Below are 56,733 nucleotides of genomic sequence, written 5' to 3'. Positions count from 1 at the left end.
CCGGCGCCGGTCGAGCCGCGCACGCTCAGCCCGGCTATCGTGACGTCGCCGACGCCGTGCAGGCTGATGCCGCTGACGACGTCCGCCGCCGCGTCATGCAGCTTCGGGATCCCCTCGGGGACGGAGCCTCCCGGGACCAGCACCGTGCGGCCCGCCCCGGCGCCGGTCAGCGTCACGCCGTCGTGCCTGATCCAGACGTTCTCCGTGTACGTGCCCGCCGCCAACTCGATCGTCGCGCCGGCGCCCGCCTCGTCCAGCGCCCGCTGGATCGACTCACCGGGCTTCACCTGGGACATCCTGGGTCTCCCTCTCTGTGGCCGAAACCGTCGCCGTACACGTCGCCGTCGCCGTACACGATCGCCAGGGAGACGAGCAGTCCCGCGCCCATCCCCCACCGGGCCGCCCCGGCCACCCGGCCCCGGCGCGGCGCCAGCCGGACCAGGGCCGCCTGCTCGCTCGCGCCCCGGACGGCGTAGGACGAGCCGCCCGTCAGCGCGAGCCCGGTCGAGGCGGTCAGCTCCGCGGCCGCCTCGTCGAGCAGCCGCCGCGCCCAGGCGGCGGGCCGTCCGGCGCGGGCCTCGAAGTCGTGCCAGGTGAAGCCGGGCGGACGCCCGCCCACCGCCTTGATGAAGCTCTCCTTGACGGAGAAGGCCACCTCTTCGGCGCCCAGCTCGCGCTCGGCGGGCGTGGTGAGGTGCTCGGTGAACACGGCACCGCCGCGCCCGGCCGCCCTGGCGAGCCGATCCGCGTCCACGATGTCCACCCCGACCAGCACGGGAGGGGACACGGGCGGGGCGACCGGCCGGACGACCGGCAGCACGGCCGACGCGGCCTGCGCGGACAGGGCGGACGGCGCGGACGGCGCGGACGGCGCGGACGGCCAGTCGACCGGCTGCACGCCCGTCCACGCGTCCGACCGCATGAGCTGCTGCCCGCCAGACAACGTCATGCCGCGACCTTGGCGCAGCGGGCCACGAACGGTTCCAGCACCGCGTTGTACTCGGCCGGCCGCTCGATCATCGGAATGTGCCCGCTCTCCTCGACCACCACCACGTCGTTCTCCGGGTAGTCCGCGAGCAGCTCCAGCCACGGGCCGACCGGCGTCATCCGGTCGTGCCTGCCCCACACGTACAGGGACGGGCAGCGGACCTTGTCCAGCGCCGGCTTGACCTGGTAGCGGCGGGTGGCCTTGAGGCTGCGGGCCATGCTGACCATCGCCTCCGGCTGCCGGAGCATGGTGCCGACCTCGTCCATCTGCGCCCGCGTGAAGTAGGGCTCCGTACCGTGGAAGAGCGCGGACACCATGCGGACGCCGAAGTCGTCGCCGAACGGCTGCACGCTGGCCCGGCGGTCGAAGCTCAGCCCGACGTCGGGGTCGGGGGTCAGCCCGGGGGCGCCGCTCACCACGATGCCCTTGATCCGGTCGGGGCGGCGGCCGGCCAGGTCGATGGCGACCAGGCCGCCGAGGGAGTTGGCGCAGAGGACCAGGTCCTCGACGCCGGCCTCGTCGCAGGCGTGCAGCAGCGCGTCGCCGAGCCGCTCGATCGAGCCGGCCACCCGGCGGTCGAGCGCGCAGATCGCCTCGTGTGTACGCAGCACCGGCACGCCGGCCTGCGCCAGGTAGCGGTAGGGGTGCTCCCAGATCCAGCCGCCGGCGAACAGCGCGGACATGAAGACCACGGCGGGCCCGCCCTCGCGGTCGCCGAGCCGGTGCTCGGTGGTGAAGTCGGACATGAAGGCTCCAGTCACAGTAGGGAGGCGTCGCCCGGGATCCACCCGCAGCCGCAGGCGGCGTCCGGTCCGACCCGGACGACGGTGTCGCAGTCGGGGCAGCGGGCGTACTCGCGGATGTCGGAGGGGATCCAGACGCTGGTGAGCACGCGGGTGCACAGGCCGCCCTTGAAGAAGCGGCGCATGCTCCGCTGGTGCGGCCGGGCGTGCACCGCGCGGACGGACTCGGGGCGGTCGAAGGCGGTCACGGTGAACTTGCGGTCGCCGACGTCGAACGTCGCCAGGCCGAGGAAGCCCTTGGAGGCCCGCAGCGACTTGACGACCTCCACACTGAGCAGGTCCACGTCCGCCGCCTCCGCGTCGTCGCGGACCTCCAGCCAGGTCAGGGTCAGTACGCCCGGCGGCTCGGTACGCCCGCTGGGGACGCGCGCGCTGACGCCGAACTGCCTGACCCCGCCCGTCTCCGCGTCGGCGGCCGGCACGAACCGCGCCGAGTAGCCGAGCGCCTCCGCGACCGCCAGCCGGTCGAAGCGGCGCCGCACGCGCGGACCGTCCGGGCCGAGGGTCACCAGGTCGCTCCCCTGGACGCCGACGGTCCCGCCGACCGCGGGCATGCCCAGGTAGGGGGCGCGGTGGTCGGCCTGGAGCGTCCACCACAGCGTGACGGCCTCGCCGTCGCCGACGACCTCGTCCACGACGAATTTCGGCCGCTGGAAGCGGGCCAGCGTGGCGGCGGCGTGGGCGGCCAGCGCGGCTCCGCTCAGCTCGCCGCCGGTGTCGGGGTCGCTGTAGGAGGCGGCGGTGGCGGCCACGGCCTCGGGGTCACCGGCCTGCCACGCCTCAAGGTGCCGCTCGGCGGCCTTCCTGGCGTCCATGTCATGCCTCGCTCTCGTCTTCGGGCAGGCGCGCGGAGGCTACGGCCACGGCGAGCACCTTGCCGTCGGTGTGGCTGAGCGAGAGCCGGATCTGCTGGCCAGGCCCCGCCGCCGCGCGCAGCGCTCCGGCGAGCCGGACGGCCGGCGGGTGCCCGGTGTGGCAGACGGCGGTCTTCGCGCAGTTGGCGGTGGGCCTGGGCAGCACCTCCGCCTGACCGAGGTGCTCGGCCGTGGGGGAGACGCCGAGGAGGCGGAGCACCGCGTACTTGCCCGCCAGACGCCCGGCCCAGTGCTGGAGCGTGCGACCGTACCCGGACCTGAGGCGCTCGGCCGCCGTGTACACCTCTTCGAGGCGCATGTCGCCGACCAGCTCCTGAGGCCGGGAGAGCCCGGCGAAGCCGACCATCGCGCTGCCCCACCGGTTCATGCCGCGATCTCCCTGGACAATCGCCGGAGGGTGGCGGGCTCGGCCAGGCTCAGGCAGCGCGCGCCCGCCCGGCGCGACAGGCCCGCTAGTACCTTGCTGTCGCCCACCTCGACGCCTGGGGCGAATTCCTCCACCGCGTTCACCGTGTCCGTCCACCGGACCCGCCCGGTGAGCTGGGCGATCAGCGCGTCCCTGAGCGTGGCGAGGTCGGTGGTGGGTTCGCCGGTCACGTTCGGGACCACGGGCACGAGGGGCTCGCTCATCGGCGCGGCCCGCACCGCCTCGGCCCACGCGGGGACGGCCGCCGCCATCAGCGGTGAGTGGAAGGCGTTGCCCACCCGCAGCGGCACGATCTTGCTGGCCCGGGTGGCGAGCTTGCCCAGCCGGTCCAGGGCCGGCAGCGCGCCGGAGACCACCACGTGGCCCGGCGCGTTCTCCAGGCCCACGACCAGCGGCTCGTCCGCGGAGCCCGCCTCGGCGGCCAGTGCCTCGACCTCCTCGACCGGCAGCCCCATCACCGCGTGCATCCCGCCCATGTCACTGACCCCGGCCATCAACCGGGACCTGAGCTCGACCAGCCGTACGGTGTCGGCGAGCGTGAGCACGCCCGCCGCGTGCAGCGCGCTCAGCTCGCCGACGCTGTGCCCGGCGACCACGAGCGGCTCGAATCCCTCCTCCAGCAGCACGGCCAGCGCCGCCAGGTTGCACGCGGTCACCGCGACCTGCGCGTGCTCGGTCGCCACCAGCCGCTCCAGCGGCCCGCGAGCGCACAGCGGGGTGATGGGCTGTGCGAGCAGCGCGTCAACCTCGTCGAGCCGCGCTCGCGCCACGGGTCTGCGACGCAGCCACGCACCCATACCGACACGGACCGTGCCTTGTCCTGGGAAGAGAAATCCAAGCACTGCGCAGCACTCCTTTCGCCCAAACTCCCTTTCGCCCAAACTCTCCTTTCGCCTACAGCCGCCTGCGCGGTCGCCTCTCCTCATGAGCGGCCTGCTCGGTGCCGAGGAAGCCGAGGAGCAGCTTGTTCACCTCATCGGGGGCGTCGAGCGGGAGCCAGTGGCCCGCGTCCTCGACGCGCTCGTAGCGCCAGGGCCCCTTCACGTACTTGCCGGAGGCCGACATGCCCTCCTCCAGCAGCGCCTTGTCCCCCGCTCCCCAGATGCCGAGCGTGGGCGCCAGCACGGGCGGGAAGGGGCGGGCCGGCCGCAGCTCGGCCTCGGGCGAGCGGTTGGCGCGGTACCAGTTCAGGCCCGCCGTCAGGGCGCCGGGCCGGGCCAGGTCGCGCAGGTAACGGTCGTAGTCGCCGTCGCGGCCCATGATCTCCTTGAACAGCCGCCACCCGTTGCGCCGCAGCAGCTCCTCGCTCACGCCGGGGAACTGGTAGAAGAGCATGTACCAGGAGGCCATCCGCTGCTCCAGCGACGGAGTCGCGAAGACGCCCGGGTGCCCGACTGACAGCACCGCCAGGTGGTCGAGCCTGCGGGGCATCAGGAAGGCGTACATCCAGGCGATGGCCGCGCCCCAGTCGTGGCCGACGATGTGCGGGCGGCGGATGCCGAGCTTCATGGTCAGGGCGACGACGTCGTTGACGATCGTCTGCATCCCGTACGCCTCGATCTCCTGCGGCTTGCCGGAGTCGCCGAACCCGCGCAGATCCGGCGCGATCACCCGGAAGCCGCCTTCGACCAGAGCCGGGATCTGGTGCCGCCACAGGTAGGAGGAGTCGGGGAAGCCGTGGAGCAGGATGACGGGATCGCCTTCGCCCTCGTCCACGTAGGCGAGCTCGACGTCGTTGACCTGGATCCTCTTCTTGTTCATGCCGTCTCCCTGAACAACCGCTCGGCGAAGAACTCGCTGAAACCGAACTCGGGCACGTCCTCGGGGGCGACCATGTTGAGCAGCCCGGTCACCTGCGCGGCGAAGTTCTTGGCCATGAGCTTGCGGACCCGGCGCCGTCGCTCGGTGGCCGCGGGCCCGAACTCCACGTGCAGCCTGCTGATGATCGACGCGCCGAAGTCGAGGCGCTCCAGGCGGAAGTCCCGCTCCTCCAGGTAGGGCGCGAACGCCGCGGGCGACCAGTCGTCGCCGCCGAGCAGGATGTCGCAGACGGTGCGGGAGTCGCGCAGGGCGCAGGAGAGCCCGGTGCCGAGCACGGTGTCGGCGTTGCCGGCCTCGTCGCCGATCAGCACGACGCCCTCGGTCAGTGGCGGCCCCTCGGGGACGCTGGACACCGACGGCCACACCGACAGCGGCCCCGCCGGTACGGCCTCGGTCACCGCCTTGCCCCTGTCGGGCAGGCAGTCGAGCTCGAAGGCGGCCAGGAAGCGCTCGACGCCGCCGGGACCGCGGTAGCGGAGCTTGTTGACCGTGGGGAAGTTCAGGTAGAGGCGCGCCCGGCCGTAACCCTGGGGGAAGACCATGAACATGACGTCGCCCTCGGTGCCCATGGCCTGGACGTCGGCGGGCCAGCCGTCCATGCCCTCGACCATCATGCCGCCGCCCCAGTGGTGCATGGAGTTGCGCATCCGGACGCCGATCTGGCGGCCGACGGTGTTGCCCCGGCCCGTGGCGCCGAGCACCATCCTGGCCCGGATCTCCTGCGGGCCCTCTTCGGTCTGGTAGCTCACCACGGGCTCGCGACCAGGAGTGACAGTGACCCGGGCCGCGTCCAGCACCAGCCTGGCGCCGCTGTCCACGGCCTGCGCCGCCATCAGCTCGCACACCTGGTGGTGCGGGAACGACATCGGCCCGCCGATGCCGGGGATGAAGCGGGTCATGTCCACCGCTTCGACCTCGTCCTCGGTGACGGCCTCGTCCCAGGTCATCCACTCCCGGATCTCCCAGCCGCCGCCCGCCCCGAAGCAGTCGTAGACGCCCAGCCGCTGCGCCTCCCTGATCCCCCAGGGGGCCAGCCACTCGCCGCGGACCAGGTCCCGGTACTCCTCCTGCTTCTCCAGCAGCACGACGGACAGCCCGCCGGCGGCCAGCTTGCAGGCCGCCGAGGCGCCCGCGATGCCGCCTCCGGCAATGACGACGTCGGCGTAGTCGACGGTCATGCCTCCCACCTCTCCCAGTACGTACGTTCGTGGGCCCCGTACCGATCCGCCGGCCGGAACTCGGTGCCGAGCGTGTAGGCGACCGGGATCAGGCACACCTGGGTGACCCCGGTCGGGATGCCGAGCAGCTCGCCCACCTGGCGCTCATGGGGGACGTGCATGCAGGTGATCGTGCTGCCGAGGCCCCGGCTGCGCAGCGCCAGCTGGAACGACCAGATCGCCGGGAAGATGGAGCCGTAGAAGATGCTCGCCCGCATCGGGCCGTGCTGGACCAGGTGTCCCGGGTCCTCGGGGACCTTGTCGGCCATCCGCCGGTCCCAGGCCGTGTTGATGGCCTCGATGTCCGGCGGGCGGCCCAGGACGCAGGGCATGACCAGGACGGGCACCCGCCCGATGGTCTCGACCAGCGCCTCGGCCGAGTCGTAGTTCTTGCGGGCCTGCCGGTTGTTACGACGTCTGCCGGCGTTCGTCCACATGTCGTTGCGGTGGAACGTCCAGGAGGTCGAGATCATCTCGGCGATCCGCTCCTTGACCGCCGGATCGGTGATCACCAGCCAGCGCCAGTTCTGGTGGTTGTTGGCGGTCGGGGCCTGGACGGCGACCTGGAGGGCCTCTTGTACGACCTCGCGGGGCACAGGGCGATCCAGGTCGAGCCGCCGCCGCACGGAGCGGGTGGTGGTCAGCAGCCGGTCCGTCTCGGCGACGTCGAAGGGCGGTGCCTGCGTGGGCCCCAGGACCACAGTCATGGCGCCCCCAGCAGTACGGCGCCGCGCACCGAGCCGGGCGCGGCGGTCAGCACCAGCGCCTGGCCGATCGGGTCGGGCAGCTCCGGCTTGGTCACGTACGAGGCCGGCTCGCCCGCGTGCGGCTCGACCAGCCCGGTGAGGGCGGGCGCGATCCCGTCGCGGATCGCCAGGGCGGCCATGGCGATGTTCATCGCGCCGGTGGCGGCCTGGCAGTCGCCGGTCAGTCCCGCCGACGTGGTGAGCACCGCGCCGGGCAGGGCGGCCAGCACCACGGCCGACTCCTCGGCATCGTCCGGCACACCGGTGCCCGCACCGACCACCAGCTCGGGCCGGGCACCGGGCAGCCGGTCGAGCACCCGCGCCACCAGATCCCCGCCGCTCGCGTGGCCGGTTCCCATGACCTGCGCGTACGGTCGGCCGCCGCGTCTCGTGCAGTGCTCGGCGGACTCCACCAGGAAGGCCACCGCCGCCGACCCGGGAACCGTGCCGGAGTGCCGCCGGTCGTACGGCGACACCACGGCGTCGCCGACAGGCGCGGCGACCGTCTCGTCGGCCGCGACCACCAGCACCACGTCCGCCTTGCCCGCCCTGATCATCTCCAGCGCGCAGTCCAGGGCGATCGAGGCCGAGGCGCCGCCGTTGCAGATCGTGGTGGTGGGCCCGCGCAGGCCGAGCGTCTGGCAGACCGCGCCGCCGGTGGCGTTCAGCACGACGTTGGAGAAGCTCAGCACGGCCGGCTTGTTCGGGTTGGCGGCGATGCTCTCGTCGAACCCGCCGGTGCTCTCCGCCGACCCGGCGCCCGTGGCGAACACCAGCCCGACGTCGTCGAGCTCCTTCCTGGGCAGCTGCAGCCCGGCGTCCTCCCAGGCCAGCCGGGAGGCGGCGATCGCCATCCTGGACAGGTGGTTCATGTGCCGCCATAGCGAGCGCGGCGCGAACGTCCGCCCGTCGAGCGACGGCGCCTGCCCGGCCGCCTGGCGCCCGGTGACGATCGCCTCGGCCACCTCGCCGATGCCGGTGCCCAGCCCGGTGACGGGTCCAAGCCCGGTGATCACGGCCGCCGCCTCCGGCAGCTCGTCGTACTCCCGCGCGGCCCGTGGCGTCGTCAGCACGAGCGAGACGTTGTTGCCGCCGAAGGCGTAGTTGTTCGACACCACGGTGTCGATCGGCAGCTCCCGCGCCACGTTGGGCACGAAGTCCAGGTCACCCGGTACGGCGTCGGCGGCGAAGCCGATGGTGGGCGGCGCGGTGCCGTGCCGCAGGGCCAGCACGCTCGCGACGGCCTCCACCGCGCCGGCGGCGCCCAGCGTGTGTCCGACGAACGACTTGATGCTGCTGGTGGGCACCCGCCCGGCCCGCTCGCCGAACACCACCCGCATGACCTTGGCCTCCATGGCGTCGTTGGCGGGGGTGCCGGTGCCGTGGCCGCTCACGTAGCCCACGTCGTCCGTGGTCAGGCCCGCGTCCGCGAGCGCCCGCCGTACCGCGCTCGCCCCGCCCCGCCCCGTGGGGTCGGGTGCGGTGGCGTGGTAGGCGTCGGCCGACAGGCCGTAGCCGGCGACCTCCGCCAGCGGCGTGGCGCCTCTCGCCAGCGCCCGGTCCAGCGGCTCCAGCAGCAGGAACGCCGCCCCCTCGCCGAGATTGAGCCCGTCGGAGTGGCTGTACGGTCGGCACGGGCCGGTGCTGAGCGCCTTGAGCCCGGCGAAGCCCGCGTACGTGCCGAAGAGCAGCGGGTCCACGCCCCCGGCCAGGACGACGTCGGCCTCGCCGGTGAGGATCTTGTCCTTGGCGAGGCCGACGGCGTTGCCGCCCGCCGCGCAGGCGGTGGACACCAGGATGCGCGGGCCGCGCATGCCGAGCCGGTCCGCGACCACGTCCTCGGTGCGGTGCATGGGCTGGTAGCGGCCCGCCGCGTCGGGGGTCGCCTGGCACTTGCCGAGGATGATGCCGAACCGGTCGGGGTCCGCGCCGGTCAGGCCCGCCTGCTCGATCGCCTGGCGGGCGGCGATCAACGCCAGCCGGGCGGTGCGGTCCAGGCCGGCGCCTGCGTCCGGTAGCCCTCCGTCGATCCACTCGTCGGGTACCTGGCCCGCGTGCCGCGCCTCGAACACCGCGAAGTTCTCGTCCAGGACCGGCGTGAGACCGCCCGTGCCCGACACGAGCCGCTGCCAGAACTCCGCGGGGTCGCGGCCGATCGCACAGATGATGCCCAGGCCGGTGACGACGACAGGCCGCAGCGCCATGCTTGTCTCCTTCTCAGAAGGCCGATCAGATGATCGGGATGCTCCAGCTCTTGGGCACGATGTACGGGCTGGTCAGCGTGGTCACCTCGACGCCGTCCACGGTGAACTCCAGCCCGGCGGCGGCCAGTTCGGCGTCGACCCTGGCCAGCCCGAGCGTGGCGCCCAGGCCGGCGCTGCGCACCGCGTGCACCACCTCGCCGATGTCCTGGCCGCCCGCCAGCACCCTGGCGCCCGCCTCGGGGATGGCGTCGCCGCCGGTGAAGCCGACCGTGCGGCGGCCCTGGCCCGACTCGAACGCCGCCAGCACCGCGTCCCTGCCGACGAACTCGTCCTTGGTGACGTCGACCAGCCAGTTGGCGCCGATCTCGATCACGCTCGCCCCCGCCGTCGCCTCGTGGCGCGGGATCGGCTGGCGTACCTCCAGCATGGCCAGCTCCAGGGCTTCCTGGCCGGCCGCTCCCGCGTGCTCAAGCGCCTGGCACCACAGCTCGGCCGCGGACTCGGTGGGCACGATCATCTGGTAGCCGTACTCGCCGGTAAAGCCGGTCCGGGCGAAGATGATCTCCGTGCCGTTCCACTCGGTCTCCACCACCGACTCGAACGGCAGCGAGGCCAGCTCGCCGTCGATCAGCCGCCCGACCACGCCCCAGGCGTACGGCCCCTCCAGGGCCAGGACCGTGAGGTCGGCCGACCGGTCGGTGATCACCACGCCCTCGTCGTTGTGCTCCTCCAGGTGCTCCAGCAGGCGCGTACCGGCGCCGCAGGAGCTCTCCAGCAGGATCCCGTTCTCCCGGCCGAAGGCCAGCACCTGGTCGACGACCTGCCCGGACTCGTCCAGGACCAGGCTCATCATGCAGCGCTCCGAGGTGAGGTACTCCACGTCGCGGGCGAGCAGCCGCTGCGCGAAGTCCACGGCCGCGGGCCCGGTGATCTCGATGAGGCGGTTCCCGCCCAGGTCGAGGACGGCGGCGCGCTCCCTGAGCACCCGGTACTCGTCGGCCGACTCCGAGAAGCGCAGCGGGACCGAGCTGTCACCCACCTCGCCGTAGACGGTGCCCTCCGGATGCAGGTTCGCGAGGACGGTAGCCATGCTTCACACCTTTCGTACGGAACGTTGACCCGCCGGATCGGCGATCGTGAGGTTTCCTTCGGCGGCGACCTGGCCGTCCACCCGCGCCGACACCCGGTACTCGGCGAACCCGGCGCCACCCCCGGTCCGCTCGGCCGACAGGGTCAGCTGGTCGCCGGGGACGACGGGACGGCGGAACCGCATCGACCTGACCCCGGCCAGGTAGCTGATCTCGCTCGCGCCCGCCAGGGCGAAGACCACCCCGGCGAGCTGGGCCAGCGCTTCGATGATCACGATGCCGGGCAGCACGGCGGCGGTCGGGAAGTGGCCCTGGAACCAGAGTTCGGTCCCGGCGACGTTCTTGGTCGCGGTGCCCTTGACGCCCGGCTCCACCCTGCTGACCCGGTCGAGCAGGAGCATCGGCCAGCGATGCGGAAGCACCTGCCTGATCTGGTCGTGGTTCAGCCCGGTCGCCGTGGCCGCCGACCTGACCGCCTGCGCCGTCGTGGCGGCTCCCGCCGCAGCCGAGGCCGCCGTGCCCGCCGCCGTGGCCGCCGCAGCTGCTGCCGCGGTGGCCGAGGCGAGCTGGGTGGCGCCGATCGTCATGGCGTCGCCCGCAGGGCGGGGTTGACCTCGTCCGCCAGTCGCGACACCGAGCCGAAGACGGCCATCTCGCTGTCGTACAGCGCCACGCCGAACTCGGCCTCGATGGCGACGTACAACTCCAGGACGTCGAGGCTGTCGAGTTCGAGGCCGCGCCCGAAGAGCGGCTGGTCGTCGGTGATCCAGTCCGGCTCGATCTCCAGGTCGAGCCGGGACACGATCATCTTCTTGATCTGGGTGCACGTCTGCCGGCGCTCGGCGGCCTTCGCGCGGAGCTGGTCGAGGGTCATCCATCCTCCATGTGCCTCGTGACAGGGGCTTGCGGTCGGGGACTGATTCACCGTTCGTGCCGGGATCGGCTCACAGCGGGTGGGCTCAGCAAGTTGGGGGTTTCAGCGGGTGGGGCCGGGTCAGCCGAGGCCGCCGCCGTGGGCGACCACCACCGCGCCGGACATGTACGACGCCTTGTCGGAGGCGAGGAAGCTCACGATCGTCGCGATCTCCTCCGGCCGGCCCATGCGGCCCAGCCGGATGCGCGTCTCGTAGTCCTTCCTGATCTTGGCGGGCACCTTGCGCGTCATATCGGTGGTCACGAACCCGGGCGCCACCACGTTGGCCCGGATCCCGTGCGGGGCCGCCTCGTTCGACAGCGCCTGGGTGAAGGCGATGATCGCGCCCTTGGAGGCCACATAGTTGGTCTGGCCGGGGAAGCCGCCGTCCAGCCCGCTGGTCGAGGACACGGTCACGATCGCGCCCCGCCGCTGGTGCTGCATGATGCGCAGCGCCTCCCGGCAGGTCAGGAAGGTGCCGGTGACATTGGTGTCGATGGGTCCGCGGAACTGCTCCAGGCTCATGGCGACGAGATAGCGGTCCAGCGTGATGCCGGCGCTCGTCACCAGCACGTCCAGGCGGCCGTGGTCGGCTCGTACGCCCTGGAACATCCGCCGTACCTCGGCCTCGTCCGTGACGTCGGCCCGCACGGCCGTCGCGCTGCCGCCCTCTTTCCCGATCAGGGCGACGACCTCCTCGGCGTCCGCCTCCGAACGGGCGTAGTTGACCACGACGTGGGCACCCTCCCGGGCCAGGTCGAGCGCGACCGCCCGGCCGATGCCGCGCGACCCGCCCGTAACCAGGGCCACGGAGCCTTCGGCAAAGAGCATCATCGTCTCCAGGGGTTTGACAATGCGCATACCAAACAATTGGTACCTGCACTGATAAAGCTACTAAAGGCGGATATCACGCCTGTATCATCCGGTTATCCGTGCGTTGACGGCGATAAGCAGATATACGACGCTAACAACATGCACGAGGTCGATGTTGAGGTTCTTATCGTCGGTGGCGGGCCGGTCGGCCTGGCGGCATCCATCGAGCTCTCCCGGCACGGAATATCCTCCCTTCTCGTGGAGAGGCACCCGGGGACGGCGATTTTCCCGAAAGCGCGCCTCATTTCCACCAGAACCATGGAAATCTTCCGGTCCTGGGGAATCGCCGAGGAGGTGGAGAGCGCGGGAATGCCCCGCGAGGACGTGCTGGCGGTCGGCGTCGGCACCTCGCTGGCCTCCGATGACTTCGTCCGGGCCGCGGCGGCGATCGACCGGGACGCGCCGCAGAGTCCCACGTACACCTACCTCTGCTCCCAGGACATCCTCGAAGTGATCCTCCGCAGGGTCGCCGAGTCCCACCCACGGTCCGACGTCCGCTTCGCGACCGCCATGACGGACCTCCGCGTCACCCCCGACGGTGTGGAGGCGACCATCGAGCCCACGACCACGTCGGATAGCGGCCCTGTGCTCGTGCGGGCGCGTTATCTCGTGGCGGCCGACGGGAGCCGCAGCGGCATCCGGGAGCGGCTCGGGATCGAGGTCGTGGGGCCGCCGCCGCTGGGGCACATGGTCAGCGTCATGTTCGACGCCGACCTCGGCGAGCTGCCCGCCGACCGCCGGGTGGCGCTGTCGTTCCTGCGCAGCGACCCGCCGTGCGCGGTGGAGGCGGTCGACAACAAGCGGCGCTGGATGATCCAGACCGGCTACGACCCGAGCACCGGCGGAAGCGCGGCCGACTTCACCGAGGAGGCGTGTGTGGCGGCGGTACGCTCGGCCGTCGGCCTGCCCGACCTGCCCGTCACCGTCGTCGGGGTCATGCCGTGGCTGCAACAGGCGGTGGTGGCGACCGGGTTCCGTAGCGGCCCGATCTTCCTGGCCGGCGACGCCGCGCACGCCACCACTCCGCAGGGCGGGTTCGGGATGAACTGCGGCATCCAGGACGCGCACAACCTCGCCTGGAAGCTGGCCGCCGTCCTCGCCGGGACGGCCGGTGCGGAGCTGCTGGCCACGTACGACGCCGAGCGCCGCCCCATAGCCGCAAGGACGGTGGACGAGAGCCTGACCAACGCCCTGATCACGCTGCGCATGATGCAAGGGCAGCTGTCGATGGGCCAGGCGATCGAGCAGCAGGCCGAGCGCCGCAGCTCCGAGGGCCTGATCCTGGGCTTCCGCTACGAGTCGGCCGCGGTGGTGCCCGACGGCACGCCGGACCCGGCACCGGCGGATCCCTACCGGACCTACGTCCCGACGGCCCGCCCCGGCCACCGTGCCCCGCATGTCTGGCTGACCTCCCGGGAGGGCAGGGTGTCGACGCTCGATCTGCTGGGCCCGGCCTTCACCCTCATGACCCCCACCGGCAGCGGGTGGGTCCAGCCCGCCAAGGAGGCGGCGCACCGGCTCGGCGTCACGCTGTCCGTCGTCGAGATCTCCTGGGCGGGCGAGAGCGAGCCCGATGCCCCGCTCACCTCCCCGACCTGGGCGGAGGAGTACGGCGTCGGCGACACCGGGGCCGTGCTGGTCCGCCCCGACGGTCATGTCGGCTGGCGTTCGCCCGGCGGCGCGGCGTCGCAGGACGCGCTGGCCGGCGCGTTGGGCGCCATCCTGGCCAGGTCGTGATGGTGGCGCGCCCGCGTACGCATCTGCGCGGCCCCGAGGCGTACGGACAGGGGGTTGCCTGACGAGGTGGCGACCAGGTCGGTGACGGCCTGGGCCACGGTCGGCGTGTAGGGCGCGCCGACGAGCATGTCGGCGAGTTCCCGCGCCGCCTCGGCCGGGAGCGGGCGGACGAACTCGCGGTGCGCGCCCTGCCTGGCCACGAGGTCGTCGAGCGGGTCGGCGCTGGTGACGATCACCCGGCAGTTCGCGCCACCGGGGAGCAGCGGCAGCACCTGGGCGCTGTCCTTGACGTCGTCCAGCACCACGAGCAGCCGCCTGCGCGCCGTACAGCTGCGGTAGAGCGCCAGCTTCTCGGCGAGGTCGAGGGGGATGTCCTGGGCGGGCACGCCGAGCGCCCGCAGGAACCGGTCGACCACGGCGGCGGCGGACACGCCGCGCATGTCGGCGTACAGCTGCCCGTCCGGGAACCAGTCGATCCTGGCGTGCGCCCAGCGCAGGGCCAGGGCCGACTTGCCCACCCCGCGCGGCCCGCTCAGGACCATCGTCCCCGGCAACGCCACCTCCGGCTCGGGCCGCAGCGCCGCGTCCAGCGCGGCGAGCTCGCCCGTACGGCCGACGTACGGGAGCACCTGCGGGGGCAGCTGCGACGGTACGACCGGCCCCGCGCCGGGCGGCCGGTGGGCGGCGGGCCGCATGAGCCCGGACTCGTCGCGGAGGATCTGGTCGTGCAGCCGCCGCAGCGCCGGGCCCGGTTCGAGGCCGATCTGCTCCAGCAGGTAGCGGCGCGTCTCCTGGTAGGTGCGCAGCGCCTCGGCCCGCCGGCCGGCCCGGTACTGCGCCAGCATGAGCTGGGCCCGGACCCGCTCCCGGAACGGGCATTCCGCCACGAGCGCCAGCAGTTCGGGGATCACCCGGTGGTGGTGTCCCAGGTCGATCTCCAGCTCCAGGCACGCCTCCAGAGCCTCAAGACGGGACTCCTCCATCCGCGCCACGTCGTACCGCAGGCCGCGAATGTCCTCGAACGGGTTGCCCCGCCACAGCGTGAGCGCCTCGCGCAGCAGCAGGACGGCGTCCTCGCGGGCCCCGCCGGCCGCCTGGCCGCGCGCCCGCGCCACCAGCGCCCCGAATCGCAGCCAGTCGATGTCCTCGGCCGCGACCCGCAGCAGGTAGCCGGGGCTGGAGGTCTCGATCGCCGTTGCCCCGAGGGTCCTGCGCAGCCGCGACACGCAGATGGCGACCTGCCGCCCCGCGCTCTGCGGCGCCGAGCCGGCCCAGACGGTCTCGATCAGCCGGTCGACGGAGACGACCCGGTTGGCGTTCAGGACCAGGCTGGCCAGGATCGCCAGCTCCCTGTTCGCGCAGATCTGCAGCTCTTCGCCGTCGTCGAACACCCGGAGCGGGCCGAGAACGTGGAATTGGAGTGCCATCAGCGTTCCGTCCCGGCCAGATAAAGATAATGTCGCGCCATGGGGAAATCTCTCCCGCCGATAACTCGGGATATGCACTACTCACAAAGCTAGTAACGGCCCCCGGCCCAAGTCACCCCTAAACGGCCCCTGACGGCATGCCGACCCCACTCGATAGGGGTGCCGCCGAATCCGCACCCCATGGTCGTCTCCAGGGGTCACCTAGGGGTCGGAAACCCATTCCGGCGGTCCTAGGATTCAACTCAGACGGATTGACCGGCACTTTGTCCGCTCGGGAGGCGATGCACAGTTCTCCGCCGTTGCACCCCCGGAACGCGAAAGGCCATCACACCACTCGGTGTGATGGCCTTTCGCATGACGGGGGGAAGTTCACCGCGCCTGGCCGCTCTGAACGGCCGGCCGCGGGGCCAGAACGGCGATGGCGGTCACGATCAGGCCGTTGCCGGTCATCCAGCGGCCGGTGAAGCCGCCCAGCCGGCGCCCCTGCCAGGAGGGCCCGACGACCAAGAGGTGCGCGGTGAACGTCCGCCGCACCGGATCCACCGTGATGGCCGCGTCCTGGAAGTCCAGCCACCGCTTCGCCAGCGGGAACCACGCCTTGTAGACCGACTCCTTGGCGCAGAACAGCAGCCGGTCCCAGCTCACCCCGGGATGCTCGGCGGCCAGACCGCGGAGCATGTCACGCTCCTGCGGCAGCGAGATGGCCTCCACGACGCCTTCGGCCAGCGGCTCGTTGGGCTCGGCGTCGATGCCGATCGTCCCCGCCGCCTGGGCGAGCGCGGCGGCCCGGTAGCCGGCGCAGTGGGTGATGCTCCCGATGACGCCCTGCGGCCACAGCGGCTCGCCGCGCAGCCCCGACAGGACGGGCACCGGCGCCACGCCGAGCCGCTCCATCGCCTTGCGCGCGCACAGCCGCGCCGTCGTGAACTCCCTGCGCCGCTTCTCCACGGCCCGCGTGATCAGCCGTTCCTCCTCCGGGAAGAGCATCGTCCCGGGCGGGTCGTCGAAGGTGTCGTACGCCTTGACCGTCGCGGGCAGGATGTGCTCGATCATCTTCACTCCGGAGCTGGAAGTACGGTCCTGAGCGGGCCGCCGGTGCGCCCGCGCGGGACCCACTCGCGCGGATAGCCCAGAGAGACCTCTTCGAAGCGCACCCCGTCGTGGAACGTCGTGCGAGGGATGTGCAGATGCCCATAGACGACCGCGACCGCGTCGTAGTGCAGGGGCCAGGTGGCGGTCCGCTCGGTCCCGCACCACAGGGCGAACTCCGGGTGCCGCAGGATCCGGGTCGGCTCGCGGACGAGCGGATAGTGGTTGACCAGCACCGTGGGCAGGCGCGGGTCCCGCTCGCCGAGGCGGCGCCGGGTCTCCGCGAGCCGCGCCCGGCACCAGGCGTCGCGGGTCGGGTAGGGGTCCGGATGCAGCAGATACTCATCCGTGCAGACGACGCCCGCCTCGTGCGCGCGTTCCAGCGCCAGGCGCTTGCCCGCGCCGTTCGCGCCGAAGGTGTAGTCGTAGAGCAGGAACAGCGGGGCGACGGTCACCGGACCGCCGAGTCCCGTCCAGACCGGATAGGGATCCTCCGGCGTCAGCACGCCGAGGCCCCGGCACATCTCCACCAGCGCGAGATAGCGGTGCTCGCCCCGTAACTGGATCGGATCGTCGCGCGGCGTCCACAGCTCGTGGTTTCCGGGCGTCCAGACGACCGTGGAGAAACGACTCTTGAGAAGGCTCAGCGCCCATTCGATGTCGGCGAACCGCTCGGCGACATCTCCGGCGATCAGCAGCCAGTCGTCGTCCGAATACGGAAAGACGTTCTGGACGACGGTCCTGTTCTCGGAGAAGGCCACATGGAGGTCGCTGACCGCCAGCAACCTCCCACCACCCGAGCTTCCAAGGACCACGAGCACAGCTTATACAGCAGCATATCTCCGCGAAAGCACACTTAACTACTTTATGGGGCGCCGCCCTCGGAAGTAGGGGGGACGTCTAGGGGTCGTCGCAGGTCAGGGCCACCTAAGAAGGAGTTCCCAGGTCAGCGGGTACGGGCAGAACTCGTGTCATCCAGGGGGCCCCGCAAAACGTATATATAAGAGGATAAATGCCTAGCTTCCATCTCAGCGCAAAGCCGATCCGTAACCCTGGATCCGACTTTGACCGGTCTTTGACCACGCTTTGAGTGATGCTAGGTATCAATAGAAATGCAGCAGTCTGCGATTGGCACACTAAGGCGGTCCAATTGCGTTACACGAGGCTGGGACGGGATGGACCGGACATCTCGAACATCGGACTCGGCTCGCTGGCGCTCAGCGGCGCCTATGGCCCCATCGACGGCGATGAGGCGCTCGGCCTGATTCGCCGGGCCCTGGACGGCGGCGTGACGCTCCTGGACACCGCCGACTTCTACGCCGCCGGAGAGGTGGAGCGCCTCGTGGGCCGCGCCATCGCCGGGCGGCGCGACGAGGTGGTGGTCTCGACGCGCGGCGGCGTGCGGCGCGGCGGCCCCGGCGAGCCGACCGAGTTCGACGCGAGCCCCGACTATCTGGCGCGGGCCTGCGAGGCGTCGCTGCAACGCCTCGGCGTCGACTGCGTCGACCTGTACTACCTGCACTGCCAGGACGGCCGCGTCCCGGTGGAGGAGACGGTGTCCCGGCTGTCGGAGCTCGTGCGGGCGGGCCGGATCCGCCATCTCGGGCTGACCAACGCCACGGTCGACCAGGTACGGCGGGCGCATGCCGTACATCCCGTCACCGCCATCGCCGTCGAGTACTCGCTCTGGGGCCTGCGCGCCCCGCCGGAGCTCCTCGACGAGGCGCGGCGGCTCGGCCTCGGTGTGGTCGCCGCCCGCCCGCTCGGCCGCGGCTTCCTCACCGGCCGGATCAGGTCGCCGCTGCAGCTCGGCACCGACGACTGGCGGCACGAGGACCCGCGCTTCCAGCAGGAGCACCTGCGGCTGAGCACGCGTCCGCTGCGGCAGATCGAGGCCGCGGCGGCGCAGCTCGACCTGGGCGCCGGCCGGCTGGCGCTGGCCTGGCTGCTGTCCCACGGCGAGCACGTCGTGCCCGTGCCGAGCACCCGCGACCAGGTGCACCTGGAAATGAACCTGGCCGCCTCCGGTGTACGCCTGGCGCCCGAGACCCGCGACCGGCTGGCCGGCATCCTCCCGGCCGGCGGCGCAAATCAGTCGGGCGCGCTCCTGCTCTGACCCCGTCCCCAGCCAGGCCAGGACTCAGTCGGGATCGTTCCGGCTTTGGGGCGAGATCAGGGACGCGGCGAGCGCCTTGTTGACGGCGTCGATCCTGGACACGGCGTTGAGCTTGACGAAGATGTTGCGCATGTGCCGCTTCACGGTCGCCTCGGCGAGCCCGAGCCGGCGGGCGATCTGCCCGTTGCTGAGCGCCTGCGCGGCCAGCTGGAGCACCTCCTGCTCCTTGTGCGACAGCACGCCGGGCGCCGGCCCCTCCACATGCGCGAGGCTGTGGCGCGAGACCGCGAGCACCACCCGCGCCGGGTCCTCGTACACGCTCCTGATCGCCGCGATCAGCTCGTGCCGGTGGACGCTCTTGAGCAGGTAGCCGCGGATGCCCGCGGCCAGCAGCCTGGTGAGCAGCTGCGGCCCGTCGTACATGCTCAGGATGATGATCTGCGTCTCCGGGGACAGGCACCGGATCCGGGTGACGGTCTCGGTCACCTCGTCACCGGGGATCTCCACGTCGAGCAGGACCACGTCGGGCCGGGTCTCGACGACGACGGCCAGCGCGGTCGCGGAGTCGCCTGCCTCGCCGACGATGCTCATGTCACCGGAGGCCTCGAGGATCTCGCGCAGGCCCTCCCGGAAGAGCGCATGGTCGTCCACGATGGCGACGCTGATCTTGCTGTTACGGTCGGTCCGGTTCATGGTGCTGTCTCTTGAGAGGGATGAAGAGCTCGACGAGACAGCCGTTGCCCGGGGCGCTGGAGATGGCCACATTGCCGCCGAGTAACTCGGCGCGTTCCCGCATGGACGTCAGGCCCACGCCGCCGCGCTCGCGGGCGCATGAGGGGTCGAAGCCCTGCCCGTTGTCCTGGACGGTCGCGCTGAGCTCGTGCGGCGCGATGTCCACCCGCATGAGGATCACCGAGGGCCCGGCGTGGCTGAGGGCGTTGCGGGCGGCCTCCCGGATGATGAGGAACGCCTCGTCGAGCACCCTCGGCTCCGCCCATGACTCGTCACCGTTCACGTCGAGGCCGACGGACACGACATCGTCCTCGACCGCCTCCAGAAAACCGAGCAGCGCCTTCTCCAGACTCCGTACGGGAACCTGGGGATGCAGCTCGGAGGTTATCTGCCGCAGGTTCTCCATCGTCTCCTGGATGGCCTGCTGAGCGACTCCGATCTTGACCTCCGCCCTGGCCGGATCGCTGGCCCGGTGCACCTCCGCCAGGGCGAGCTGCTGGTGCGCGACGCTGATCCCATGGCCGATGCGATCGTGCAGCTCACGGGCGATGCGGCGGCGCTCCTCCCCCTGGGCCTCCTGCACCTGGTTGAGCAGGAAGCGGTGATAGCTCTCGGCGGACTCGCGGATTCGCCGGGAGAGGCTCTCCTCCATTCCGGTGGCCACGAGCGTGAATGCTTCGGCCGGCGAGTCGGCCTCGACGGCTATTCGCCGCGCGAGGTGACTCAGAGCTACCCGGAAAAAAAGCGAGCCCGCCTCAAGTGAGGCCTTCGGATGAACTCCGGTCGAGGCGCGAGTAGTGCCGACTTCCCATGCGTGGAACTTATAGAGCTCGTTGACCTGCACCTTTCCGGCGCGGAGCGTGGCCGCCACATCGTCGAGGACGAACTCGGCGGTCATTACGGCTTGGTGTGTGGCGCGCGGATCTGCGGAGAGCGCGTTGCCGGTGGCCTGGAGCTGCGACTCGAATTCCCTGAGGATTTCTTCTCGACAAGCATCAACGAATCTCGCAGGGTCGTTCTCAGCATCGTATGCCGCATCCAAGGAGCCCCCTTGGCCATGGGACGCGCGTGCCCCAACTATCTCGCAGGTGCCTCACCAAAGCAACATATAAGGTCAGATATTAGAGATCAGCGCGGTAATGTGAACTAGGTGCTGCGTCGCCATGAACGCCCTGTAAGGCCGGCGTTGTTGATCACTTCCGCCCCCGGCGGCTGATTGGCCCGCCGCGATCACCGCGACCGTGCCCGCCAGCATGGCGAGGCAGACGCCGGCGAGCGGCACGCGGAAGAACACGACGGCCACGCCGAGCGCGGCGGCCAGCGTGAGCGCGGCGACGTACATGAAATGACGGGACCTCCGCTCCCCGCAGGTCACGGCGATGGTCCGCCGACCGGCCGCGGCGTCTCCCTCGATGTCGGACAGATCCTTGGCCGGTACGCCCACGAACGTCATCCAGCAGGTGGCGGCGACCGCGAACACGATCAGGCCGGTCGGCGTGGACAGGCTCTGGCCGCCGGTGACGGCGGTCAGCCCGCCCCAGTACGACAGCAGCCCCGACGCGCACAGCACCATGACCGTGCCCGTGGAGCCGCTCTTGAGGTGGAACGGCGGGGCCGAGTAGAGGTAGCCGAGCACCAGGTTGAGCCCGACGATCCAGGTCAGCGCCGGGGGCAGTCCGGCGGTCGCGGCGATCGAGAGAACGGCCGCGACGGCGGCCACGGTGGCCGCGGTCCGCGGGGCGAGGTCACCGCGGGCGATCGGCCGGCCGGATCCGTTGACCCGGTCCTCAGTGACGTCGGTGACGCCGTTGAGCAGGTAGATGGCGAAGATCGACAGAACCCAGGCCGCGGCCCCCTGCAGCACTTTCGCCGGTTCCGGCACCGGCGAGACCGGGAGGGCGAGCACGGCTCCGGTCATGAATCGAAGGGTGGACACGGCGAGTACGGCAGGACGGGCCTCGACGAAGCACAGCCGGAGCACCCGCGCACTGGATCGCAGGGCGGTGACACCTGGCGCTTGATTCGACACCGATAAGCTGACCATGACCGGATTGTGGCCCGCGGTAAGGGATCCGGTAAGGGCGGTATCCGAAAGTTGTAGTCGGCATTGGTACTTTAGATACCCCCCGTACAACTCTCGGCGCGCCACCCCGAACTCCTGGGGATCCGCCTTGTCCGGTCACGACCGCCCCGATAGCTTGAGATCGTCGGCGGGGGCACGGAATCGAATTCCCACCTCACCAGACTGATAATCCTCACGTTAGGGAATCTGATGCCGGATTTCAAGTTACTGGGACCGATGGAGATGGTCGACGAGCGCGGCCAGACCCATATCCCGGTGGGACCGAAGGTCCGGCAGGTGCTCGCATTACTCGCGCTCAACGCCGGAAAGGTCGTCGACGTCGATCTCCTTATCCGTGAATTGTGGAGCGAGAACGAGCCGAAAGACGCCGTCAAGACCCTGCAGACGCACATTTATCACCTCCGCCGCATTCTGCTGAGAATGGGCCCGGCCGTGGCCCAGCTGGTCGCCACCCGGGCTCCCGGCTACCTGCTGCGCGCCGACCCGGAACGGGTGGACGCGCTCGTCTTCCCCCGGCTGGTCGAGCGGGCCGCCGGTCACCACCGCGCGGGCGATCACGAGGCCGCCGACCTGGTCCTTCGGAAAGCGCTGTCCATGTGGTCCGGCCCGCCGCTCGCCGACGTGCCGAGGGGCGCGGTGCTCGGCCCGCGTGCCACCGCGCTCGACGAGCAGCGGCTGCGGGCGGTGGAGATGCACCTGGAGACCAGGATCCGGCTGGGCCTGCACGGCGAACTCATCGACGAACTCCGCGTGCTCGTGGCCGCCTATCCCTTGAACGAGAACTTCCATACCCAGCTCATCACGGCGCTCGGCCGCGCGGGCCGGCGCGCCGACGCCTGGCGCGCCTATGAAGGGCTGCGCGCGCTGCTGGAAGCCGAGCTGGGTGTGGAGCCCGCCTTCGACATCCAAAACCTCCATTTGACCGCTCCCACGGGAAGTCATTCAGGAAAGGACGTCTGACGATGAAAGGCTTTGAGCGTTACGCCGGATTCACCCCCGTAGACCTGACCGACCGCACTTGGCCGAGCAATCGGATAGTGGCGGCACCCCGCTGGTTATCGACCGATCTGCGTGACGGCAACCAGTCGCTGGCCAACCCGATGACCCCTGAGCGGAAGCTCCAGATGTTCGACCTCCTGGTGGAAATCGGCTACAAGGAGATCGAGGTCGGCTTTCCCGTCGCCAGCCAGAACGACTACGACTTCGTCCGCCTGCTGATCGAGCGCGACCGGATCCCCGACGACGTGCGGATCACCGTGCTCACGCAGGCCCGCGACGAGCTGATCGAGCGGACCGTGGAGTGCCTCGAAGGGGCGCCCCGCGCCATGATCCACGTGTACAACGCCACGTCGCCGCTCTTCAGGCGGGTGGTCTTCGACATGAGCCGGGCCGAGTGCAAGGACCTGGCCGTCCACGGCACGCGCCTGATGATGAAGTACGCCGAGCGGACGCTGCGCGACTGCGACCTGGGCTACCAGTACTCCCCCGAGCTCTTCAACGAGACCGAGCTCGACTTCTCCCTCGAGGTGTGCGAGGCCGTCATGGACGTCTGGCAGCCGGAGGGGGGACGCGGCATCATCCTCAACTTCCCGACGACGGTCGAGCGGTCGCTGCCCAACGTGTTCGCCGACCAGATCGAGTGGCTCGACCGCAACCTGTCGCGCCGCGAGCACGTCTGCCTGTCCATCCACCCGCACAACGACCGCGGCACCGGGGTGGCCGCCGCCGAGCTGGCCCTGCTGGCCGGTGCCGAGCGGATCGAGGGCTGCCTGTTCGGCAACGGCGAGCGCGCCGGCAACGTCTGCCTGGTGACGCTGGGCATGAACATGTACGCCCACGGGATCGACCCGGGCATCGACTTCTCCGACATCAACGCGATCCGGCGCACCGTCGAGCTCTGCAACGAGCTGCCCGTGCATCCCCGGCATCCCTACGGCGGCGACCTCGTCTACACCGCCTTCTCCGGCTCTCACCAGGACGCCATCAAGAAGGGCTTCGACGACCTGGAGCGCACGGCCGACGAGAGCGGCGCCGACGTCGCCGAGCTGCCGTGGCGCATGCCGTACCTGCCCGTCGACCCCAAGGACGTGGGCCGCACGTACGAGGCGGTCGTGCGGGTGAACAGCCAGTCCGGCAAGGGCGGCGTCGCCTACGTGATGAGCGCCTGGCACGGGCTCAACCTGCCGCGCGGGATGCAGGCCGACCTGTCGGCCAAGGTCCAGGCGCAGGCCGACGCGGTGGGCGGCGAGCTGTCGCCGAGCCGGATCGGGGCCATCTTCCGCGCCGAGTACCTCTTCCACGGCGACCCGTCGGAGCCGCTGCCCGTGGGGCGGGAGCCGGTGACGGCGGCGCTGTACATCGACGGGCGCTTCGACGTCGGCGGCGACCGGGCGGACGCCTGCCGCGCGCTCGGCTCGGTGCTGGCGCCCTGGGGCATCCAGGTCCACGTCGTGCACCGCACCGGCCGGCCGCTCGACCACGAGCCGCCGAGCGGACCCGGCGAACGCTCGGGCGACGAGACCGTGATCTACGCCGAGTGCCGGATGGGCGGCGCCGTCACCTGGGGCGCCGGCATCGACGCGGACATCGCCACGGCCGCCTACTCGGCCGTCCGCGCCGCCCGCGCCCGCCTCACCCCCGACGCACCCGGCGAACCCGACGTACCCCTCATTCCGCAAGCCGCCCTTCTGACACCCAGCCGCATCTGACATCCAGCCGAACGAAAAAGGGGAGGCCGATCATGGCCATGGACGAACGGCGGGAGGGCCTGACCTCCCTGGAGGACCTGCTCAGCGAGACGGTGGCCGGCAAGGGCCGGATCGCCATGGTGACCGGCGCCATCGCGACCGGCAAGAGCGAGCTGCTGTACGCGTTCGCGGAACAGGCGTTCGAGCACGGGGCGTTACCGCTCACCGCCACGGGATCCCTGGCGGAGAGCGGCCTGCCGCTCGGCGTGCTGGCCCAGCTGCTGCACAACGCGCCCCTGACGGAGGAGCAGCGGGCCGCGACCATGAACCTGCTGCACGAGGGCATGAGCTCGCAGCTGTCGAGCGACCCGCAGGCCGAGGCCATCGACCACATGGACGTGCAGATCGTCGACGCGCTCTGCGCGGCCCTGCTCGAACTGTCCGAGCGCTGCCCGCTGGTGATCGCCGTGGACGACGTCCACCACGCCGACCGGGCCTCGCAGCTCTGCCTGGCCTACCTGGCGCGGCGGGTCAAGTTCGCCCAGGTCATGCTGGTCTTCAGCGCGCCGGACCACAGCGCGCACGTCCAGACGCTCTTCCACACCGAGGTGCTGCGGCAGCCGCACTGCCGGCCCATCCGGCTCACCCACCTGTCCGCCGAGGAGGTGGCGCTCTGGGTGACCGTCCGGGCGGGCGCCGAGACCGCCGACCGCTTCGCGGCCGACTGCTACGCGCTGAGCGGCGGCAACCGGCTGCTGGTGACCGCGCTCGTGGAGGACTTCCAGGCCACCGGCGCCCCCGGCGCGAGGTACGGCGAGGGCACGGTGGCCTGCCTGCGCCGGGCCGACCGCCGGATGACGGTCGTCGCCAGGGCGCTGGCCGTACTGGGCGAACCCGCCTCGATCGGCCCGCTGCTCGGCGGCGGCGAGAGCGCCGTCATCAAGCTGCTGAGCAGCGGCGACCTGCCGGGCGGCCGGCAGGCGGGCGGCGAGACGGCGACCGGCCGGCTGCTGGAGGAGGGCGAGGCGGCGGTCGCCAAGGCGATCCAGGCCCTGACCGGCGCGGGCGTGCTGGAGCACGGCCACTTCCGCCACCCGGCGGCCAGGGCGGCCGTGCTCGCCGACCTCGACGCCGCCGAGCGCATCGACCTGCACCGCCGGGCCGCCGAGCTGACGTACGAGAGCGGCGCCCCGGCGGCCGTCGTCGCCGAGCACCTGCTGCAGGCCAGCCACGCCGGCGACCCCTGGGCCATCTCGGTCCTGGAGGAGGCGGCGCGGCAGGCGCTCCGCGACGACGGTGTGGAGTCGGCCATCGAATACCTCAAGCTCGCCTGGCGGGCCTGCGTGGACGAGCGGCGGCGGGCCAGGATCACCACCACGCTCGTACGGGCGGAGTGGCGGATCAACCCGAGCGCCCCCGCCACGCACCTGGCCGAGCTGACCGACGCCCTGCACAAGGGCTACCTGGGCGGCGGCGACACGGTGGTGCTGGCCAAGGCCCTGCTGTGGCACGGGCATGTGGAGGACGCGAAGGACGTCCTGGCCCACCTCAACGAGCTGGCCGAGCTGGACCAGGAGACCGTGGCCGAGCTGGCCGCGGCCCGCCCCTGGTTCCGCAGCCTGTACCCCTCGTTCCTGCCGCACCTGCCGGAGGTCAGCGGTGAGCAGGCGAGCAGCGCCGCCTCGTCCGTCGTCGTCGGCCGCCGGATGGAGTCGGCCGGGGTGCTGGCCGATGTCCTGACCCAGGGTCCCCGGGAGGAGACCGTGGCGACGGCCGAGCGCATCCTGCGCGGCTCCCGGCTGGACGAGATGACGATGGACACGGTGGAGACCGCGCTGCTGGCGCTGACGTACACGGACCGGCCGGGCAAGGCGGCGCCCTGGTGCGACGCGTTCATCGAGGAGGCGGCGTCGCGGCGCGCCCCGAGCAGGCAGGCCCGGCTGTCCGCCATCCGGGCGGAGATCGGCCTGCGTAGGGGCGACCTGGCCGCGGCGGCCTACGACGCGCAGCGGGCCCTGGAGATCATCCCGGCCACCAGCTGGGGCGTGGCCGTCGGCGGGCCGCTGGGCAGCCTGCTGCTGGCGGGCGCGGCGATGGGCCGGCTGGACGAGCATGTGCGGCAGTTCAACCAGCCGGTGCCCGAGGCGATGCTGGAGACCAGGTTCGGCCTGCAGTACCTGCACGGCAAGGGCCGCTTCAACCTCATGGCCGGCCAGCCGCACCAGGCGCTGCGCGACTTCCAGCTGTGCGGCGAGCTCATGCGCAGGTGGGAGCTGGACGTGCCGGGGTTCATCGCCTGGCGTACGGACGCGGCCGAGGCCCTGATCCGCCTGGGCGACCACGAGGAGGCGCGCCGCCTGATCGACGAGCAGCTCGCCCGGTGCGGGCAGCAGTCCAGGCGGGTCCAGGGCATCGCGATGCGCCTGCTGGCGGCGGTGAGCGAGACGCGGCACCGCCCGATGCTGCTGCGCAAGTCGGCGGACCTGCTGCAGTCGGGCGGCGACCGGTACGAGCTGGCCAGGGCGCTGTTCGACCTGACGGCGGCCTACCACGCCAACGGCGAGTACCGGCGGGCGGGCATGTTCGGCAGGCGCGCCCGGCTGCTCGCGGTGGAATGCCAGGCCGAGCCGCTGACCCTGGCGCTCAACCGGGGCGGCAAGGGCGACCGGGCCACCGCGAACTCCCCCGGCGTGACGGGGATCCTCAGCGACGCCGAGCGGCGGGTGGCGGCGCTGGCGGCCGAGGGCTACACCAACAGGGAGATCTCCGCCAAGCTGTTCATCACGGTGAGCACGGTGGAGCAGCACCTGACGCGGATCTACCGCAAGCTCAACGTCACCCGGCGCACCGAGCTGCCGGCCAGCCTCACGGGCGAGGAGTCCATGAGGACGCAGGTGTTCAGCTGACGCGAGAACCCCCCGAAATGCGTCTTCCGGGGGGTTCTCGCTTGAGGGCTTCACAGGGGGATGTTGGAATGCCGTCCTCTCGTGTGCGGAGCGCGGGCGAGAGCCTCGGCGAGCCGGAAGCGCGTGGTCGCGGGCGCGATGACCTCGTCGACCACGCCGAGCGACATCGCCCGTTCGACCCCGCCGGAGATCCGCTGGTGCTCCTCGACCAGCCGGGCCAGCAGTTCGGGCCGCTCGGCCTCGGAGGCCGCGGCGAGTGCCTTCCTGTGCAGGACGCCGACCGCCGCCTCGGCGCCCATCACCGCCACCTCGGCGTCGGGCCAGGCGAAGACCGTCGTGGCGCCGAGCGAGCGGGAGTTCATGGCGATGTAGGCGCCGCCGTACGACTTGCGGGTGATCAGCGTGACCCTGGGCACGACCGACTCGGCGAAGGCGTGCAGGAGCTTGGCCCCCCGCCGGACGACCCCGCCCCATTCCTGCCCGACCCCCGGCAGGTAGCCGGGCACGTCCACCAGGACGACCAGCGGGACGCCCAGCGCATCGCACATGCGGACGAAGCGCGAGCTCTTCTCGGCCGACAGCGAGTCGAGGCAGCCGCCCTTGCGCAGCGGGTTGTTCGCGAGCAGGCCGACGGTACGCCCGCCGAGACGCCCGAGGCCGACCAGCATGTTCGGGGCCCAGCGGGGCTGCAGCTCCTCGAACACCGGCCCGTGCTCGTCTCGGTCCATGACGCCGTGCACCAGGGGCCGTACGTCGTAGGCGCGGCGCGGCGATTCGGGCAGCAGCGCGCCCAGGTCCTCCCAGTCGTCCTGCAGCAGATCGAGGTCGAAGCCGCCGGGGCGGGCGAAGAACCCGGCCAGGCGACGGGCCCGTACGTATGCCTCGTCCTCATTTCCGACGACGATGTGGGCGACCCCGGATTTGCCGCCGTGCGCTTCCGGACCGCCGAGTCCGGCCATATCGATTTTCTCGCCGGTAACGCTCCGCACGATATCGGGACCGGTCACGAAGACGCGCCCCGATTCGGCCATGATCACGATATCGGTGAGCGCCGGACCATAAGCCGCGGCGCCCGCGGCGGGCCCGAGAATGACCGAGATCTGCGGTATCACGCCGGACGCCTTTGTCATGGCGGCGAACATCCTGCCCACGCCGTCCATGGATTCCACACCGTCCGCGAGCCGGGCCCCGCCCGAATGCCACAACCCGATCACCGGGCAGTCGAGTCGTACGGCGGCCTCGATGGCGGCCACGATGTGGCGGGCGCCCGGCGCGCCCAGGGCGCCGCCCATCCGCGTGGCGTCGGTGCAGTAGGCGACGATGGGCGAGCCGCCGACCAGGCCGGACACGGCCTGGACGCCGCTGTCGTCGGCGGCGTGCAGCGGCCTGAGAGAGCCGGGATCCGCCAGCCGCGCGAGGCGGACGGACGGCGATCGGGTATCTGCGGATTGCTCGACCAGAACAGTGGACATAGGCCATTTCCCTGCTGCCGTGAATCGACCAGAAGTCGTGAATCGACCAGGAGTAACGCCGAATTTGTCAAGGGCGCCGTTATCAGCCAACCCCTAGCAACTCCGCCGGTGGCCGTCAGGCCGGTGGCAACTTGTGGCCGGAACTTCTGCACGTTGACGCGCGAGGGCGATTCACGCTGCCATGAAATGATCTCAACCCTGGAGGACGACCTTGTCTCTGTGGTCTTTACCGATGGTCGCCGCCCTCGTGGCCGCGACGGCGATCCCGGCGGGTGCCACTGTCACCGCCTCTCCGGGGACCGCCCCAGAACCGTATCCGGTCGCGTTGGTCAACACTTTCCTCGGCACCAAGGAGGCGGGTCCCGACTTCGGTCACGGCGGTGGGGCCGGGATGAACTTCCCCGGCGCCGTCCTGCCGTTCGGGATGATGCAGTGGAGCCCCGACACGGTGGCGAACGCCGGAGGTGGCTACAAGTGGGAGGACAACCGCTTACGCGGCTTCTCCATGACCCACATCAACGGCCCCGGCTGCACCGGGGCGCAGGACTTCCCCGTGATGCCGATCTCCGGAAAAATCGATAAATCGCCTGCTACGCATGGCATGGACTACGTCCAGACGTACAAGCATGACAACGAGAAGTCCACGCCGGGCTCCTACACCACCACCCTGGACACCGGGGTGAAGGCGGAGCTGGCCGCGACCCAGCGGGCCGGCGTCGGGCGGTTCAGCTTCCCCGCCGGCAAGCCGGGCACGCTGCTGCTCAACACCAGCGGCTCGATCAACGGCGTGGACGACGGCGAGACCAAGATCAGTGGCAACACCGTCCAGGGCTGGGTGCAGACCGGCGGCTTCTGCGGCACGCCGATGCGCTACAAGGTCTACTTCCACGCCACCTTCGACCAGCCGATCACGTCCTACGGCACCTGGAAGGACGACCTCGTCCAGCCGAGCGCCCTGTCCGTCAAGAACGCCTCGGCGGCCAAGGTCGCCGAGGCGGAGGCCGTGACGGCGGGCGACGTCGTCGTGAACGGCCCTGGCTCGGGGGCCTACCTGGAGTTCGACGGCACCAAGCCGGTGCAGATGCGGGTCGGTCTGTCGTACGTGAGCGTTGACGGCGCGAAGAAGAACCTCGACGCGGAGGTCGGCACCACCGGATACGACTCGGTCGCCCTGAACGCGGCCTCCGTCTGGAACGACCGGCTCAGCCAGGTGCTGGTCTCCGGCGGCACCGCCGACCAGCGGCGCACCTTTTACAGCAACCTCTACCACGCGCTGCTGCAGCCGCACGTCGCCGAGGACGCCGACGGCACCTACACCGGCTCGGACGGCAAGCTCCACACCGTCGCCGCCGGCCGCCACCACTACGCGACCTTCTCCGGCTGGGACGTCTACCGCAGCGAGGTGCAGCTCCTGGCCCTGCTCGACCCGGCCGTGGGCAGCGACATCGCGCAGACCATGTACGAGAACGCGCACCTGCTCGGCGACGTCTGGGACCGCTGGTCGCTGCAGAACGAGATCACCGGCGTCATGGTCGGCGACCCGTACCACTCGATCGTCTCCAGCCTGTACGCCTTCGGCGCCCGGAACTTCCCGGCGGCCGAAGCGATGAAGTCGATGGTCACGGCGGCCCAGCGGGTCGGCGGGATGGACATCGGCCACCCGCAGATCAAGTACGACGAGCGGCCCGGCAACGCCGCCTTCATGAACAAGGGCTACGTCGTCTCGGACCCGTCCATGACGCTGGAGTACGGCATAGCCGACTTCGGCATCGCCCAGCTGGCCTCCCGGCTCGGCTACCGCGACGTCTCCGCCACCTTCATGAAGCGCTCGCAGTCCTGGCAGAACACCTACAACCCGGCCAACTCCTGGATCCAGCCCAAGATGGCGGACGGGTCGTTCACCTCGCCCTTCGACCCCGCGAGCCCCGACTCCTACATCGAGGGCAACGGCGCCCAGTACCACTGGATGGTCCAGCACAACCCGCGCGGGCTGTTCGACGCGATGGGCGGCAACGCCAAGGCCATCCCCCGGCTGGACGCCTACTTCAAGGCGCTCAACGCCGGGCCGAACGAGCCCTACGCCTACCTCGGCAACGAGCCCGCGCTGCCGTCGCCGTGGCTGTACGCCTGGGCCGGGCAGCCGTACAAGACCCAGGACCTGGTGCGGCGGGTGCAGCAGGAGCTGTTCAAGCCGGGGCCTGACGGGCTGGTCGGCAACGACGACCTGGGCGCGATGGCGTCCTGGTACGTCTGGTCGGCGATGGGCCTGTTCCCAGCGATCCCCGGCCGGGCCGAGCTGCTGGTCAACACCCCGCTGTTCGACAAGATCAACATCAAGCGGCCCCAGGGCAACATCGACATCTACTCCCCCGGCTCCACCAACCGCTACATCCAGACGTTGAAGGTCAACGGGACGGCGTCCGGCAAGGCGTGGCTGCCCGAGTCCTTCGCGCTGCAGGGCGGCCGGCTCGACCTCACGCTCGGGGCCGCGCCGAACACCACGTTCGGCACCGGCACGGCGAACGCGCCGCCGACCTTCAACGAGGGCGCCAAGACCTACCTCGCCGGGTTCAACCCCGGCAGCGGGCCCGTCGAGCCGGGCGGGACCTTCGCGGCCACGCTCGCGGTGCAGTCCACGGGCGCCGCGGGCACCGTCAAGTGGCAGGCCAAGCCGCCGGCCGGGATCACCGTGACCCCGGCGAGCGGCACGCTGAGCGTCCCGGCGCTGGGCAAGGCCACCCAGGCGGTCCAGGTCTCGGTGGCGTCGGGCACCGCGCTCGGCTTCGTCACCGTGCCGATCTCCGTCACCGTGCCGGCCTACTCCAGCGGCGCCACGTCCGCCGGCGACCTCACGGCCAGCGTGCGGCTGAACGTGGCCACCCGCGGCACGCCCGAGTGGTCGCACAACCTCGCGGGCATCGGCGACGACGCCGAGTCGGGCCTGGCCAACCTCGACGCGGCGGCCTTCAGCTACTCGGGGCAGGCCCTGGCCGCGGCCGGGCTCAAGCCGGGCGGCAAGGTGTCCTGGAACGGGTTCGAGTTCACCTGGCCCAACCGCAAGCCCGGCGAATGGGACAACGTCAAGGTAGGGACCCAGCCGATCGAGGTGGCCGCGCCCGCCGGGGCCACGAAGATCGCCTTCCTGGGCTCGACCACCAACGGCTGGTCGGAGGTGACCGCGACGATCACCTACACCGACGGCTCCACCGGCACCGGCAAGCTCGGGCTCAGTGACTGGATGCTGGACTTCGGCGGCGGCCAGCCCCGATACGGCAACCAGGTCGTGGCCTCGACGCCGTATCAGCTCTACAACGGTTCGTGGATGATGCGGCCGCTCGGCTCGTACGTCTTCGCGGCCCAGCCGATCGCGCTCGACCCGGCCAAGAGGGTGAAGAGCATCACCTTCTCGCCAGTCCAGGAGGGAGCGATGCACGTCTTCACCTGGGCTTTTGCCTGATTTTTAGCCGCGGCTCCCCCTGCCTGGCACGGGGGAGCCGCTCTTTTGTGCGACAGCGCGCTTGCATTATGTAGGCTCCACCTGCCCTAATTTAGGTAAGCCTTTCCTACAGCGTGCGGGAGTGTCGGTGTTCGCCAGCTACCTCATAGGACTGCGTGAAGGACTGGAGGCGACACTCGTCGTCTCCGTCCTGATCGCGTTCCTGGTCAAAAGTGACCGAAAGGACAAGCTGCCTCACGTCTGGATCGGCGTCGTGGCCGCCCTCGCGCTGGCCGTCGGTTTCGGCGCGCTGCTGACCTTCACGGCGGCCAACCTCGGCCACACGGGGCAGGAGCTCTTCGACGCGATCACTTCGCTGCTGGCCGTGGTGTTCGTCACCTGGATGATCTTCTGGATGCGCCGCATGGCCCGCGCGCTCTCCAAGGAGCTGCGCGGCAAGCTCACGGAGGCGCTCGAGATGGGCTCGCTCGCCGTGGTCGTGATGGCCTTCCTGGCCGTGGCCCGTGAAGGGCTGGAGACGGCGCTGCTGTTCTTCGCCTCCGTCCAAGGCGCCACCACCACCGCGTCGCCGCTCATCGGCATCAGCCTGGGCCTGCTCACCTCGGTGGCGATCGGGTGGGGCATCTACCGCAGCGCCCTGAAGATCAACCTCACCAAGTTCTTCACCTGGACCGGCCTGCTGCTGATCCTGGTGGCCGCCGGCATCTTCAAGTACGGCGTGCACGACCTGCAGGAGGCCAACATCCTGCCGGGCCTGACCACCTACGCCTTCGACATCAGCGCGATCCTGCCCGCCGACTCCTGGTACGGCGCGCTGCTCGCCGGCATGCTCAACATCACTCCTCAGCCGACCGTGCTGGAGGCCCTGGCCTGGGTCCTCTATCTCGTGCCGACCCTCATCCTCTTCCTGCGCCGCCCCCAGTCGACCTCTGCCCCGGCGAAGTCCACCGCCGCGCCCGAACAGGAGCGTCATGCTTAACTCCACCGCCCGCGGCCTCGCCCTGATGGTCGGCGCGTTCACCCTGGCCGCCTGCGGCTCAGGGACGCCGGCCACGACCGGCTCCGCCGCACCGGCCAAGCCGGGGAAGATCAGCGTGGCCGCCTCGGACACCGAGTGCAAGGTCGCCACCGCCGAGGTGCCCGCGGGCACCAGCACGTTCACGATCACCAACGGCGGCAGCAAGGTCACCGAGTTCTACGTGTACGCGCCGGGCGACCGCGTCATGGCCGAGGTGGAGAACATCGTGCCGGGCCTGACCCGCGAGGTCATCGCCGAGCTGCCCGCCGGGGCGTACGAGACGGCCTGCAAGCCCGGCATGGTGGGCAAGGGCCTGCGCAACGCGCTCAAGGTGACCGGCGAGCACAAGCCGCTCACCGACAACGCCAAGCTGGCCGAGGCCACCGCCAGCTACAAGCGCTACATCAAGACGCAGAGCGACACGCTGCTGGTCAAGACGCAGGAGTTCGTCGACGCGGTCAAGGCGGGCGACATCGCCAAGGGCAAGGAGCTCTTCCCGGTCGCGCGTACGTACTGGGAGCGGATCGAGCCGGTCGCGGAGATCTTCGGTGACCTGGACCCGGCGATCGACGCCCGCGAGGCCGACCTGGCGGCCGGCGAGAAGTGGACCGGCTTCCACAAGATCGAGAAGGATCTCTGGATCACCAAGGACATCAGCAAGGACGGCCCGGTGGCCGACAAGCTGATCGCCGACGTCAAGACCATCGTGGCGAAGTCCAACTCCGCCGAGCTGACCCCGCTCAACCTGGCCAACGGCGCCAAGGAGCTGCTCGACGAGGTCGCCACCGGCAAGATCACCGGTGAGGAGGACACCTGGTCGCACACCGACCTGTGGGACTTCGACGCCAACCTGCAAGGCTCCAAGGCCGCCGTGCAGGCGCTCCGTCCCGTGCTGGACGAGCGCGCGCCCGACCTGGCCAAGACGCTGGACGAGAAGTTCGCGGCGGCCGAGGCCGCCCTGGGCAAGCACCAGAAGGGCGACGGCTGGCAGCTGCACAACGAGCTGTCCAAGGCCGAGCTGAAGGCGCTGTCGGACGCGATCAACGCGCTGGCCGAGCCGATCAGCAAGGTCGCCCCGATCGTGACGAAGTAGGAGAGGCAGGACCATGAGCGAGCGCATGAGCCGCAGGAAGCTGTTCGGCATGGGCGCGGCGGGGGCGGCGGCCGTCGGCGTCGGCGCCGTGGCCACGCGCTCGCTGCTCGAAGAGCCGCCGGTCGCGCACGCGGCCTCGATCTCCGATCCGGTCCCCTTCTACGGCGAGCACCAGGCGGGCATCGTCACGCCCGCCCAGGACCGGCTGCACTTCGTCTCCTTCGACGTCATCACCGACAAGCGGGCCGAGCTGGTCGAGCTGATGCAGGAGTGGACGGCCGCGGCGGCCAGGATGGTGCAGGGCAAGGAGGCGGGCACGTTCGGCACGCTCGGCGGGGTGCCCGAGGCGGCGCCCGACGACACCGGCGAGGCGCTCGGCCTGCCCGCCTCCGGGCTGACGCTGACGATCGGCTTCGGGCCGTCGCTCTTCGACAAGCGGTTCGGGCTGGCGGGCAAGCGCCCCGCCGCCCTCGCCGATCTCCCGAAATTTCCTGGCGAGGCACTCGTTCCGGAAATATCCGGCGGCGACATCTGCGTGCAGGCGTGCGCGCACGACCCCCAGGTCGCCGTGCACGCCATCCGCAACCTGGCCAGGATCGGCTTCGGCAAGGTGTCGGTCCGCTGGTCCCAGCTCGGCTTCGGCCGTACGTCCTCCACCTCGCGCGCCCAGGCGACGCCGCGCAACCTGATGGGCTTCAAGGACGGCACGAACAACCTCAAGCTGGAGGACGCCGAGCTGCTGCGCCGGCAGCTGTGGGTGGACGCCCAGGACGGCCCCGCCTGGATGACCGGCGGCAGCTACATGGTCACCCGGAAGATCCGCATGATGGTCGAGACCTGGGACCGTACCTCGCTGGCCGAGCAGGAGGTCATCTTCGGCCGGGACAAGGGCGCCGGCGCGCCGCTGGGCAAGAAGGCGGAGTTCGACACGCTGGACTTCGCGGCCAAGGGCGCCGACGGCAGGCCGCTGATCAAGGACGACGCCCACGTCAGGCTGGCCCACCCCAGCACCAACGGCGACGCCCACCTGCTGCGCAGGGGCTACAACTTCGTGGACGGCTCCGACGGGCTCGGGCGCCTCGACGCCGGGCTGTTCTTCATCGCCTATCAGCGGGATCCGCGCAAGCAGTTCGTGCCGGTGCAGACGCGCTTGGCCAAGAGCGATGCCCTCAACGAGTACATCAAGCACATCTCCAGCGGGCTGTGGGCGTGCCCTCCGGGGATGCGGGACGCGGGCGACTACTGGGGGCGCGTACTCTTCGCCTGACTGGGGCGCCGGCTGGGGGCGCGCGCTACTCGCCTGACCGAGGGCGCGCGCTTCTCGCCTGGCCGGGGGCGCGGCGCTTCTCGCCTGGCCGGGGGCGCGGCGCTTCTCGCCTGATGTACAGCCGGTTGCAAGCCTGACCTGTTCACATGAAGCATGCGCAGTGACACGTCAGGGAGGCCGTTGTGATCATTGCTGTTGGCGCCTTCGCCTTAGTCCTTCTGCTGGTCGCCGTCCTCATCGTCGTGATCTACAACGGGCTGGTCCGCAAGCGCAACGCCGTCGAGAACGCCTGGGCACAGGTCGACGTGCAGCTCAAACGCCGCCACGATCTGGTCCCCAACCTGGTGGAGGTCGTACGCGGCTACGCCGGTCACGAGCGGCAGACGCTCACCGCCGTCACGGCCGCCCGCGCGCAGGCCCTCGGCGCGCACGGCCTCGCCGAGCAGGCCAGCGCCGAGAACGCGCTGACCGGCGCCCTGAAGACCCTGTTCGCGGTCACCGAGTCCTACCCCGACCTCAAGGCCAGCCAGAACTTCGCCGAACTCCAGGAGGAACTGGCCACCACCGAGAACCGGATCGCCTACTCTCGCCAGTACTACAACGACGCCGTCCTCACCTACAGCAACGCGATCCAGACCGTTCCGGCCAACATCGTCGCGGGCATGGGCGGGTTCACCGCCCGCGAATACTTCCAGGCGCCCGGCGAGGAGCGCGGGCCCGTACAGGTGCGATTCTGATGACCGTCTGGTTCGCCGCGGCGGCCGTCGCCACCGCCTTGTGGGCGCTGCTCCTGCTGGTCCTGGCGATCGCGACCCGGACCCCGGACATCACCCCCGGCCCGCCGGGCGCCCAGCCCGCGGACGAATCGCCCGCCGTGGTCGACCTCATCACCGGCGGCTGGCGCTTGTGCGACGAGGCCGCCTCGGCCACCCTGCTCGACCTCGCCGCGCGGGGCGCCGTCCAGATCGAGGAGGTCGGCCCGGAGTTGTCCCTGGTACGACTGCGCCAGGCCGAAGGGCTGAACCCGTACGAGCAGCTCGTCTACGAGCACGTACGCTCACTCGCGCGCGACGGCGTCGTGGCGACCGGCGCGCTGGCCGAGGGCTCACGCAACCTGGGCCGCTGGTGGAAGAGCTTCCGCAAGAAGGTCATCGCCGACGCCCGGCGGCGCGGACTGTCGCGGGCGCGCTGGAGCCGGGCGCACGCGACGCTGCTGTTCGCGGCGGCGCTGGTGCCCGCCGCGCTGGTCGCCGTCGCGGTCACCGTGGCCGACACCTCGGCCGACTCCGACCGCGACGGCGGCATCGGCGCGGGCGTCCTCGCCTATGCCGCGCTGGTCTACCTGGCCGGGCGGCTCAACGGCGAGCGCGGCACCGACCTGGGTGTCCAGGCGGCGGGGCATTGGCTGGCCGTACGCGAGAGCCTGTCGAACTCCCGCTTCGCCGACAAGCCCGCGGCGAGCGTGACCATCTGGGGCCGCCCCCTGGCGTACGCGGCCGCCCTCGGGCTCGCGCCGCGCGCGGTGCGCAGCCTGCCGGTGAGCGTACCCGCCGACGACCGCCGCGCCTGGTCCGACTACGGCGGCATGTGGCACGCGGTGGACGTACGCTACCCGTCGCGGCTCATCTGGGGCCGGCCGCCGCTGCACGCCATCGGCCGCGGGCTGGCGGCGGGGTTCTTCGCCGGTTTCTGGACGTGGATCGTGCTGATCGTCCTGTCCGCGTTCGAGCTGTGGCCGCGCGCCCTGGCCCAGCCGGGAGGCTTCGCTGTCGGCCTCGCGATCGCCGCCGTGCCCGCCGGCCGCGCCCTCCTCGACCTCACCGGCCAGACGCAGATCGAGGGCCAGATCGTCCGCCTGCGCAGACGCCGTTCGGGAGGCAACGAGAACCGGCCGAAGTACGTCCACTGGTGCGCCGTCGACGAGGGCCGGGGCCGCGAGCTCAAGGCGTACGGCATGGCCGAGGAGCAGTGGAGCCGCCTGTCGGAGGGCGATGTCGTCCGCGCCAGGGCCGGGCGGCGGGTCGGCTGGATCGGCGAGATCGAGGTGCTCCGGAACACCGCACACCGGGGCCACTACGCCGACACCCAGGACCACCTGATCGACGCCCCACGCAACCTCGGCGAGGTCCGCCCCGGGTGGGGAGAGCCGGACGGCGGCATGCGTTCCTGACACCGTGCCGCCGACCCAGCGTTGCGGGCACGCGCTTACGGATATCCATCGCGGCGGAGCGGGGACACCCCCCAAATCTGGGGATCTTCCTGCGGCGCTACGCACGGAATTCTGGAGGGGCAGCTCGGGAGAGAGGAACGAGGGTCACCATGGGCATTTGCACCATTCGAGGATTCCGCAAGACGGCCACGGTACTTCTGGGGGCGACGCTGATCGCCGTCCCGTTCAACGCGGCACCCGCGTCAGCCGTCGGTGACGAGGACTTCAAGGCATTCAGCATGTGGTTCGACGTCGGCGAACTCTCCAACACCAATGAATGCATTCCGGTGTGGGTGACCGCACGCTACCGGGACGCGTCCGGTAGCGACACCTGGACCCGGCTCATCAGGACGAACACCAACGGCTGCGACCCCGACCAGGAGCATCTGCAGAAATTTGGTGATTTCCAGAACACCCACAGCACGGTCCACCTGCTGGCCGGTCCGAAGCCGACCCATCACTTCCGCTGGAAGGACCTCACGAGCCTGACGCTGACGGTGACCACTCCGAACACGCCGCCGGGGCGCCAGAAGAACGTGAAGATAACCAAGGAGGTCATCGCGGCGCAGGACCTCGACAACAACTGGCATGAGCTGTTCAACGAACAGTATGTGCACGTATTCGCCGACGGCTTCAACGACTTCGAAATGTTCGTCAAACACCCCTGAGCGTGATCTTGCCGACCACTGGCTAGATGCGGCTGGAGGATTCCCGGCGCGCGGAGTCTCCCAATGCCGGGCGGGGAGGGCCGGTCAGGTGTGGTGGCGGGCGCGGGAGGCGGCGGCGTGGGCGCGGTTGGCGCAGCGGGTCGAGCAGAACTGCCGCCGCCCCGGCCGGCTCCGGTCGATGAAGGCGTCCCGGCACGGCGAGGCCGCGCACAGCCGCAGCCGTGCCCAGTCCCCCGCGGCGGCCACGTCGAGCAGTTCGCGCACCGCGCGCACCGCCAGCCGGTCCGCCGTCCCCGCGCCGTCGGGCGCCGCGAGCCGCAGCACCGGCACCCCCTCCACATCCTCGACGGCCACTCGCGCCGGCAGCCCGGCCGCGAACCCGGCCAGCGCCCGCGTCCGCTCCGGCGGCTCGCAGGCCAGCACCGCCCGCAACCGCCCGCGCATCTCCCGCACAGCGGCCAGCTCAGGCTGCTCACCAGGCGACTCGGGCTCTTCACCAGGCGATCCGCCGAACTCCTCCTCGCCGAACTCCGCGCAGAACTGCCGCAGCGCCGCCGGGTCCGGCAGCCGCTCCGGCTCGTCCAGATACTCGTCCCACGTGTTGGCGAGGTCCAACGCCACCAACCCGGTATCGACGTACTGGCGCATCTCAATTTCCTCCTGCTACCGTCAGGACTATGAGCACTATAACCCCTGACGCAAGATTCGCCATCCTCGACGCCCCCTCGAACCTCGGCCTGCGCCCGCCCGCCCCGGACGCGATCCCCGGCTGCTACAAGGCCCCGTGGGCGCTGCGTGACGCCGGGCTGCGGGAGCGGATCGGCGCGGACGACGCGGGCGCGGTGGTTCCGCCGCGCTACGTGGCCACCTGGCAGCCGGGTGGCGGGGTCCGCAACGGCCCGGCCATCGCCGCGTACGCCAGGAAGCTGGCCGACCGCGTCGCCGCCGTACGCGAGTCGGGGGCCTTCCCGATCGTCCTCGGCGGCGACTGCTCGATCCTGCTGGGCCCGGCCCTCGCGCTGCGCGAGACGGGACGCTACGGCCTGGCGTACCTGGACGCCCATGCCGACTTCCGCAACCTGGGCAATTCCCCGTATGTGAGCTCGGCGGGCGGAGAGAGCCTCGCCCTGGTGACCGGCCGTGGCGACGACTACCTGACGGACATCGGCGGTCTGCGGCCGTACGTGGCCGACGAGGACGTGATCGTGCTCGGCGTCCGCGACGAGGAGGACCTGCGGGACGTCAAGGAGTCCGGTCTCGCGTACGTGCCCGCCGCCGACCTCGGCCCCGGCACCCTCGACGTCGCCAGGAACGTGCTGGTCCGCGACGACCTCGACGGCTTCTGGATCCACGTCGACGCCGACGTGCTCGACTCCGCGATACTGCCCGCGGTCGACTCCCCCACGCCCGGCGGACCCGACGCGGACGGCCTGGCGGGGCTGCTCCGTGGCCTGCTCAGCCTCCCGGGAGCCGCCGGACTGGAACTCACGATCTTCGACCCCGACCTCGACCAGGACGGCAGCCAGGCCGCCCTCCTCGTGGACATCCTCGCGTCGGCACTCGCCACCGACCGGTAAGGATGACCCGGCCGGATGAGGATGTCCCGACAGGTGGGATGGCGGGCCGTACTCCCTTGACGATGTCTGATCCACCTCGGAGGATTATGTACAGATTGTGGACTAAAAGCACCAGGGGAGCCGAGGATGACCAAGCCGCTCAGTGTGCAGCTCTACTCCGTAAGGGACCAACTGGCCGCCGACCGTGATGACGTGCTGCGCCGGATAGCCGGGATCGGTTACGGGGCCGTCGAGCCCTTCGATCCCACCGGCGATCCCAAGGGCTTCCGGCAGGTGGCCGACGATCTCGGGCTGGCCGTGTCGAGTACGCACGCCTACGCGCTGCTCAGCAAGGAGCCCGCCGAGGTCTTCGAGGCCATCGCCACCGTGGGCACCGATCTGGTGATCATCCCGGGCGGCATCGCGCACGAGGAGTTCACCACGCGCGACGGCCTGTCCAGGACCGCCGACCTGCTGAACGGCCTGGCCGAGCAGGCGGCCGCGTACGACATGCGGATCGGCTACCACAACCACTGGTGGGAGATCGAGCCGCGGATCGACGGCCGCCACGCCCTGGAGGCTCTTGCCGACCTGCTGGCTCCGGAGGTGTTCCTGGAGATCGACACCTACTGGGCCGCCGTGGGCGGCGCGGACGTGCCCGCCCTGCTGCGCGGTCTTTCCTCCCGGATCCTGGCGCTGCACGTCAAGGACGGTCCGGGTGTCAAAGAGGAGCCGCACGTGGCCGTGGGACAGGGCGTCATGCCGGTGCCGGAGATCCTCGCGGCCAGCCCGGACACCTGGCGGATCGTGGAGCTCGACAGCTGCGCGGGCGACATCTTCGAGGCGCTCGCGGGCAGCCACGCCTACCTCACCGAGCTGAGCGCTTCATGAGCTCCGGACCCGTAGGCGTCGCCATCGTCGGCGCCGGTGTGATCAGCGCCAACTATCTCCATCATCTGTCCTCCTTCCCCGACGTCCGCGTGCTCGGGATCGCCGACCTCGACACGGCCAGGGCCGAGGCCGCCGCGCGCGAGCACGGGGTGCCGGTCTCCGGCACCGTCGAGACCGTGCTGGCGGTGCCGGAGGTGGAGATCGTCGTCAACCTGACGATCCCGGCCGCGCACGCCGCCGTCGCGCTCGCGGCGCTGCGCGCGGGCAAGCACGTGTACAGCGAGAAGCCGCTGGCCCTGGACATGGATGAGGCGGCCAAGGTCACCGCGGAGGCGGCGAACCTCGACCTGCTCGTCGGCAACGCCCCCGACACCTTCCTCGGCGCGGGGCTCCAGTCGGCGGCCAAGGCGCTCGCTTCCGGCCTCATCGGTACCCCGGTGGGCGTCACGGCCGCCTTTCAGAGTCTCGGCCCCGAGTCGTGGCACCCCAATCCCGAGTTCCTCTACCAGCGTGGCGCCGGTCCCCTGTTCGACCTGGGCCCCTACTACCTGACCGCCCTCGTCGCCCTGCTCGGCCCGGCGGCCCGCGTCACGGCCAGCACCCGGCGGGCCCGCGACCACCGGGTGATCGGCTCGGGGCCGAAGGCGGGCACCGCGTTCGCGGTGGAGGTTCCCACGCACGTCAACGCACTGATCGACTTCGCGGGCAGCGCCAGCGCGACCGCGACGTTCAGCTTCGACTCGGCCATCCGCCGGCAGACGATCGAGATCATCGGCACCGAGGGGGCGCTGTCGCTGCCCGACCCCAACAACTTCGACGGGCAACTGCTGGCCCGCGGTCCGCATGACGCCGAGTGGCGGGAACTGCCCGTCACGGGTACGACGGCCGGACGCGGCCTGGGCGTCCTGGACATGGCCAGGTCGTTGCGTACCGGAACCCCGCACCGGGCCTCGGGCGCGCTCGCCCAGCACGTACTGGAGATCATGACCGCCATCGGCGAGGCCGGAGAGGACGGCGAGGCCCGCCGCCTGCACACCACGTCACCCACCCCACCACCACTGCCTGACGGCTGGGACCCGCACGCCGCCACGCTGACGTAGACGTAGCAGACCGGCCTGTTCACGCTCGGCTGCTCTCGCTTGGGCAGCCGAGCGCGAGCAGGCCGGCCGAGCGCGTGAGCGGGTCGACCTTGGGCGTGAGCGGGTCGACCTTGGGCGTGAGCAAGTTGGCCCCAAGTGGAGATCGGTTGCGTGACGCTCGTGGCGGAGTGTCGAATGGGATCGGCACGTGGGCGCGACGTCGACGAACCCCCCGGGAGTGGCTATGAGGCCGTTGGCCATCGCATTGATCGCGATCCTGCTGGCCACGGGCTGTTCGACGCCGAGGCGGGACAAGATCACGGTCGCGTGCGGCGCGAGTGAGCGGTGGTGCGCGATGATGGTCAAGAGGTTCTCCGATTCCACCGGCGTGGAGGCCGAATTCGTCCGGCTGTCGAGTGGGGAGGCGCTGGAGCGGATCAAGGCGGCCAGGGCGCGGCAGGAGTTCGACGTCTGGCATGGCGGTCCGGCCGACTCCTACGTCGCCGCCAAGAGTCAGGGACTGCTGGCGCCGTACAAATCCGAAAAAGCCAGTGAAATCCGGCACGGGTGGGCCGATCCGGAGTATGCCTGGAGCGGGATCTACGCCGGTGTGCTGGCCTTCTGCAACAACACCAAGGAGCTGGCCAAGCGCGGCATGCAGCCGATCCACTCCTGGCGGGAGCTGCTGGACGAGCGACTGCGCGGCAGCGTCGCCATCGCCCACCCGGCCACCTCCGGAACCGCCTACACCGCCCTGTGGACACAGGTGGAACTCAACGGCCGCGACCAGGACAAGGCACTCGGCTACATGCGTAGCCTTCACCCGAACGTCCTGAGGTACAACTCCTCCGGCAGCGCGGCCGCCTCGCAGGCGGCCAAGGAGGAGGCGGCGGTCGGCGTCGTCTTCTCCCATGACTGCGTCGCCGCCCAGGAGCAGGGCTATCCGAACCTGGAGGTGACCTTCCCGCAGGAGGGCACCGGCTACGAGCTCGGCGGCCTGGCCGTACTGGCCGGGGCCCACAACCCCGACAGCGCACGCAAGTACGTCGACTGGGCGCTGAGCGGAGAATCCCAGCGGCTGGGGCCGCTGGTGAACTTCTACGCCCTGCCCACCAACACCACGGTGCCGGCGCACTCCAAGGCCGCCGACCCGGCGACGGTCAAGCTGGTCTCGTACGATGTGGAGGTGGCCGGGCGCGCCAAGCAGGCACTGGTCGACAGGTTCAGCGCGGAGATCGCCCGGCCGCCCGTCTAGGAGCAGCCCTCGAACTGCGGGACCGAGACCACCGACAGGTCGATGCCCGACTTGCCGAACCACTTGTCCAGCAGCATGTTCGCCGTGCCGTCCTGGTACATCTCGGTGATGGCCCGGTTGAGCTCCTCACAGCCGTCGACATCACCCTTGCGAATGCCGATCGCCGTACGTTGCTCGTTGAAGGTCGCGCCGACCAGGTGCAGGTCGACGCCCGGCTTGGTGAGCAGTCCCGCCAGGATCTGGCTGTTGGTGGAGATGGCGTCGATCCTGCCGTCCTTGATCATCTGCAGGCAGACGTTGTAGTCGGGTGCGGGGACGGCGATCGCCTTGACCCGGCGCTCGTCGATGATCCGCTGGGCGATGTTCGTGCCGCGCACCCAGCAGATCTTGCGGCCCTCCAGGTCGCGGACGTCGCGGATGACGTCCTTGTCGGCCGGCCGTACCGCGATGTCCTGGAAGTCGACGTGGTACGGCCCGGCGAAGTCGATCACCTTCTTCCGCTCCGGGGTGACCGACATGTGGGCGAAGACCAGGTCGGCACGCCCCTGTGTGAGCACGGTGAGCTGGTCTCCGGCGGTGATCTCCAGCCAGCGGATCTGCTTGCCCAGCCGGGAGATGAGATACTTGGCCACGTCGATGTTGAAGCCGTGGTAAACGCCGTCCTGCCCCTTGAAACTGATCAGCGGGACGTCGGAGCGGATGGCGACGATCAGCTCGTCCTTGTCCACGAGGGATTCCGGCCGCCCCGCGCCGCAGGCGGTGAGCAGCAGCATCAGACAGATCAGCAGCTTTCTCACCGGTACTCCCTGAGCCGTGGCCAGATCCCGACCAGGATGAGCAGGGCGCCGGCGGCCAGCCCGGCGGGGATCAACCGCCACAGCGTCTCCAGGGCTCCGTCGCCGTTGTCGATGGCGCGCTCGAAGTCGGACTCGTGCCGCCGGACCAGTTCCTCCAGCACCTTGTCGTAGCTTTCGTAGGTCTGGGTGAGCTCGCCGTCCCAGTACTTGATCGCCGCTTCCGCCGTCATGGTCCGCATCAGCGCGTCCGCCTGCTGGAACTTCTGGTAGACGGCGAAGAGGCGTTCCCGGTCCTGGCCCGTCAGGCTGCCGAGCAGGCCCTGGAAGTCGGCCCGCAGCTTGCTCTGGTAGTCGGGCAGGCTGGTGGACTCGACGGCCGCGATCGTCTGGGACTTGTCCAGGAAGGCGTGTTCGTAGGTGTCCTTGCGGTAGCGGTCGAGCAGGTAGCGGCTCTGGTCTCCGTGCATGCTGTTGCTGATCGCCCGTGCCCTGGTCAAGGTGAGCACCGCGTCGAAACCGCCGCGCTTGGCCTCGTCCAGCGCCTGGCCCTGCCGGTTGAGCAGAGCCGTGCCCATCACCAGACCGACCACGGTGAGCACGGTGGCGACCACCAGGGCCGGCGCGAAGACCCGGCGGAACCTGCGGGTCAGATACGTCTGCAGCCCCAGCAGGCAGGCCAGCGCGAGCAGCCCGGCGACGATGACGGCGAAGCGGGCCAACGAGGTGGTCGAGCGCTCGGCCACGTGCGCGCGCCGGACGATCGTCCCGGTTTCCAAGGTCAGGTTGTAGGCCTGGGGAAGCAGTTCGCGGTGCATGAGGTCGGTGGCCTTCTGGTAGGCCTGGACCACATTGTCGGGCGGCTGTCCCGCGGTGTGCTTGGACTGCACGTCCAGCAACCGGGCCTGGGTCGCCAGCCGTTCGTAGCGGCCCAGCCCCTCGATCAGCGACTCGACCGTACGTTGCTCGGCGGGATTGTCCAGAGCCAGCCGGTACGCCTTGAGCAGGCTCTCGGAGATCTCCAGCCGCCGCTGGTCATAGTTGGTCAGATCGGCCTGCTGCTGGGGGCCGTACTCGCTGCCCAGCAGCAAGGTCTCGGCCACCAGTGCGTCCATCTCCGACATCTGCCGATACAGGCCCGTGGTGGCGAGCACCTGCGGCCCGGCGTCATGCCCGATGGTGCGTAAGCCGGAGCCCGTACTCGCCGCGCCGGCCAGGATCGCGGCCAGCAGGAGCGCCAGCGTCAGAAGGGACAGCCCGGCCAGCGTACGCACCCGCCCGGAGACCGACTTCTCGCGCCGGACCGGAGGCGCCGCTGTCACCGTCATGGCCCGCTCCGGCGGGAGACGCGGGGATCGCCGGTGTGCAACGCGCCTCCCGAGATCGACTCGTGCTCAGAAATTCGAGCATGGCCGCGGAAGTGACAGATCCGCAAGAGGGACTGCCGGTCGCACCGCCGAAGAGGACAGGTTTGCCCCCGTTCGGCCGCCGGAAGCTAACGTGCCCATACCCGCTCTACGACGTCAGGAGTCACATGACAGACCACACCGCGGCCCGGCGCGTCGTCGTCCTCGGGGGCGGCATCCTCGGCGTGTCCACCGCCGTGCACCTCGTACGCGGCGGCGCCGAGGTCGTCCTGGTCACCGAATCGGAGCTCGCCGGCGGCGCGTCGGGACGTTCGTTGTCCTGGCTCAACTCGGCGGGCATCCGGTCCGGCTCGTACCATCTCCTGCGCATCCTCGGCATCGACCGCTACCGCACCCTGTTCGCCGCCGACCCGAGCCGGGACTGGCTGCGCTTCGACGGCGGCCTGTGGTGGACGACCCCCGACGGGGGCGAGGCGACCCGCGCACGGCACGCGCACGAGGTCGCGAGCGGCTACGAGTCGCACCTCATCGGCCGCGCGGACACCAGCGACCGGGTCAGCGGGGTCCAGGTGGGGGCGGGCCTCGCGATCCACAATCCGGGTGACGGCTGGGTCTCCCTCCCCCACCTGATCCGCGAGCTCGCCGACGAGCTGGTCCGCCGCGGGGGCCGGCTCGTCACCGGCGCGGGACGCTGCTCGGTGATCGTGGAGGACGGCCGGGCACGGGGAGTGCGCGGCGCCGACGGCACGGCGTGGCGTGGCGACGCCGTCGTGGCCGCCTGCGGCGCGCAGACCCCGGCGGTGCTCGCGGAGCTCGGCGTGAACCTGCCGGACGCGTCCCCGCTGTCCATGCTCGTCATCACCGAGCCGGTCGAGACCGAGGTCGTGACCGTGCTGAACACGCCGCGCGCGGCGATGCGCCCCAACCCCGGGTCGACGTTCGCGATCGACCACAGCTGGTACGAGGAGCACATCACCGAGCACGACGACGGCTCCTGCTCGATCGACGAGAAGTACGTCAAGGAGCTCGTCGCCGAGGCGTCCGCCCTGCTCCAGGGTGATGTCACTCTCCGGGCGGCGTCGTGGCGGCTCGGCCGCAAACCCATACCGGGGGATGGCGACCCGGTCTTCGGCGAGCTGGAGTCGGTGCCCGGCTGCCATGTGGCGTTCACCCACTCGGGTGCGACGCTGGGGCTCATCGCCGGGGAGCTCACTGCGTACGAGGTGCTCACCGGCACCCGGCATCCGCTCCTGGAGGACTTCCGTCCGGGGCGCTTCATCCGAACGGGGTGACCCCGGGTGGTTCGTCACGCGACCGTCTCGGTCCGTGTGACGGTCCGTGGTGGCTGGAGTCCCCAAGGAGGGCCCTTCGGGGAACGGAAGAACGGATGCCCGGCGAGCGCTCGTGGTCGCCGCGCTAAGCGGGGATGACGTACGCGTTGGTGCTGGGCCGGCCGGTGCCGTTCACGGCCGTGATGTAGAGGAACGGGCGGCGGGGGTCGACGTCCGTGGGCGTGGTGAAGGGGACCCAGGCGGTGCCGGCCTCGTCCGGGCCCTGGGCGACGGTCACCGTCTTCATCCCCGACCCGGCGCGGGCGTACTGGACCTTGATCGTCCCGCCCGCGAGGTTGCGGCCGGTGATCGCGATCCCGGTCGCGTTCCTGGTCGCGCCGAGGATGAGCGGTGCGTTCCAGGAGCCGTGGAGGTCGTCGCTCAACGACGGGGTCATCCAGTTGAGCCGGCAGGTCAGGAACGGGTCCCAGCCGTAGGAGATCACCTTGGTCACGGCCGCGCCGGCCGCCATGACCTGGGCGTCCAGCCGTTTCTTGGTCGTCCGGCCGCGTAGCGGCAGCGGGTCGGCCCGGCCGCACTCGCCGGCCACCGGGGCGGGTTCGAAGGCCTCCGCGTTCATCCACAGCTCCACTCCCGGCGGCCGTGACCGCGCCGCCGCCTGGAGGTAGTCGTAGGTCGAGCCGTAGTACGCCTTCCGGTTGGTCACGTCTCCCACCATCGGCACCAGGCGGGGATCGACCTTGGCGTCCACCTCGTCGCGGCCGTACACGGGCACTTTGCCCGTTCCGCGCCCGTCCTGCACGGCGACGATCATGGGCGCGCCGTGCGCGGTGGCGGCGATGGCGGACAACCCCGGCCCCACCCGCTCGGGCGGGAAGCCTTTGTCCCTGCGCGCGTCGAAATAGGGGCTGACCAGGATCTTCTTCCCGGGCAGCGTGGCGGCCACCACGGCGTGCTGGGCCTGGTACAGGTCGATGGTCGGATCGACGCTGGGCCGCGACTTCACCGCCAGCTCGAACGACTGGTACACCCCGGCGAACGCCGCCGACGACCCGTACCTGCCCCGATAGTCCGTCACCACCCGCTCGGTGAGCGCGGTCACGGCGCCGAGGTGCGTGAGGTCGGGCAGCCACGGCCGCTTGACGTCCTGCGGCGCGGCGGGCAGCCCAGGGAACACCTTCATCCCGTACGCGGCCGCCTCCGCCATCAGGTTGCCCAGCCCGTCGCCGTCGGTGGCGATCAGCACGAGGTCGTACGGGCCGCGTGAGCAGGATCTGCCCAGCAGCAGCCGGTAGTAGACCCGCTCACCGCTCTCGATCCGCCGGTCCAGGCCCGGACAGCGCAGCAGGCCGTCGCCGAACAGCTCGTTCGCCGCATAGCCGTAGACCCGGCGGATGCGCGGAACCGCCTCCCGAGCGGCCTGGTAGCACGTCTTCCCGTTCTCGACGCAGCCGGTGAAGTCGGGGTCGGGCGCGCCCTCCTTCAACAGCCGCCCCGCCCGGTCGACCCGGCTGGGCACCAGGCGCGGGCCGAACGTGATGAGCGTGTCACCGCCGACCCCGTGGATCGCCTCCACGGTCCGCCGCGTGACGCACGGGTCCGAGCGGGGCACCAGCCAGTAGCCGGTGATCGCGTACGGCGCGTCGACCCGGGTGTCCCGCGCCGGACACCCCGCGTCGACCGGCGTCACGGCAGAAGTCGTGGGAGAAGTCGTCGTGGCAGGCGTCGTCGCAGCGGGCGTCGTGAAAGCGGGTGTCACGACAGGCGTCGGAGAGAGTGTCGTGGCCTCGGCCCGCATCCCAGGAACGACGGTGGCGGCCAGCACCGCCACGGCCGCGAACCCGCGCAGGATCCACCCGGATACCACATGACCTCCTCGCGCGAGTGTCCGCTCGCGGCCAGAACGGTCGTACCCGTTAGATCACCCCATGCACCTTATCGCGGGCCGGCCGGACCCCCAGGAAACGAACCTGGGGGCCACGACACGGACCCCTCAGGCCACCGGGTCGTCCGCCGGATCGCGGTACGGCGTGGTGAAGGTGTGCATCCCCGACCCGACCTCCACCAGCTCCCCGGACGGCAGGTCGACCTCGGCCGTCGTCCCCGACGGCACGGAGACGGTGACCGTGAGGTTGCCGCCCGTCCGGGACCAGGCCACCGCCGCCGGGCCGTACGGCGTCTCGTGCTCGGCGGAGGCGTGGGTGAGGCCGGCGCCGGGCCGCGGCGCGACGCGGATGCGGCGGTAGCCGGGCGCGGCGGGGGCCAGGCCGGCGAGCGTGCCGTGCAGGAAGTCGGCGACCGCCCCCAGCGCGTAGTGGTTGAACGAGGTCATCTCACCGGGGTTGACCGAGCCGTCGGGCAGCATGCTGTCCCAGCGCTCCCAGATCGTGGTCGCGCCCATGGTCACCGGGTACAGCCACGAGGGGCATTCGCGCTGCGTCAGCAGCCGGTAGGCGGTGTCGTGCTCCCCCGCCGCGGCCAGGGCGGCGCAGACCAGCGGCGTGCCGACGAAGCCGGTGCCGATGCGGTAGTCGTCCTGGTCCACCAGCTCGGCCAGCCGCTTGCCCGCCCGCGCCCGCTGCTCCGGCGTCTCGGCCAGGCCGAGGTGCAGGGACAGCGCGTAGGCGGTCTGGGTGTCGCTGACCAGGCGGCCCGACGGCGAGAGGTACTCGCGGCGGAAGGCCGCCCGGACCTCGGCGGCCAGTTCGCCGTACTTCTTCGCGTCCTCGCCCCGGCCCAGCAGCTCGGCGGTGTCGGCCACGAGTTGCGCGGTCCAGGCGTGGTAGGCGGTGGCGATGAGGTACGGGTCGGTCCTGGCCTTGCCGGGCCGGTCCGGCGGCGCGGCGGGGTCGAGCCAGTCGCCGAACTGGAAGCCCTCGTCCCACAGGTGGTCGTCCCCGGCGATGCCGGCGATGTGGTCGACCCAGCCCTTCATGCTGTCGTACTGCGTCTCCAGCACCCCGAGGTCCCCGAAGCGCTCGTAGAGCACCCAGGGCACGATCACCGCCGCGTCGCCCCACGCCGCCGTCGGCATGGCGGGGAACTCGAGGCCGACCCACGGGATGTAGTAGGGCACCATGCCCGACTCGTCCTGTTCGGCGGCCAGGTCGGCGAGCCAGGAGCCGAGCGTGCCCGCGCAGTCGTACAGGAAGGCCGCGGTGGGGGCGAAGACCTGGATGTCGCCGGTCCAGCCGAGGCGCTCGTCGCGCTGGGGGCAGTCGGTCGGCAGGTCGACGAAGTTGCCGCGCATGCTCCACACCACGTTGTCGTGCAGGCGCTGGAGCTGCGGGTCCGAGCAGGTGAACCAGCCGGTACGCCGCATGTCGGTGTGGCAGACGACCGCCTGGACGCTGTCGGGGCGCAGCTCGCCCGGCCAGTCGATCAGCTCGGCGTAGCGGAAGCCATGCATGGTGAAGCGCGGCTCCCACTCCTCCTCCGCGCCGCCGGCCAGGGTGTACTCGTCCTGGGCGGCCGCGTTGCGCAGCGGGCGGCGCGACAGGGCGCCGTTCTCCAGGACCTCGGCGTGGCGCAGCGTGACGGTGTGGCCCGCCGGTCCCTGGACGCGGATGCGCAGGCGGCCGGAGATGTTCTGGCCGAAGTCGAGGATCGTCTCACCGGCCGGCCCTTCGATGACCTCGACGGGACGCAGCGTCTCGAAGCGGCGGACCGGCGGGCCGGTGGGGGCGACGAGCAGGCCGCGGTCGTGGTCCACGACGTCGGCGGGCAGCCACGCGCCGTCGTCGAAGCCGGGCGCGGACCAGCCGGCGGGCAGCAGGCGGGCGTCGTACTTCTCGCCGTCGTACAGGCTCGCCGCGAGGATCGGGCCACGGGCGCAGCGCCAGGAGCCGTCGGTGGTCACGACGTCGGTCGAGCCGTCGGCGTAGACGACCTCGAGCTGGGCGATGAGCGCGGTGCGCGAGCCGTACGTCTCGACCCGGCCGTCCTTGAAGCCGACACGGCCGCGGTACCACCCGTCGGCGAGCATCGCGCCGATGGCGTTGTCACCCTCCGACAGCAGCGCGGTGACGTCGTGCGTGCGGTAGCGCAGGCGGTGGTCGTAGCTCGACCAGCCCGGCGCGAGCACGTCATCGCCCACGACCTGCCCGTTGATCTCCACCTCGTACAGGCCGTGGCCGGTCACGTACAGGCGGGCCCGCTCGACCGGCCCGCGGAGGGCGAAGTCGCGCCTGAGCATGGTCGCGGGCCCGTCCGGCGCGCCGAGCAGCTCGGCGGGCGGCGCCGCCGCCTCCGCGCGCCACTCCTCCGCCTCCAGCAGGCCGGCCTCGACCCAGGTCCACTCGCTCCACTCGCTCGCCTCGCCGTCCTGACCGCGGACCCGCACGCGTACGGCCCGGCGCTCCCGCGAGCGCAGGTCGTCACCCGGCCACGGGACCAGCACGGAGTCGGAGCGCCCGGTCGTGGAGACGACCTTGCCCTCCGAGTCGCGGATCTCGACGTCGTAGCCGTGCTGTTGCCAACCGGGACGGTCGTCGCGGACCGTCCAGGACAGCCGTGGCCTGGGTTCTCCGATGCCGAGCGGCTCTCGGTGGTGCTCGAAACGCAGGTCGATGGTCATGCGGCTCCTCTGAGCGTCAGCCCTTGATCGCGCCGGCGGTCATCCCCGCCACGATCTTGCGGTTGAAGAAGATGAAAGCGAGCAGCGGCGGGATCGTGATGAGCACGATGTCCATGAACAGCAGGTTCCACTGCGTGCTGTATTGGCTTTGGAAGTTGTACAGCGTGAGCTGGACGGTGGCGTTCTCGTCACCGGGCAGGAAGTAGAGCGGGTTGACGAAGTCGTTGAAGACGGCGACCGACGTGGTCAGGATGACCGTGATCGTCACCGGCCGGAGCAGCGGGAAGATCACCTTGAAGAACAGCCGGAACCCGGTGCACCCGTCGATCATCGCCGCTTCGTCCAGCTCGCGCGGCACCGCCGCCACAAAAGCGCGATAAAGCAGCACTGAGTACGACATGTGGAAGGCGACTTCGACGAAGATGAGCCCCGGCAGCGTCTTGAACAGGCCGAGCGTCTGGAGCACCCAGATGGTCGGCACGATCGCCGGCGGGATGATCAGCCCGGACAGCACCAGGAAGTTGACCACCGACCGCATGCGGCCCGCCCTGCGCTGCAGCACGAACCCGGCCATGGAGCAGAAGACGACCAGCAGCGTGACCGCCACGACCGTGAGGATCGTGCTGTTGAGGAAGGCGCGCAGCAGCACGTAGTCGCGCGCCTCGATCACCTCGACGAAGTTCTGGACGATGGGCCAGCTCGTCGGCCAGCCGAAGTCCAGCTCCGCCGACTGGACCTCGTCCTTGACCGCCGTGAGCACCATGAACGAGAACGGCACGACGAAGATGACGACGGCCAGGAGGACCACGACGAGTTCGGGCCCGGATCTGCGCAGCGCCCTCATGCGGCGACCTCCCTGGCGCTCAGGAAGCGGGTGAGCGGCACGACCAGCGCGGTGACCACGATGAACAGGATCACGTTCCCGGCGGTCGACAGGCCGAAGAACCCCGCCTGATACTGCTTGTAGATGATCGAGGCGATGACGTCGCTGGTGAAGCCGGGTCCGCCGCGGGTCATCGTCCAGATGAGGTCGAAGGACCGCAGCCCGCCGATGAAGGACAAGATGATCACCGAGTTGGTGGCGGGCCAGCTCAGCGGCAGCGTCACGAACCTGAACCGGTGCCAGGCGCCGCCACCGTCGACCGCGACCGCCTGGTAGTAGTCACGCGGGATCGACATCATGCCGGCGATGTAGATGACGGTGGCCAGGCCGACGCCCTTCCAGACGTCCACGAGCGCCACCGACAGCAGCGCGGTGTTCGCGTCGCCGAGCCAGTCGGGGCCCGAGATGCCCACCAGGGCCAGCGCCTTGTTCACCAGCCCGGTGTCGGGCTTGAGCAGCACGCTGAACGTGATGCCGACCGCGACCGTGCTCACCAGCACCGGGAAGAACACCACCGAACGCAGGAACCCGCGCAGCTTGATCCGCGAGGTGAGCAGCACGCCGAGCGCCATCCCCAGCACGACCTTCAGCCCGCTGGTGGTCACCGCGTAGATCAGGGTGTTCTGGAAGCCGATCCGCAGGTTCTGCTCGGCGAAGAAGTCGGTGAAGTTCTCCAGCCCCACGAAGGTGCTGTCGAACAGCGTCCACCTGGTCATCGAGAAGTAGAAGGCCATGATCGTCGGAACCAGGAAGACGATCGTGTAGACGACCCCCGCGGGCACATAGAACAGGTAGGGGTACGGGTTGCCGCCGCGCCCGCCCTTCCCCTTGCGCGCGCGGGCACGCCGCCCGGCCGCCGCGGTGGGCGGCTCGGGCGACGTGGCCGTGCTCGGCCTCGAGGAGGTCACCACCCCGCGAGCCCCAGTTGCTTGGCCTGCTTCTCCACGTCCTTGTCGTACTGGGCCGCCCCCTCGGCCGCCGTGGTCAGGCCGGAGCCGACCGCGACGGTGATCTGCTCAAGGGACGGGCCCTTGACCGGGGAGACGAACTCCAGCGCGGGCGCGGACGCCTTGTTGTCGAGGTAGACCTGCAGGTCCTTAGCTACCTGGACCGCGTCGTCCGGCAGCTTGGCCCCCTTGATCCGGTACGGTCCGGCCGGCGGGGTGCCCTTGCCAAGGGCGGCCGCACCCTCCGGGGAGGCGATGAAGGCCAGGAACTTCTTGGCGGCGTCGAGGTGCTTGCTCGTCTTGGGGATGTAGGCGGCACTCGGCTCCCAGACCGTGGCGCCGTTCTTGGCGGCGTCGTCACCCGGCAGGCCGAAGAAGCCGACGTCGGTGCCCACCTGCGGGAACTTCTTGATGAACCCGGGCACCACTCCGGTGAGCAGGGGATAGTGCACGCCCTGGCCCTCGGCCAGCAGCTTGATCCCCGCGTCGAGGTTGGCCGAGCCGAAGCCCTTGTTGAGGTACCCCTTGGCGTGCACCTCTTCCAGGCGCTTGAAGCCGGTCAGCGCGGCCGGGGTGGTGGCGTACTTGGCCTTGTTGGCCGTGTAGTCCTGGGCGAAGGTCGGCGAGGCGGCCTGCACGTTGAAGAAGTCCGCGAGCACGAACAGCTGCGAGGTCCAGGTGTCCTTGAACGTGGAGATCACCGGCGTCAGCCCGGCGGCCTTGATCTTGTCGTTGTTGGCCGTGAACTCGGCCCAGCTCTTGGGCACCTGGAGCCCGAGCTTCTCGTAGACCTTGCGGTTGTAGAGGATGCCGCCACCGGTGGCGGTCCCCGTCGGCACGCCGTACGCCTTCCCGCCCTGGGTGACAACAGGCAGGTACGACTCCTCCACGTTCTTCACGACCGGGTCGCCGGTGAGGTCGACGAGGGTCTGACCGGGGTTCAGGGCCTGGAGCAGGGACCCGGAGTTGTACCAGAAGACGTCGCTCATCTCGCCCGTGGACAGCCGGGTCTTGATGATGTTGTCGCCCTCGGTGCCCGCCGGGCGGGTCTCCGACTCGATCTTGATCTTCGGGTTGGCCGCCTCGAAAGCTTGGACGACTGCTTTGGCCCCGTTGACCGTGGCTTCGTTGTTGTCGTAGAGGAAGGAGATCGTGACGCTGCCGTCGGCGGCCGTCGTACTGCCGGACGAGCCGCATGCCGCCAGGGAAAGGAGGGGGAGGGCGGCGGAGAAGGCCACCCCGAGTCTGTGAAGCGTGGTCTTCATAACACCCCTTGGGGCTCGAAGCTTAAATCGTTTCAATGGCCTCGTTAGGGCGTTAACATAGGCTTTACGTTCCAGGGCCGTCAAGGCTCTCCTGCGGTAACGAAACGGAAACGTATCAGCGGCTCAAGGCGTGTCATCCGCGCCGGTACCCGCAAACATCCGCCCTGAAGCGAAACGATTCAAACCTTCAGCGCCGACGGCCCGTCCCCGTATCCTGGACCTCCGACCCTTGCGGCTAAGGAGCTCCCATGCACGTCGTCGTCACCGGTGCCCACGGAAAGGTCGGACGTGCGGCCACCCAGGCCCTGCTCGATGCCGGTCACGAGGTGACGGCCGTCGACCTCACCCGCCCGGTCTGGGAGCGGACCGAGCCCGGCGCGCCCCGCTACCAGCAGGCCGACCTGACCGACGCCGGGGCGGCGTACGCGGTGGTCCGCGGCGCCGACGCCGTCGTCCACGCCGCCGCCATCCCCGAGCCCAGCACCAACCCGCCGCACGTGGTCTTCCAGAACAACCTGATGTCCACCTTCAACATGCTGGAGGCGGCGATCAGGTTCGGCGTGACCCGCTTCGTGAACATCTCCAGCGAGACCGTGCCCGGCTTCTTCTTCCCCGAGCGGCCCTTCCTGCCCGACTACGCGCCCGTGGACGAAGAGCACCCGATCCGGCCGCAGGACCCCTACGCCACCGCCAAGCACTTCGGCGAGCAGCTCATGGACGCGGCCGTGCGCCGGTCAGACATCCGATGCGTCTCCATCCGGCCGAGCTGGGTGCAGCACGAGGGCAACTACGAGCGCAATCTGGGCCCGCAGCTCCGCGACGGACAGCCCGGGGCCGGGCTGTGGAGCTACATCGACGTCTACGACCTGGCCGACGCCATCGTGCTGGCCACCGAGTCCGATCTGCCGGGACACGAGGTGTTCTACATCGCCTCGCCCGACAACGTCGGTGGCCACGACTTCGCGACGGCCCTGCGGGAGCACTACGGCGACGCGATCGCGCTGCGGCCGCTCAGCCGTCCGGATGCCTCCGGCATCTCCTGCGCCAAGGCGGTCCGCCTGCTCGGCTGGGCGCCCAAGCGCTCGTGGCGCGACTACCTGGACGAGGACGGCCGGGCGCTCAAGAAGTGACAGGCTCCTATGAAGTGAGCTTGGTGATGCGCACGGCGTCCGCGATGACGTAGCCGGTCGTGGTGGTCCAGCGGCTCACCCCGACCACGTTGTAGGTGCCCGCGTCGAGGGTGTACGTGCCGAGGGTCCGCCACTGGCCACCTCCCGTGCGCTGGTCCACGACCACGGTCTGGTTCCCGCCCGACGCCGCCACGAGATACGGAGTGGCGCTGTTGTAGCCCGCGTTGGCGGCGTACCAGACCTCCACCCGGTAGCTCCCGGCGCTCGGGATGGCCGCCTTGAACCATGCCGGGTCGCTGGCCGCGACGGGGTCGGCGAAGCGGTAGTCGGCCCCGTAGAGCTGCGCCGAGAACGATGAGGTGCCCCAGGAGGAGCTCGCGGCGAACCCGGCGCCTGCGTTGTCGACCACGACACTGAACGCCGCCGTGCCCGTCACCACCGCGCCCGCGCTCGGCGCGCTCTCCTGGTGCGTCCGGTTCAGCGCGGTCACGTAGTAGGTGTAGCCGCCGGTGGCCGTCGCCGTGGCGTCGGTGAAGGTGGTCTTCCTGGTCGTGCCGAGCAGGTTGCGGGCGTCGGCGTACGCGCACGGATCGGCCGCCGGTTGGGAGCCGTCGACCCGGTAGATCGCGTAGGCCGTGGCGCCGCCCTGCCACGAGAGCGCCACGCCGCCCGAGCCCCTGGTCGCCGCTGCGCTCGCGGGCGCCGCCGGTGCGGCGGCGGTGCCGCGGGCGGGCAGCAGGGCGGGCTTGGCGTAGTGGGCGTTGACCAGCGCGGCGATGGCGCCGATCCGGTTCGCCTTGACGTCCTTGGCGCTGAAGTAGACGTCGCCGGCCACCTCGGGGTGCTTCCTGTTGTCGTAGAGGTGGTCGCTGAGCTCGGCGGGATCCTGCCAGGCCGCGTCCTGGCCGCTGGCGCCCGCGCGGTAGGCGGCCTGGCCGACGACCAGCTGGACGCCGGTGCCCTTCACGACACCCGACCACCAGGCGGTCAGCTTCGCGTAGTCGGCGGCGCTGTTTCCGATATGCCAGTAGATCTGCGGCGCGAGGTAGTCGACCCAGCCCTGCTTGACCCAGAGCCTGCTGTCGGCGTAGATCGCGTCGTAGGACTGCAGGCCAGAGGTGCTGGACCCGAGCGGGTCGGTGCTCGCGTTGCGCCAGATGCCGAACGGGCTGATGCCGAAGGCGACCCAGGACTTGGCGGCGTGGATGCGCTGGTCCAGCTCACGCACCAGCAGGTTGACGTTGTCGCGCCGCCAGTCGGCGATGCTGCTGAACCCGCCGCCGTACTGGGCGTACGTCGCGGCGTCCGGGATGCTCTGGCCACTGACCGGATAGGGGTAGAAGTAGTCGTCGAGGTGCACGCCGTCGAGGTCATAGCGGGTGACGGCGTCCATGATGGCGTCCTCGATGAAGTCGCGGACCTCCGGGATGCCGGGGTTGTAGAGGAGCTTGCCGCCATAGGCGAATCGCCAGCTTGGATGCTGACGTGCCGGATGGGTGGCGACCAGCTTGCTCGGATCGTCGTCATTGGAGATCCGGTACGGGTTGAACCAGGCGTGAAACTCCAGGTTGCGGGCGTGCGCCTCGGCGACCATGAAGGCCATCGGGTCGTAGCCGGGATCCTTGCCCTGGGTGCCGGTGAGCCACTGTGACCACGGCTCGTACGACGAGGGCCAGAACGCGTCCGCTGTCGGCCTGACCTGCACGAACACGGCGTTCATCCGCTTGGACACGGCCAGGTCCAGCCACGCCCTGAACTCCGCCTGCTGGGCCGCCACGCTCA

The 56,733-nt window shown here is 70.6% G+C and carries 49 protein-coding genes (2 of these 49 running past the window's edge); 18 read left to right on the top strand and 31 right to left on the bottom strand.

The features are described from left to right. The 15 genes from AB0B61_RS01335 to AB0B61_RS01265 all read right to left on the bottom strand — a co-directional run. Positions 1-296: the start of a right-handed parallel beta-helix repeat-containing protein gene (locus AB0B61_RS01335; RefSeq protein ID WP_358426134.1), read on the bottom strand. The gene continues 700 nt to the left of window position 1, outside the view; only the first 296 of its 996 coding nucleotides appear in the window; the start codon lies at positions 294-296; its stop codon lies off the left edge, out of view. Then, complete coding sequence (locus tag AB0B61_RS01330; protein ID WP_358426131.1) at positions 284-949, bottom strand: hypothetical protein; 666 nt, start codon at positions 947-949, stop codon at positions 284-286. Before AB0B61_RS01330 ends, AB0B61_RS01335 begins: the two co-directional genes overlap by 13 nt. Next, positions 946-1,734: an alpha/beta hydrolase gene (locus tag AB0B61_RS01325; RefSeq protein WP_358426128.1), complete on the bottom strand. Its 789-nt coding sequence runs from the start codon at positions 1,732-1,734 to the stop codon at positions 946-948. The genes AB0B61_RS01330 and AB0B61_RS01325 overlap by 4 nt, the downstream gene beginning before the upstream one ends. 11 nt (positions 1,735-1,745) lie before the next feature. Further along, on the bottom strand, positions 1,746-2,606 hold the full coding sequence (locus AB0B61_RS01320) for a nuclear transport factor 2 family protein (RefSeq protein WP_358426125.1): 861 nt from the start codon (positions 2,604-2,606) through the stop codon (positions 1,746-1,748). Between the two features lies 1 nt (position 2,607). Then, complete coding sequence (locus tag AB0B61_RS01315) at positions 2,608-3,033, bottom strand: phosphopantetheinyl transferase (RefSeq protein WP_358426123.1); 426 nt, start codon at positions 3,031-3,033, stop codon at positions 2,608-2,610. Then, positions 3,030-3,935 carry an ACP S-malonyltransferase gene (locus AB0B61_RS01310; protein ID WP_358426120.1) on the bottom strand — a complete coding sequence of 302 codons (906 nt, stop codon included), beginning with the start codon at positions 3,933-3,935 and terminating at the stop codon, positions 3,030-3,032. Before AB0B61_RS01310 ends, AB0B61_RS01315 begins: the two co-directional genes overlap by 4 nt. Positions 3,936-3,987: 52 nt before the next feature. Then, positions 3,988-4,854: an alpha/beta fold hydrolase gene (locus AB0B61_RS01305; RefSeq protein WP_358426117.1), complete on the bottom strand. Its 867-nt coding sequence runs from the start codon at positions 4,852-4,854 to the stop codon at positions 3,988-3,990. Continuing rightward, positions 4,851-6,092: an FAD-dependent oxidoreductase gene (locus AB0B61_RS01300; RefSeq protein ID WP_358426114.1), complete on the bottom strand. Its 1,242-nt coding sequence runs from the start codon at positions 6,090-6,092 to the stop codon at positions 4,851-4,853. Before AB0B61_RS01300 ends, AB0B61_RS01305 begins: the two co-directional genes overlap by 4 nt. Next, the gene (locus AB0B61_RS01295; RefSeq protein WP_358426112.1) at positions 6,089-6,838 is read right to left on the bottom strand and encodes a nitroreductase family protein; all 750 of its coding nucleotides are present in this window, start codon (positions 6,836-6,838) and stop codon (positions 6,089-6,091) included. Before AB0B61_RS01295 ends, AB0B61_RS01300 begins: the two co-directional genes overlap by 4 nt. Further along, on the bottom strand, positions 6,835-9,081 hold the full coding sequence (locus tag AB0B61_RS01290; RefSeq protein ID WP_358426109.1) for a beta-ketoacyl-[acyl-carrier-protein] synthase family protein: 2,247 nt from the start codon (positions 9,079-9,081) through the stop codon (positions 6,835-6,837). The genes AB0B61_RS01295 and AB0B61_RS01290 overlap by 4 nt, the downstream gene beginning before the upstream one ends. A 25-nt stretch (positions 9,082-9,106) precedes the next feature. Next, positions 9,107-10,171 (bottom strand): glycine cleavage T C-terminal barrel domain-containing protein, encoded by a 1,065-nt coding sequence (locus AB0B61_RS01285; protein ID WP_358426106.1) that lies wholly within the window; start codon positions 10,169-10,171, stop codon positions 9,107-9,109. A gap of 3 nt (positions 10,172-10,174) precedes the next feature. Next, positions 10,175-10,756: a 3-hydroxyacyl-ACP dehydratase FabZ gene (fabZ, locus tag AB0B61_RS01280; RefSeq protein WP_358426103.1), complete on the bottom strand. Its 582-nt coding sequence runs from the start codon at positions 10,754-10,756 to the stop codon at positions 10,175-10,177. Further along, a complete protein-coding gene (locus AB0B61_RS01275; protein ID WP_225290089.1) occupies positions 10,753-11,043 on the bottom strand; it encodes a phosphopantetheine-binding protein in 291 nt (96 codons plus the stop codon). Before AB0B61_RS01275 ends, fabZ begins: the two co-directional genes overlap by 4 nt. Positions 11,044-11,163: 120 nt before the next feature. Next, a complete protein-coding gene (locus AB0B61_RS01270; protein WP_357647233.1) occupies positions 11,164-11,943 on the bottom strand; it encodes a 3-oxoacyl-ACP reductase family protein in 780 nt (259 codons plus the stop codon). A 57-nt stretch (positions 11,944-12,000) separates the two neighbouring features. Further along, positions 12,001-12,135, bottom strand: coding sequence for a hypothetical protein (locus AB0B61_RS01265; RefSeq protein ID WP_358427702.1), 135 nt, complete (start codon positions 12,133-12,135; stop codon positions 12,001-12,003). On the opposite strand from AB0B61_RS01265, the gene AB0B61_RS01260 reads away from it, so the two are divergent. Continuing rightward, positions 12,082-13,692 (top strand): FAD-dependent monooxygenase, encoded by a 1,611-nt coding sequence (locus tag AB0B61_RS01260; protein ID WP_358427672.1) that lies wholly within the window; start codon positions 12,082-12,084, stop codon positions 13,690-13,692. The two genes, AB0B61_RS01265 and AB0B61_RS01260, sit on opposite strands and share 54 nt — an antisense overlap. On the opposite strand, the gene AB0B61_RS01255 is transcribed toward AB0B61_RS01260, so the two are convergent. The 3 genes from AB0B61_RS01255 to AB0B61_RS01245 form a co-directional block, all read right to left on the bottom strand. Beyond that, complete coding sequence (locus tag AB0B61_RS01255; protein ID WP_358426100.1) at positions 13,608-15,119, bottom strand: BTAD domain-containing putative transcriptional regulator; 1,512 nt, start codon at positions 15,117-15,119, stop codon at positions 13,608-13,610. The genes AB0B61_RS01260 and AB0B61_RS01255 overlap by 85 nt on opposite strands. Before the next feature lie 369 nt (positions 15,120-15,488). Beyond that, complete coding sequence (locus tag AB0B61_RS01250; RefSeq protein ID WP_358426098.1) at positions 15,489-16,172, bottom strand: 4'-phosphopantetheinyl transferase superfamily protein; 684 nt, start codon at positions 16,170-16,172, stop codon at positions 15,489-15,491. A gap of 2 nt (positions 16,173-16,174) precedes the next feature. Next, positions 16,175-17,023 (bottom strand): metallophosphoesterase, encoded by an 849-nt coding sequence (locus tag AB0B61_RS01245; RefSeq protein WP_358426095.1) that lies wholly within the window; start codon positions 17,021-17,023, stop codon positions 16,175-16,177. Between the two features lie 335 nt (positions 17,024-17,358). Here AB0B61_RS01245 and AB0B61_RS01240 point away from each other — a divergent pair, with 335 nt between their 5' ends. Then, entirely contained in the window at positions 17,359-18,324 is a 966-nt protein-coding gene (locus AB0B61_RS01240) for an aldo/keto reductase (protein ID WP_358426092.1), read from the top strand. Positions 18,325-18,348: 24 nt separating this feature from the next. Here the strand turns inward: AB0B61_RS01240 and AB0B61_RS01235 are convergent, their stop codons facing one another. The 3 genes from AB0B61_RS01235 to AB0B61_RS01225 form a co-directional block, all read right to left on the bottom strand. After that, the gene (locus AB0B61_RS01235) at positions 18,349-19,017 is read right to left on the bottom strand and encodes a response regulator transcription factor (RefSeq protein WP_358426089.1); all 669 of its coding nucleotides are present in this window, start codon (positions 19,015-19,017) and stop codon (positions 18,349-18,351) included. After that, positions 18,998-19,954: a sensor histidine kinase gene (locus AB0B61_RS01230; RefSeq protein ID WP_358426086.1), complete on the bottom strand. Its 957-nt coding sequence runs from the start codon at positions 19,952-19,954 to the stop codon at positions 18,998-19,000. The genes AB0B61_RS01235 and AB0B61_RS01230 overlap by 20 nt, the downstream gene beginning before the upstream one ends. A 216-nt stretch (positions 19,955-20,170) precedes the next feature. Continuing rightward, on the bottom strand, positions 20,171-21,100 hold the full coding sequence (locus AB0B61_RS01225) for a UbiA family prenyltransferase (protein ID WP_358426083.1): 930 nt from the start codon (positions 21,098-21,100) through the stop codon (positions 20,171-20,173). A gap of 228 nt (positions 21,101-21,328) precedes the next feature. On the opposite strand from AB0B61_RS01225, the gene AB0B61_RS01220 reads away from it, so the two are divergent. The 3 genes from AB0B61_RS01220 to AB0B61_RS01210 are packed head-to-tail and all read left to right on the top strand — an operon-like array spanning position 21,329 to position 26,732. Beyond that, a complete protein-coding gene (locus tag AB0B61_RS01220; RefSeq protein ID WP_358426080.1) occupies positions 21,329-22,099 on the top strand; it encodes an AfsR/SARP family transcriptional regulator in 771 nt (256 codons plus the stop codon). 2 nt (positions 22,100-22,101) lie between these two features. Further along, complete coding sequence (locus tag AB0B61_RS01215) at positions 22,102-23,847, top strand: 2-isopropylmalate synthase (protein WP_358426076.1); 1,746 nt, start codon at positions 22,102-22,104, stop codon at positions 23,845-23,847. 32 nt (positions 23,848-23,879) lie between these two features. Continuing rightward, a complete protein-coding gene (locus tag AB0B61_RS01210; protein ID WP_358426073.1) occupies positions 23,880-26,732 on the top strand; it encodes an AAA family ATPase in 2,853 nt (950 codons plus the stop codon). Positions 26,733-26,782: 50 nt separating this feature from the next. Here AB0B61_RS01210 and AB0B61_RS01205 read toward each other — a convergent pair whose 3' ends face one another. After that, a complete protein-coding gene (locus AB0B61_RS01205; RefSeq protein ID WP_358426070.1) occupies positions 26,783-28,204 on the bottom strand; it encodes a carboxyl transferase domain-containing protein in 1,422 nt (473 codons plus the stop codon). 232 nt (positions 28,205-28,436) lie between these two features. Here AB0B61_RS01205 and AB0B61_RS01200 point away from each other — a divergent pair, with 232 nt between their 5' ends. The 7 genes from AB0B61_RS01200 to AB0B61_RS01170 all read left to right on the top strand — a co-directional run bounded on the left by AB0B61_RS01200 (position 28,437) and on the right by AB0B61_RS01170 (position 37,916). Beyond that, the gene (locus tag AB0B61_RS01200; protein WP_358426067.1) at positions 28,437-31,661 is read left to right on the top strand and encodes a GH92 family glycosyl hydrolase; all 3,225 of its coding nucleotides are present in this window, start codon (positions 28,437-28,439) and stop codon (positions 31,659-31,661) included. Between the two features lie 121 nt (positions 31,662-31,782). Then, the gene (gene efeU / locus AB0B61_RS01195; protein ID WP_357942011.1) at positions 31,783-32,640 is read left to right on the top strand and encodes an iron uptake transporter permease EfeU; all 858 of its coding nucleotides are present in this window, start codon (positions 31,783-31,785) and stop codon (positions 32,638-32,640) included. Next, positions 32,633-33,772, top strand: coding sequence for an iron uptake system protein EfeO (gene efeO / locus AB0B61_RS01190; protein WP_358426064.1), 1,140 nt, complete (start codon positions 32,633-32,635; stop codon positions 33,770-33,772). Before efeU ends, efeO begins: the two co-directional genes overlap by 8 nt. Positions 33,773-33,785: 13 nt before the next feature. Continuing rightward, positions 33,786-35,039: an iron uptake transporter deferrochelatase/peroxidase subunit gene (gene efeB, locus AB0B61_RS01185; protein WP_358426061.1), complete on the top strand. Its 1,254-nt coding sequence runs from the start codon at positions 33,786-33,788 to the stop codon at positions 35,037-35,039. A 182-nt stretch (positions 35,040-35,221) separates the two neighbouring features. Next, positions 35,222-35,776 carry a LemA family protein gene (locus tag AB0B61_RS01180; protein ID WP_358426058.1) on the top strand — a complete coding sequence of 185 codons (555 nt, stop codon included), beginning with the start codon at positions 35,222-35,224 and terminating at the stop codon, positions 35,774-35,776. Beyond that, complete coding sequence (locus AB0B61_RS01175) at positions 35,776-37,209, top strand: hypothetical protein (protein WP_358426055.1); 1,434 nt, start codon at positions 35,776-35,778, stop codon at positions 37,207-37,209. Before AB0B61_RS01180 ends, AB0B61_RS01175 begins: the two co-directional genes overlap by 1 nt. A gap of 149 nt (positions 37,210-37,358) precedes the next feature. Continuing rightward, positions 37,359-37,916, top strand: coding sequence for a hypothetical protein (locus AB0B61_RS01170; protein WP_358426052.1), 558 nt, complete (start codon positions 37,359-37,361; stop codon positions 37,914-37,916). An 84-nt stretch (positions 37,917-38,000) separates the two neighbouring features. Here the strand turns inward: AB0B61_RS01170 and AB0B61_RS01165 are convergent, their stop codons facing one another. Beyond that, on the bottom strand, positions 38,001-38,564 hold the full coding sequence (locus AB0B61_RS01165) for a CGNR zinc finger domain-containing protein (protein WP_358426049.1): 564 nt from the start codon (positions 38,562-38,564) through the stop codon (positions 38,001-38,003). A 29-nt stretch (positions 38,565-38,593) separates the two neighbouring features. On the opposite strand from AB0B61_RS01165, the gene AB0B61_RS01160 reads away from it, so the two are divergent. The 4 genes from AB0B61_RS01160 (at position 38,594) to AB0B61_RS01145 (ending at position 42,697) form a co-directional block, all read left to right on the top strand. Next, complete coding sequence (locus AB0B61_RS01160; protein WP_358426046.1) at positions 38,594-39,493, top strand: arginase family protein; 900 nt, start codon at positions 38,594-38,596, stop codon at positions 39,491-39,493. A 126-nt stretch (positions 39,494-39,619) separates the two neighbouring features. Continuing rightward, entirely contained in the window at positions 39,620-40,363 is a 744-nt protein-coding gene (locus tag AB0B61_RS01155) for a sugar phosphate isomerase/epimerase (RefSeq protein ID WP_358426043.1), read from the top strand. Beyond that, on the top strand, positions 40,360-41,463 hold the full coding sequence (locus tag AB0B61_RS01150; RefSeq protein WP_358426040.1) for a Gfo/Idh/MocA family oxidoreductase: 1,104 nt from the start codon (positions 40,360-40,362) through the stop codon (positions 41,461-41,463). Before AB0B61_RS01155 ends, AB0B61_RS01150 begins: the two co-directional genes overlap by 4 nt. 223 nt (positions 41,464-41,686) lie before the next feature. Continuing rightward, complete coding sequence (locus AB0B61_RS01145) at positions 41,687-42,697, top strand: ABC transporter substrate-binding protein (RefSeq protein ID WP_358426037.1); 1,011 nt, start codon at positions 41,687-41,689, stop codon at positions 42,695-42,697. On the opposite strand, the gene AB0B61_RS01140 is transcribed toward AB0B61_RS01145, so the two are convergent. Both AB0B61_RS01140 and AB0B61_RS01135 read right to left on the bottom strand, forming a co-directional pair. Beyond that, a complete protein-coding gene (locus AB0B61_RS01140; RefSeq protein WP_358426034.1) occupies positions 42,694-43,494 on the bottom strand; it encodes a transporter substrate-binding domain-containing protein in 801 nt (266 codons plus the stop codon). The two genes, AB0B61_RS01145 and AB0B61_RS01140, sit on opposite strands and share 4 nt — an antisense overlap. Continuing rightward, positions 43,491-44,819, bottom strand: a complete 1,329-nt coding sequence (locus tag AB0B61_RS01135; RefSeq protein WP_358426031.1) for a hypothetical protein — start codon at positions 44,817-44,819, stop codon at positions 43,491-43,493. Before AB0B61_RS01135 ends, AB0B61_RS01140 begins: the two co-directional genes overlap by 4 nt. A gap of 206 nt (positions 44,820-45,025) precedes the next feature. On the opposite strand from AB0B61_RS01135, the gene AB0B61_RS01130 reads away from it, so the two are divergent. Then, positions 45,026-46,150, top strand: coding sequence for an FAD-binding oxidoreductase (locus AB0B61_RS01130; protein WP_358426029.1), 1,125 nt, complete (start codon positions 45,026-45,028; stop codon positions 46,148-46,150). A gap of 124 nt (positions 46,151-46,274) precedes the next feature. On the opposite strand, the gene AB0B61_RS01125 is transcribed toward AB0B61_RS01130, so the two are convergent. The 5 genes from AB0B61_RS01125 to AB0B61_RS01105 form a co-directional block, all read right to left on the bottom strand. After that, positions 46,275-48,017: a DUF4434 domain-containing protein gene (locus AB0B61_RS01125; protein ID WP_358426027.1), complete on the bottom strand. Its 1,743-nt coding sequence runs from the start codon at positions 48,015-48,017 to the stop codon at positions 46,275-46,277. 126 nt (positions 48,018-48,143) lie between these two features. After that, on the bottom strand, positions 48,144-50,726 hold the full coding sequence (locus AB0B61_RS01120; RefSeq protein ID WP_358426024.1) for a glycoside hydrolase family 78 protein: 2,583 nt from the start codon (positions 50,724-50,726) through the stop codon (positions 48,144-48,146). Between the two features lie 16 nt (positions 50,727-50,742). Further along, a complete protein-coding gene (locus AB0B61_RS01115; protein WP_225290058.1) occupies positions 50,743-51,570 on the bottom strand; it encodes a carbohydrate ABC transporter permease in 828 nt (275 codons plus the stop codon). Then, a complete protein-coding gene (locus AB0B61_RS01110) occupies positions 51,567-52,517 on the bottom strand; it encodes a sugar ABC transporter permease (protein WP_357941968.1) in 951 nt (316 codons plus the stop codon). Before AB0B61_RS01110 ends, AB0B61_RS01115 begins: the two co-directional genes overlap by 4 nt. Then, positions 52,514-53,821 carry an extracellular solute-binding protein gene (locus AB0B61_RS01105; RefSeq protein WP_358426020.1) on the bottom strand — a complete coding sequence of 436 codons (1,308 nt, stop codon included), beginning with the start codon at positions 53,819-53,821 and terminating at the stop codon, positions 52,514-52,516. The genes AB0B61_RS01110 and AB0B61_RS01105 overlap by 4 nt, the downstream gene beginning before the upstream one ends. 248 nt (positions 53,822-54,069) lie before the next feature. Between AB0B61_RS01105 and AB0B61_RS01100 the strand changes: the two genes are divergently transcribed. Next, positions 54,070-54,951, top strand: a complete 882-nt coding sequence (locus AB0B61_RS01100) for an NAD(P)-dependent oxidoreductase (RefSeq protein ID WP_358426017.1) — start codon at positions 54,070-54,072, stop codon at positions 54,949-54,951. 7 nt (positions 54,952-54,958) lie between these two features. Here the strand turns inward: AB0B61_RS01100 and AB0B61_RS01095 are convergent, their stop codons facing one another. Continuing rightward, on the bottom strand, positions 54,959-56,733 hold the 3' portion of the coding sequence (locus AB0B61_RS01095) for a family 10 glycosylhydrolase (RefSeq protein WP_358426014.1). Its footprint extends 190 nt past the window's final position; the window shows 1,775 of its 1,965 coding nt (coding positions 191-1,965); its start codon lies off the right edge, out of view — the gene reads right to left on this strand; its stop codon occupies positions 54,959-54,961.

It is taken from the genome of Nonomuraea sp. NPDC049158, assembly GCF_040648335.1.
In the GTDB taxonomy this organism is placed as follows: Bacteria; Actinomycetota; Actinomycetes; order Streptosporangiales; family Streptosporangiaceae; genus Nonomuraea.
Note: the sequence above shows the minus strand (reverse complement) of the source record. Positions and strands in the feature narration are given on the sequence as shown.

Excerpts from the sequence above, each read along its gene's own strand:
- AB0B61_RS01330 (WP_358426131.1), bottom strand. The coding sequence starts at position 949 with ATGACGTTGTCTGGCGGGCAGCAGCTCATGCGGTCGGACGCGTGGACG.
- AB0B61_RS01325 (WP_358426128.1), bottom strand. The coding sequence starts at position 1,734 with ATGTCCGACTTCACCACCGAGCACCGGCTCGGCGACCGCGAGGGCGGG.
- AB0B61_RS01320 (WP_358426125.1), bottom strand. The coding sequence starts at position 2,606 with ATGGACGCCAGGAAGGCCGCCGAGCGGCACCTTGAGGCGTGGCAGGCC.
- AB0B61_RS01315 (WP_358426123.1), bottom strand. The coding sequence starts at position 3,033 with ATGAACCGGTGGGGCAGCGCGATGGTCGGCTTCGCCGGGCTCTCCCGG.
- AB0B61_RS01305 (WP_358426117.1), bottom strand. The coding sequence starts at position 4,854 with ATGAACAAGAAGAGGATCCAGGTCAACGACGTCGAGCTCGCCTACGTG.
- AB0B61_RS01300 (WP_358426114.1), bottom strand. The coding sequence starts at position 6,092 with ATGACCGTCGACTACGCCGACGTCGTCATTGCCGGAGGCGGCATCGCG.
- AB0B61_RS01295 (WP_358426112.1), bottom strand. The coding sequence starts at position 6,838 with ATGACTGTGGTCCTGGGGCCCACGCAGGCACCGCCCTTCGACGTCGCC.
- AB0B61_RS01290 (WP_358426109.1), bottom strand. The coding sequence starts at position 9,081 with ATGGCGCTGCGGCCTGTCGTCGTCACCGGCCTGGGCATCATCTGTGCG.
- AB0B61_RS01285 (WP_358426106.1), bottom strand. The coding sequence starts at position 10,171 with ATGGCTACCGTCCTCGCGAACCTGCATCCGGAGGGCACCGTCTACGGC.
- fabZ (WP_358426103.1), bottom strand. The coding sequence starts at position 10,756 with ATGACGATCGGCGCCACCCAGCTCGCCTCGGCCACCGCGGCAGCAGCT.
- AB0B61_RS01275 (WP_225290089.1), bottom strand. The coding sequence starts at position 11,043 with ATGACCCTCGACCAGCTCCGCGCGAAGGCCGCCGAGCGCCGGCAGACG.
- AB0B61_RS01270 (WP_357647233.1), bottom strand. The coding sequence starts at position 11,943 with ATGCGCATTGTCAAACCCCTGGAGACGATGATGCTCTTTGCCGAAGGC.
- AB0B61_RS01255 (WP_358426100.1), bottom strand. The coding sequence starts at position 15,119 with ATGGCACTCCAATTCCACGTTCTCGGCCCGCTCCGGGTGTTCGACGAC.
- AB0B61_RS01250 (WP_358426098.1), bottom strand. The coding sequence starts at position 16,172 with ATGATCGAGCACATCCTGCCCGCGACGGTCAAGGCGTACGACACCTTC.
- AB0B61_RS01235 (WP_358426089.1), bottom strand. The coding sequence starts at position 19,017 with ATGAACCGGACCGACCGTAACAGCAAGATCAGCGTCGCCATCGTGGAC.
- AB0B61_RS01230 (WP_358426086.1), bottom strand. The coding sequence starts at position 19,954 with ATGACCGCCGAGTTCGTCCTCGACGATGTGGCGGCCACGCTCCGCGCC.
- AB0B61_RS01225 (WP_358426083.1), bottom strand. The coding sequence starts at position 21,100 with ATGGTCAGCTTATCGGTGTCGAATCAAGCGCCAGGTGTCACCGCCCTG.
- AB0B61_RS01220 (WP_358426080.1), top strand. The coding sequence starts at position 21,329 with ATGCCGGATTTCAAGTTACTGGGACCGATGGAGATGGTCGACGAGCGC.
- AB0B61_RS01215 (WP_358426076.1), top strand. The coding sequence starts at position 22,102 with ATGAAAGGCTTTGAGCGTTACGCCGGATTCACCCCCGTAGACCTGACC.
- AB0B61_RS01210 (WP_358426073.1), top strand. The coding sequence starts at position 23,880 with ATGGCCATGGACGAACGGCGGGAGGGCCTGACCTCCCTGGAGGACCTG.
- AB0B61_RS01205 (WP_358426070.1), bottom strand. The coding sequence starts at position 28,204 with ATGTCCACTGTTCTGGTCGAGCAATCCGCAGATACCCGATCGCCGTCC.
- AB0B61_RS01200 (WP_358426067.1), top strand. The coding sequence starts at position 28,437 with ATGGTCGCCGCCCTCGTGGCCGCGACGGCGATCCCGGCGGGTGCCACT.
- efeO (WP_358426064.1), top strand. The coding sequence starts at position 32,633 with ATGCTTAACTCCACCGCCCGCGGCCTCGCCCTGATGGTCGGCGCGTTC.
- efeB (WP_358426061.1), top strand. The coding sequence starts at position 33,786 with ATGAGCGAGCGCATGAGCCGCAGGAAGCTGTTCGGCATGGGCGCGGCG.
- AB0B61_RS01175 (WP_358426055.1), top strand. The coding sequence starts at position 35,776 with ATGACCGTCTGGTTCGCCGCGGCGGCCGTCGCCACCGCCTTGTGGGCG.
- AB0B61_RS01170 (WP_358426052.1), top strand. The coding sequence starts at position 37,359 with ATGGGCATTTGCACCATTCGAGGATTCCGCAAGACGGCCACGGTACTT.
- AB0B61_RS01165 (WP_358426049.1), bottom strand. The coding sequence starts at position 38,564 with ATGCGCCAGTACGTCGATACCGGGTTGGTGGCGTTGGACCTCGCCAAC.
- AB0B61_RS01160 (WP_358426046.1), top strand. The coding sequence starts at position 38,594 with ATGAGCACTATAACCCCTGACGCAAGATTCGCCATCCTCGACGCCCCC.
- AB0B61_RS01155 (WP_358426043.1), top strand. The coding sequence starts at position 39,620 with ATGACCAAGCCGCTCAGTGTGCAGCTCTACTCCGTAAGGGACCAACTG.
- AB0B61_RS01150 (WP_358426040.1), top strand. The coding sequence starts at position 40,360 with ATGAGCTCCGGACCCGTAGGCGTCGCCATCGTCGGCGCCGGTGTGATC.
- AB0B61_RS01145 (WP_358426037.1), top strand. The coding sequence starts at position 41,687 with ATGAGGCCGTTGGCCATCGCATTGATCGCGATCCTGCTGGCCACGGGC.
- AB0B61_RS01135 (WP_358426031.1), bottom strand. The coding sequence starts at position 44,819 with ATGACGGTGACAGCGGCGCCTCCGGTCCGGCGCGAGAAGTCGGTCTCC.
- AB0B61_RS01130 (WP_358426029.1), top strand. The coding sequence starts at position 45,026 with ATGACAGACCACACCGCGGCCCGGCGCGTCGTCGTCCTCGGGGGCGGC.
- AB0B61_RS01120 (WP_358426024.1), bottom strand. The coding sequence starts at position 50,726 with ATGACCATCGACCTGCGTTTCGAGCACCACCGAGAGCCGCTCGGCATC.
- AB0B61_RS01115 (WP_225290058.1), bottom strand. The coding sequence starts at position 51,570 with ATGAGGGCGCTGCGCAGATCCGGGCCCGAACTCGTCGTGGTCCTCCTG.
- AB0B61_RS01105 (WP_358426020.1), bottom strand. The coding sequence starts at position 53,821 with ATGAAGACCACGCTTCACAGACTCGGGGTGGCCTTCTCCGCCGCCCTC.
- AB0B61_RS01100 (WP_358426017.1), top strand. The coding sequence starts at position 54,070 with ATGCACGTCGTCGTCACCGGTGCCCACGGAAAGGTCGGACGTGCGGCC.